This is a genomic window from Vagococcus sp. WN80Y, assembly GCF_059621045.1.
The window spans coordinates 1-57671 of sequence record NZ_JCAQHY010000007.1 but is presented as its reverse complement, the minus strand read 5'-3'; the positions used below and the strand labels follow the sequence as shown (position 1 = coordinate 57671).

Here is a 57671-nt window from a genome sequence, read left to right as displayed (position 1 = left end):
CTTTGTAAAAGGATTAGGCTATAGTATTTTTCATGCTGTTTCAGCTTTTTGTAATGCTGGTTTTGATTTATTTGGTGATAGCTTAGAAAGCATGCGTCAGAATAGCTATGTTATTCTGGTTTTAGCTGGTTTAATCATTGCAGGTGGATTTGGTTTTGTTGTGTGGCGTGAGGTTTTAAGCTGGTTTAAAACGAAACGAATGTCTATCCATTCTAGTTTAGCCCTAAAAGTAATGGTGGGACTATTGGTAGGAGGTTTTCTACTATTCTTGCTAATTGAAAAAAATTTATCGGCTTATAGCGATGAGTTATCAGTCGGCCAACGTTTAGTTAATACTTTTTTCCTGACTGTGACGCCGCGTACCGCAGGCTTTAATAGTATACCTTATGCAGAATTGTCAGATGCAAGTTTAATTGTGACGATGATTTTGACGTTTATCGGTGGCAATTCTGGTTCAACAGCAGGTGGACTTAAGACTTCGACTCTAGGAGTGTTGGTTCTTTATGCTTGGGCAAGTATTCACGGGCGAGAGGTAACCGTTTATCGAGAACGAACAATTAATCGTAAGGTAATTATGCGAGCTTTTGCTTTATTTTTTATCTCGAGTTTAATAGCTATTCTAGCGATTAGTTTGCTGACAGTTACGGAGGCGATTCCGACTGGTTTTGGGATTGAATATGTTGCTTTTGAAGTTTTCTCGGCTTTTGGTACAGTTGGTGTCACCATGGGGTTAACCCCTCATCTCACTCTCCTTGGTAAAGGGATTATTATCCTATTGATGTTTATTGGGCGAGTAGGGGTGTATACATTTTTGCTGGCTGTAGCGCGTAAGCCACAAAATAGTGAGCCAAATATTCGTTATCCAGAAGAGCATATTATGGTAGGATAAACAAATAAAAAGACCCTCGAATGTAGGGTCTTTTATTTTTGGTTAAGTCATCTGTTTTTAAATTTCAACAATTTTTGAGAGCGGAATAACAAGTCGTTTGTTTAAATCTTGAACACGCTCTGCATCGACCTGTGAAGAATCGCTGACTTCAACTAAAGCTGATAGGTCGTATAACTTTTCAACTTTACCTTTGAAGCGTTCTTCAAGTAAGGGACTCTCGCATTGATAAATATTTCCAATTATGATTAAATCTGCTTCCATGAAAATTCACCTTCAATTTCTTATACAAAAAGATTAAAAAAGTCTATTTGTAATTTTTTTCGTACCCCTATCTTACGATATTTGCTCTCTGATTTCAACATGAATAGTCATAAAAACTACATTTTTTATTGAATATGGCAAAATTCCTCATAAAAATAACAAAAAAATCATGTTATATTCACATTTCTAGCGAAAATTGACGATAAAAAAACAAGACGACTGCTAATATTGCTTAGTCGTCTTGTTCTTGATTTACTTTTATGGTCTCTAGTAACAGCTCTAAGAAAATATCTCCATTCAGAAGACTTGGCAGATAAATAGTAGCAAGGATTGATTTGTTCTCATCTATGAGAGTCATTTGTTGACCGTAGTTCCAAGATAATAGTTCTTTTTTACGTTTGATATTTTTAGTAAAACGGTGTAGTTGAATATCAGTAATTTGATATAAATCAACTTCAATTCCATCAATTGTTAATAAGCGACCTTGCCAAGTGATTTCAGCGCCAGTAGGCATAATCTGCGAGACTGGTAAATTTCCTTTATCTTGTTCGACAATGAGTTCTCGATCGAAATCTTCTTGTTGACTCGTATCAACCCCCATAGAGATATGTTCGGCGAGATAAGGAAAGACGATAGCTTGGCCTGCAAGTAATTGTTCTCTTAATTCCTGACTTTTTAGCTGTTCAAATTGTGTGATAATTTCCTGTTGAATGTCTGTAATACTTGTTTTTTTATTCTCTTTGTCTTGGAATTGTGGACCGATAACCGTCCAAGAAAAATTTTTGTGTTCGTACAAAGCTACGACTTCACGAAAGCCGTATTCAGTTGTATCTGGGAGACGTAATAAATGAATATAATCCACATTATTTAGCTCAACGTTATAGGAAGCTTTTTTACTGTTGACCTCTATACTATTTTTAGAAAGAACAAACTCTAATTTACGTTTATCGAGCATTAGATAGCCAATAATTGAAAGTGCAGCGAGAATGGAAATAGCGGCTAAAATCACTATAGGTGTAGCGAATGATTTTAAAGTAGACAATGGCAGTGAGACGGTGCCAAGGTTTAGCTGAGTTAATGATGTCAGTGTTAAAATAAAGGCAACTACAAGTGAAAAGCCGATGATTATTAACAGAGTGCTACTCACAATTAGTGGGATTTTGTGTTTAGTGATACGAGTTAGTGTACGATGTTTCATAAAAATTCCTCCTTTGATGAATCAGTTATTATAGTATAACATGTTTTTTATAGTCGCGTTACTCGTCTAAATTTATGATTGAGACCTTCTTTTTGGTAAAACACGAACGTTTTTAGGCTGAAAACGCAAAATAATAATAAATTATTTCGAAATGACTTGATTTTTTAGTGGATATGCGGTAAATTATCTTAGGAAGCAAACATAAAACAATGAAGTTATTATTAATGTTCGTGTTTTCTTTCTAAAATAGTGAGTAAAAACTCAACAGGAGGTTATCAACATGAAAATTTTCGATTATGAAGATGTTCAATTGATTCCAAACAAATGTATCGTAGAAAGTCGTTCTGAATGTGACACACAAGTAACCTTAGGCAATCACACATTTAAAATGCCAGTTGTCCCTGCTAATATGCAAACAATTGTTGATGAAACAATTGCAGAATGGTTAGCTGCAAATGGTTATTTTTACATTATGCACCGCTTTGAAGAAGATAAACGAATTCCTTTTATTAATACGATGTCTGAGAAAGGCTTATTTTCATCTATCAGTGTTGGGGTTAAGCAGAATGAATATGAATTTGTGGAAGAATTAGCGGCTAAAAAATTAGTACCTGATTACATGACGATTGATATTGCTCATGGTCATTCTAATGCTGTTATTAACATGATTCAACACATAAAAAAACATTTACCAGAAACTTTTGTGATCGCTGGTAATGTCGGAACACCAGAAGCTGTTCGTGAATTAGAAAATGCGGGAGCAGATGCGACCAAAGTAGGAATTGGTCCTGGTAAGGTATGTATAACAAAGATTAAGACTGGTTTTGGAACGGGTGGTTGGCAATTGGCGGCACTTCGTCGCTGTAGTAAGGCTGCCCGTAAGCCATTGATTGCTGATGGTGGAATTCGAACTCATGGCGACATCGCTAAATCCATTCGTTTTGGAGCAACGATGGTCATGATTGGTTCGTTGTTTGCTGGTCATGAAGAATCTCCAGGTGAAACTGTAGTAGAAGATGGTGTTAAGTATAAAGAATATTTCGGTAGCGCCTCTGAGTATCAAAAGGGTGAGAAGAAAAATGTTGAAGGTAAGAAAATACTCTTGCCATACAAAGGCCCATTGGTTGATACTTTAACTGAAATGCAGCAAGATTTACAATCTGCAATTTCTTATGCAGGCGGTAAAGACATTGGGGCTATTCGTAAAGTAGATTATGTTATTGTGAAAAACTCAATTTTTAATGGTGATTCAATTTAGTAAAAGAAAGCAACAAAAGTAGAGTTATTTCAGCTAGATCGTTTTGCGTCAATAATCTATTAATAAATTTTAAGTGAAGCAAAGAAGCCGAGACAGCCGTTTCGGTTTTTTTGTTGGTTAAAAGTACTTGACCTGTCGTAGTAATCGTGATAAGCTTTAATTACTTCGACAGACGTAGTACATCAGACGTGGTAAAAAAAGATAATGCAAAAGGATGTGAGCAAATGATAAGTAGTGATGTGATTCGTGGCTATAATGATCCAATGATATTATCGATTTTAATAGAAGGAGATTCTTATGGTTATGAAATATCGAAGCAAATCAAAGATATTTCAGATGAAAAGTACATTATTAAAGAGACGACATTGTATTCTGCTTTTACTCGTTTGCAAAAAAATGGTTATATTGAATCTTATCCAGGTAATGAAACTTTTGGAAAGAAGCGGACCTATTACAAAATAACGCCAGCGGGCTTGGAGTTTTATTTAGCTAAACGTGAGGAATGGCAAGTAACAAAAGAAGTTGTCAATAAATTTATAGGAGGAGAACAGTAATGGATACGATCGCTAATTATTTAGAAACGATGTTTATGAATTTACCAGAAACATCAGATATTTTACAATTAAAATATGATCTCTATGCTAATATGGAAGATAAATACAATGAATTAAAGGCTAGTGGGAAAAGTGAGAATGAAGCTGTCGGAGTTGTAATTTCAGAATTTGGAAACATTGATGAATTATTAGATGAGATGGCAATCAATCAAAGTGAAGCAGAAATAGAGGGAACGATACCTGTTGTGGATCTAACTGAGGCACTAAGTTATGTAGAGGCCAAGAGACAGATTGGACTTGGAATAGGGGTAGGAGTCTTTTTATGCGCTTTAGGAGTCGCGTTTTTTTTAACAATTGCCGCTGGATTTGATTCTCCTCTTGGATTTTTGCCACTGTTGATTTTTGTTGCGATAGGCGTTGGGTTATTTATTGTTAGTGGATACAAAAATAATACTTTCGAGTACCTTCAACGTGATTTTGTTATGACGGGAGCGTCTCGTGAGGTTATTCAGGAGGAGAAGCGGAGCTATGAGCGAACACATATTTTATCTATCGTCCTTGGTGTAACAGCCTGTATTTTGTCCATTGTTCCTTTTATTATTTTTCAAACAATCTGGCCATATAGTGATTTTTATACCGGGTTAGGTCTGGGATTATTATTGGTAATTGCTTCAATTGGTGTGATATTCCTTGTTTATACAGGTAACATTGCTCTAGCTTTTAATACCTTACTTAAGAATGCAAAAGATCGTCAGCCGACAAAAGTGGAAGTGAAACATCAAAAAATTAACCACTTGTTTGATGCTGTCTACTGGCCAATTGTAGTAGTAATTTACTTGTTGTGGAGCTTTACGGGATCAGGTATGAGATGGTCTTACAGTTGGATTATATTTGCAATCGCAGGTGTTTTACAAGAAGCACTTAAAGCTATTTTTGGGATTACGTCCCAAAAAAATAATTAAATAAAGAAGGTCGAAGTTATTTTTCGGCCTTCTTTATTTGGTTTAACGACTGAAATTCGGTGTGGTGCGTTTGTAAAATGTTGTAACTATTTGTTTGACTGGATAGTAGACGATTGACACAATGACGATCGTTGAAACAAAATTAACTAGAGTGGCCGGAAGAGCTGTTAATGCTCCGATTGCCGCGGGTTTCACACTTGCGCCAGCAATCATCATCATCACCGTATTTTTTAAGAAGGTCATGGCGATTTTTGTTAAGCCAGCACTAATAGCTACTACGACTATTTTATAGAGATGGTCGTCTTTTTTATTGAAGGCATTAAAGACGAGAGTAGCAATTCCACCAACAATAAAGCTTTCAACAATAAAATAGGGAGCCTCGGCGGCGAACCCATTTAAGACATCAAAGATAGCAAAGCCCAGACCACCAGCTAGAGCTCCTTTGCGATAACCAATCATTAAAACTGCCAGTAAGAGGACTGAATTACCTAAATGAATAAAGGGTGCACCAACGGCGGCTGGCATTGGGATTCGAATCATAGTTCCGACAAAAGTTAGAGTAGCAAAAAGTCCCGTTAGAACAATATCTGCAGTCGAAAGTTTTTTATTTTCCATAGTTATATCTCCTTTCATATGAATGGCAACGTTAGTCTATTTAGGACGAGAGAGTCGGTTTTCAGCGTGATTATAGGCACCATGCCATACATGACCTAAGAATGGATTTATTTTAACACCGTGTTCAATAGCAGCAGCTACAAAGGCTTTGCCTTGAATAACGGCCTCTTTGACAGTAAAACCTTTTGCTAGACCAGCAGTAATTGAGGCAGCGAAAGTACAACCAGCTCCGTGATTATAATCAGTTTGAAACATCGTATTTTCAAGAATGGTAAATTCATGGCCATCGTAAAAGACGTCAATTGCTTGATCGCCAGCAATTCTTCGACCGCCTTTGACAACAACATTTTTTGGTCCCAAATCAATAATTCGTTTAGCTGCTTCCTTCATATCGTCAACCGTATGTAGCTCGCCGATGCCTGATAAAATACCTGCTTCGATTAAGTTTGGTGTTGTAATCGTGGCAACTGGTAACAGTAGTTCTGTCATTTTAGCGACATTTTCTGGTTGCAATAATTCGGTTGTCCCTTTACATGCCATAACCGGATCGATGACGATATTTTCTTGCTTATAGGTGTCAATATACTGTCGCGCTACGCTAATAGTTTCAATATCTCCAAGCATACCTGTTTTTAAGGCTGCTAATGGAGCACCAGCATAGATAGTTTTTAATTGTTTATCGACTAAATTTGGTTCTACAGAAGTCACTGTATGTGACCAATCTTCATCTGGATTCATGGTTACAAAACTTGTGATGGCTGAAAAGCCAAAGGTGCCATATTCTTGAAATGTTTTTAGATCGGCTTGGATGCCTGCACCGCCGCTTGAATCAGAACCTGCAATAGTTAGTACTTTTGGAATCATAGTAAATTAACCTCCGTCATTGTTTTATTGGCTTTATCATACCTCATCCATCTATTGACAAAAACAGCCAATTGGGTTATTTTTAACTCATCCAATTGTAAAGGCGTGATACGAATGTGGCAATTACCTGAAAAAAAAACTCAGCCAATTTATCAAAGTATTGTAGAGCTTATTATTAATCACATTAAGGAAGGTCGATTGTTACCCGGGGAAAAACTACCACCTGAGCGCCAGTTAGCTAGTGAGTTTGGTGTCAATCGCTCAACAGTTGTTCATGCTTTAGATGAATTAGAAGCTATGGGTGTCATTATAAGACGACAGGGAAGTGGTACGTTGATTAATGAAGGGAAGTGGGGAGTCTATACAGGTGCCGCAACTAATTGGCGAAGTTATCTTTCCCAAGGGGCATTCAATCGGCGCCCTCCCTATTTGGAGAAGCTCAGCCAGTTAGCTAAATCAGCTAGTCCCTCTCTGGTGGATGCTTATACAGGAGAATTGCCGCTAGACTTAATCCCGTCATTAGAATTACCGGGAATTTCTTGGAATGACTTTTTAGTGGAAGAAAGTTTACAAGATGAGTTGGGCTACTTGCCCTTAAGGGAACAAATAGTTGCGCGGTTGAATAAAGAAAGAGGCCTTGGGTTAACGATTGATCAATTGCTATTGACCTCAGGTGCCCAACAAGCCCTATTTCTAATTATCCAAGTGTTATTGCAAAGTGGAGATGCTGTTGCGATCGAAGAGCCTTCTTCTTTTTATCCATTGTCGATTTTTCAAGCAGCAGGGGTCAGGTTATATGGTGTCCCGGTTGATAGGCAGGGAATGAAAATTGATCGTTTAGAACAGATGATTATTCGAAGAAAGATTAAGATGGTGTTGGTTAATCCAAATTTTCAAAATCCGACTGGTACAACGATGTCGTTTAGTCGGCGAAAACAATTAGTAAGTATTTGTCAACAGTATCAAATACCGATTGTAGAAGATGACGTCTTCAGCCAGTTGTATTTTTCTGAAAAAGAAAAGCCAGTTCTATTAAAGCAACTTGATAGTGAGAATGTAATTTATATCGGGTCACTGTCAAAGTTATTGGGAGCGACAACGAAAATTGGATGGTTGAGTGCCCCAGCTAAAGTGGCGGAGCAGTTGGCAGAGGCACGTCAAGAGATGGATTTTACATTGAGTATTTTTCCACAAGTGCTGGCAGCTAACGCGTTAGGGAACAGTGAATTTGATAATCAAGTGGCTAAATTGAGGAAAGAATTGAAACGTAGGCGTAACGTCTTAATCACTCATTTAAATTTTTATTTTGGGCAAGAGATTAGTTACGTTATTCCAGATGGTGGTTATTACTTATGGATTAGCTGGGAGAAGGAAGGGTTTAAGCAAAAGGCATTTGATTTATTGTTAGAAAAAGGGATTTTGACGATGCCGAGCTTTCTTTTTGGTATCGCGCCACAAGGGCTGCGGATTAATTTCGCACGTTTGACTGATCAAGATAGTCTAAAATTGGTTAAGGCTTTAAAAGCTGTATGGAAAATGACACCATGAGATCGTCATTTTTTAATATAATAAGTTATTTAATTGAAAACAAAAATTAAGCTGATATCTTGTTTCAGTTGACAGGAGGGAGTCGTAAATTTAAGTGAGAGTGTTGAATTTATGGTGTTTAAAGCAGTTTTTAGGCGATAGAGTATCTGTCGTCTGAATGACTTTTATTGTATGTGTGATAAAATTATGGTGTTATTTTAACTATGAGCCTAATTATTATTTACATATTTTTCACTTAATTCAAAATAAGTTATTTAATTTTATTGAAAAAATTAGTACATGTCTGTGATTAGTTGACAGAGGATAGCTGGTTATTGTATGGACGTATTCAGACGTTAAGGCTGAAATAAAAGCCTTTTAAGTCAATCAAATTTATTATGATACGCTCGAATCTGTTGTCAACTGACTGCGTATAAATTATTAATTTTATAGGAATTGTGTTAGTAAAAAAAGACTGGTGTCACACAAGTAACTAGCGATCATCAGAGATTATTCTCTCATAGATATGATTTATTGTAAAAGGGGCTAACTCATGCCTTTTTGCCAGTTTATGGTTTGGGAAAAATTGACAAATATAGCCAAAGCTAGCTATGTCAGTATTAATAGTGACTTTGAAAAGTAATTATTGAATAAAATGGACGAGTTAGGCTATTTAGTAGTTATTTTCACGATTACGACTTTATGGCAATAGCGTTGGTGGCTTCTCAAACATTGGTTTTAACTCATGGACTATAACTATATCTAAATAAAAAATGAAAGTCTCTATCAATTTGTTCAGAGTAGATGGGGGCTTTTATTTTGGTATAAAATAAAAAGATAGTTTTGATTTTTTTATAAGATCAGCTGCATAAGTTTAATCTGTTTTGATATTTTTGGTATTATTAGATCATAAAAATACTAAAAGAAGACTTGAAATGATAGTTGTGGGTGAGAAATTTGGAAATTGGACTGTTCTTAAAAGAACAAGAAAAAATAAGCACAAACAATGGTTATGGCTATGCAGGTGTGATTGCGGGAATGAGAGAGAAGTTGTTTGTACTAACCTTAACAAATGGAATAAGCCAATCATGTGGTTGTGTTTATAACATAGGTAAAGAGAGTATGGATAAAAAATGAATAAGATGAGAAAATATTATGAAGAAGATAGTGTTGGTGGAACACGTGTTTCGTCGCTTAAGCAAAAAGAAAGTTCTAAAAATATTTCGGGGGTTAAAGGCATATATAAGATGAAGGCGTCCAGCAACTGGAAAGCTCAAATAGGTTTTCAAAATAAGACTATTAGTTTAGGAACTTTTGCAGACATAAATGATGTAATTGCTGCTAGAAAAGAAGCGGAGGAGAAATATTATAAACCTATCCTAGATGCAGAAGAAAGGAAGAGATGAGAGCAAGGTGAAAATAAATTGAAAAGCCAGTCACTACGTGCGAGTTAAGCGACTGGCTACTATCACTAGTATTAGGGATTATTTGTTACTAGGTGTGTGTTAACCAAGTGATGGCTTATCAATTATAAACGATATTATTTTTCCATTTCAATAATTATTAGAAGATTATTATCAACCAAAATAAAAATAACAGCTCGACAAGTAGAGTGTTTTGCCAAACTGTGTGCTATCAACTTGTATAAGAAAATAACTGAGGTTTAGGTTGTGATAGCGTTTTCGTTATAACTTAATTGGCTTAGCGATACTAGTGCTAAATGTACAAAAATGAAAAAGAAACTAGATACATCTGAAAATCTAGTTTCTTTTTTACACTTTTTGATTATTTTATTTGTCATTACAACACACTTCACAGAGAATAAATGACTTTAGTCTATCACCGTTCTTTGCTGCTTCAAGTGCATTTAGTGGGGTGTACTCGTAGGTAATAAATTGTCGTTGAAGAACGTCTTCTGTTAAAAGGCTACAATCTTTTTTATGAATAACATGATTAACACCTGATGTAGGTTCTTTAGTTGTGTAGTAGAATCTATATTGGCTTAAACGTTCATTAAGATCAAAGACACTCAAGAAATTCACCTCGCTTTCAAATAATAAATTCATAAATAAAAGTTAAGGTGTCGCTTCTAGCGACAATGTGAGTTAGCGCTTAGCAGTGGAGTGCTAATGCTATAATTTATTTATACAATAATTGATCCAAAATATCAATACTATATTTTGTGACATAAAAAACAGCCAATACTTATGAGGATAATGGTTGGCTGCTATCACTGAAATTAGGGAATTTCGTTTAGATGAATATGTGCATAGCATTTCTGTGATAGCTTAAGTTAGTATAAACTATCCTGCTATAAAACTGCATCGTTATTTCTTTACAAATTAAAAAGTCCGCATTTACCACACGGACAGTTGTTTATGAATGTTTTGTCATGAAATTGATTATTCGAGTGACATCATTTTGTTGATATTCTAGACTAGATAATTGGATTATACGATCTCTTGGAATAGAACTCGTATCAAGTTTTTTCTCTAGTGTGGGTAAGATAACAACTAAATCAAAATCTAATTTCATTATTTCACTGGAATCAGATTCCGTGGGATCAAAGTTGAAATCCCAATGTAGATTTTGAGATTTTATTTCTTTTGTAACCTCAGTAACTATTTTTTTGTTACTTCCCATTCCGAAAAGTGAGGATATAACATTTTGTTTATTTGCGCCAATTTGACCACCAAAGATAGGCGTTGGTCCGTAAATTAATGTTCCTTTTTTCATCGTCACGTCTCCTTTATAAAATATTATACCTAATATTATTAGCGAACGGCATCTAATATTGTAATTATTTTTTTAATTTAGTTGGTTGTAGACTACTGAGCTAGTTTTTGAGTAACTATATGCCAATCATTCGGAAAACCTAAACTTTGTAATATATTGTTGGTAGGAATAGAGTTTAATTGATTGTCAAGAGCAATAATCCTTTTTCTAATGGTATTATGCAATAAGGCGTATTGGGTTTTGCTAAGAAAACATTGTAATAGTATAAAGGTGTTATAAACATCCTTCTTTTCATCGCTGGGGCAATGTTGTAAATAGAATGCAAATCGCCGTAATGTTTAACACTTGCTCGACATTTAAAGTCTAATAATCGGTTGTTATGAGCACAAACATTTCTAACTTCTCGAATATTATTAATAAAAGATTCCATTATTTCAGAAGTGAAGGGAAGTGTGAGAGTTAGGTTTTCCGAAACATAACTACACAGATTTTTGGCAATTCTATTTCTAAGTTTGCTAGGTAAGTTTTGAAATAATGTATTCATTTCGCCGAAATCTAAGTAACCAATAAGATCCCAAATAGGTACATCACCGTGCTTATTGACGTAATGATCAATAGAATTTCCGTTTTTCTCTTATTGTTGTTATCATTGATTATTTTGGATAATCAATGATAAGCCAACCAAGATTAAGCGCTTTAGAATTGTCATAACAATTAATGTCCAAGTATGCGTAAGGCTTATTTTGATAGTATTGAGAAAATCTATGAGCTAAAATGCTTTTGATATGATTTTCGGCTTCTGTTATCGATTTGAAAAGTGCGTGTTTAATTTCTTTATCGAAAAAGTATAAGTGAGCTATTTCGTCAAAAGTTGAATTAGTCACATACCGCCCAGTTGAAGGAATGGTAAAGTGTTTACTGTAACCGTTGATAATATTGTAATAATTATTTGTTAGTAGGTACTGCTTAGTATGTTTATAGTCATTGAAACCTAACCCCCTACTATGAAGTATTGCCAACTGGCTGTAAAGATATTCGAAACTTTGCAAAAAAACTCCATTCGGTGTAGAATGGAGGTCACGTATTGGTTCCTGTAGAGATACCAACTCTTATCTTTAATCACATGCTGCCTATTATTGAACTAAAAAGCAACCGTCTTTACTTATTATTTAACTATTTTCAATTATAAACTATAAATCAAATTTGTAATAGGGTGAATTACAGATCGCCTAATTATATACCTAAAAAAACAATTTACAGAAAATTATCATATATGAAAATTATTTAATCTTGCATACTTTGAGAATTAAATATCCAGTGGTCACTTCTTGATTTTTAAAATAATGAGAGTAGAATAATCTTTAGATAGAAGTCTTTTAATTTTGAGGAGGAAGAACAATGACTAAAGAATTTCCTAAAGTAGTAGAAGTAAAAAATCTTTCTAATATTTTACAGATAGAATTCGATAATGGACAAACGAAATATCTTAGATCCCATTATACGAAAGAAATGAGTGATGCTTTTTCTCCAAGTAGAGGTAAAGGGAAAAGAGCTAATTTATTAGCTGTCTCTACGAATATGTGGATAGGCTCTGAATTTGAAATAGAAGATGATGGTACTGTGGTCATGAATGGAAAAGATAGATATACCCCAGAAGAACTATGGGAAAAAAGTGCAAATAGTATTCCTGAACTATAAAATCGCTTAATCTAGCATAGTTTAAAAAGGCACCTAGTCGCTCTTAAATGAGTGTTTAGGTGCCTTTATTTGTTTACATTTGACATTCTTGTAATAAGCGACTATAGTTATGGTGTACCTAAAATAAAAACCAAATAATCTGTTAGGTGAGGCTCCTATATGGAAATACGCTGCTGCCCAAAAACATCGAGAGATGCCAATGGGTCAACTGGAATTGTCGAGAAAGGCTCTTCTTAATGTAGCTGACAGTAATTGTCTAAGCCATATAGTGCTAAAACTCGACGTTGAGATTACTTTTTTGCTGTGCATATAACCTTTGTTTAATTGCGAGCACTTCTCACGCCGAGAAGTGCTTTTTGTCATTTTTGAGAAGCAGTCAAACTTTGATTTAGGTGTTTTATCTTAGTCGGGTAACTAGAGAGGGTGAGGAAAATGGAACGACAATCGCAACAAGAACCAGCTGAACCAGGAAGTAGACGAAAGCGGAGAAAACAGTTAAGTTATTTTCCGAACCGAATAAGTCTAGAATTACTGATGGATGATAATTTATTTTTGAAATAGGTCTAAGTTGTGTTAAATAAATTGAAGAAACAATCTAGTGAAGCTCGATAGAATTGAGCGTAAGCTGAAGTGATTTCAACTTATTTATAGCTGAATTATACTTAGTAAATTATTATTACCTTGTTTCAGTAAGGGATGATTTTACTCTATTTAGTTAGTAAAATGTCTAACTTTTTTCTTCGCATGAAAGTGAGGAAAAGAAAATGATGACTACAAATAAGAAAAATAAAGCAACATTAAAAATTAATCGTCAAGAAGTAAAGGATTCAGAATTAAAAAAATTGGCGGCATTATCTGAGAGAGAATTAATGATGGAGTTTAGAACATCAGCAGAGGGATTAACAACAGCAGATGCTTTAAAACGTTTAGAAGAGCATGGCCCAAACGAAATTGCCGCTCAAAGCCCAATTCCAGCATGGAAACTCTTGCTGCATGCGTTTCAAGATCCATTTGTTTATGTTTTAGCTTTGTTGTTGGTTGTTTCAGCTATAACTGGTGATTATGATGCCGCAATTATTATGGGAATTATGATTTCATGTAGTGTTATTATTAAATTTATCCAAGATTATCGCTCTCAAAAGGCAAGTTTTGAATTGAAAGAAATGATTGAAAATACTTGTGCGATAACACGAGACGGTGTGACAATAGAAATTCCAATGGATGAGGTAGTGCCTGGAGATATTGTCACGTTATCAACGGGAGACATGATTCCCGCTGATGCTGTCTTGATTTGGACGAATGACCTGTTTGTGAACCAGTCATCTTTAACCGGTGAGTCAATGCCGGTTGAAAAGTTCGTAGATGCTGGGATTGATGTCAAAAAAAATCAAACAGCGGATATTACCGCCCTAGATATGTTAGATTTAGTTTTTATGGGAACGGATGTTTTGAGTGGCCAAGGAAAAGCAATTATTTTGCGAACAGGTGAAGGAACTTTTTTTGGTGACATTGCTAAGAGCGCGAGTAGCAAACGTGGAAATACTGCCTTTGATGTGGGGATTACAAAGGTTAGTCGACTTTTATTAAGAATGGTTGCTGTTTTATTCCCTGTTGTCTTGTTATTAAATGGCGTTACTAAAGGAGATTGGAGCCAAGCTTTCTTCTTTGCAATTGCAGTTGCAGTTGGACTAACACCTGAAATGTTACCAATGATTGTGACGAGTAATTTGGCCAAGGGTGCACTAAGATTATCCAAGGAAAAAGTAATTGTAAAAGAGCTGGCATCTATTCAAAATCTTGGCAGTATGGATGTTCTATGCACGGATAAAACAGGAACTATTACAGAAGATCGTGTTGTTTTAGTGAAGCACGTTAACCCACTTGGTGATGAGGATGATGCTGTTTTGAATATGGCTTATCTGAATTCAAAATATCAAACGGGTTGGAAAAATTTGATCGATCATGCGGTGATTAATTACTACGATAAATTTCCTGAGAAACACTTATTTAAAACAATTGAAAAGATTGATGAGATTCCTTTTGATTTTTCACGTCGGCGTTTGACAGTAGCGGTGGAAGTAGATGGTCATCACTTAATGGTTACCAAAGGAGCAGTAGAGGAAATGGAAGATAGTTGTTCCTTTGCTGAAATCAATGGTGAACTAGTTGAGGTAACGGATGAATTGAAGGCTCAAATGCGTCAGGTTAATATCAAAATGAATGAACAGGGGATGCGAGTAATCGCCGTTGCGTATCGTAAGGATGTCCATCAAGAACCTGTTTATACTATTAAAGATGAGACTGACATGATTTTGATTGGGTTTGTTGGCTTCCTAGATCCTGCCAAACAGTCTGCTGTAACGGCAATATCTTCACTTCATGAGCATGGCGTTAATGTCAAAGTTTTGACTGGCGATAATGAAATTGTTGCTCGTAAAGTATGTAAAGATGTTGGAATTGAAGTAGATGATGTTTTAAATGGCAATCAAATTGCAGAGCTGTCTGATGAGGACCTACGAAAGAAAGTAGATGGAATCAATCTATTTGCAAAATTATCTCCGATGCAAAAGTCTCGTATTATTAATCTTCTGCAAGAAAATGGGCATACAGTTGGCTTCATGGGAGACGGCATTAATGATGCGCCAGCTCTTAGAAAAGCAGATGTCGGTATTTCTGTTGATACCGCAGCTGATATTACTAAGGATGCTAGTTCTATTATATTATTAGAAAAAAGCTTGAATGTGTTAGAGCATGGGATTTTAGAAGGTCGTAAAGTTTTTAGTAATATGATGAAGTATATCAAGATTACAATTAGCTCCAATTTTGGGAATGTCTTTTCTGTATTAGTAGCAAGTGCGTTTCTACCATTCTTACCGATGTTATCTATTCAATTGCTCATTCAAAATCTTATTTACGACATTGCTCAATTAACAACACCATGGGATAATGTTGACGAAGAGGACATTATTAAACCCGTTTCTTGGGAAACGACTGGTTTGTTGAAATTCACACTATGTATTGGTCCTGTTAGTAGTATTTTTGATATCGCAACCTTCTTAGTTATGTGGTTTGTTTTTGGAGCCAATACAGTAGCACAACAAGGACTATTTCAAGCAGGGTGGTTCTTGGTTGGGCTGATTAGTCAAACATTAGTGGTGCATATTGTTAGAACGAAAAAATTACCGTTTATCCAAAGTCGCGCTAGTTTACCACTAGTTTTATCGAGTATAGCAGCTATTCTTGGAGGTTTAATTCTGGTGATCAGTCCATTACGAACCGCTTTTGATTTTAGGGCGCTACCTAGTAACTACTGGCCGTGGTTGATTGGGATTATTATTGCGTATGTAATAGCCACTGAGATAGCTAAACGACTTTATATTAAAGTTAATAAAGAATGGCTATAAATTTATAGAAGAATGATAGAGGACGAGATAAAAAAATCTCGTTCTTTTTATAATTGGAGAAAGTACTTTATTTATTAGTGATAAAATAGAGCTTTGGTATTAAAAATAACTGGATTTATTAGACAAAAAAACTAAAAGCGTTAATTGAACAAAATAAGTTTTTCACTAATTTTATGAAAAGAAACAGTGAAAAACTTGTGAAAAGATGAAAAGAGATTACTTTATCTAGCCATATCTTGTTTTACAGAGCCTGTTTATCTTTGTGAAAATAGCTATAGACTTAAAATGGGACAGCATAAATGTTGATAAAACAGGCTAACTTAAATTATAATTGAGATGTACTATAACAGAATAGAGGTAGGACTTATACAGAATGTAACAGAATTTAATTTGAATGAAAATAGAAAAATGAAAGCGGTGATAATATTAGTGAAAAGGTTCACTATATACTACAGAAGTGGGAGCTGTCCTATTTTTAAATTAAAGTGGTTTTTTGAGCCACTTCGCTTGCAATCGTCTGTTTCTCGTGTTAAATTAAGAATGTGATTGCAAGGAATACTAATACAGATTTCTTACACTGTTTGGAAACGAACACTAATAATGCAAAAGAGAGAGGATTGTGTAACAATGGCGACTAAAAAGAATAGCCCAGTTGATTTTGAAGCTTTGTTAGAAAACATCAACGCTGATTTTCCAACTTTACAAGTACTTGATGAGAATGGAAAAGTGACTAACCCAGATTTAATGCCTGATCTATCAGATGAAGAATTGGTAGAATTAATGAGTAATATGGTGTGGGCGCGTGTCTTAGATCAACGCTCTACTGCTTTAAACCGTCAAGGACGTCTTGGTTTCTATGCGCCAACTGCTGGACAAGAAGCAAGCCAATTAGGAAGTCAATTTGCAATGGATAAAGAAGATTATCTATTACCTGGCTACCGCGATGTTCCACAGTTAATTAAACAAGGGTTACCATTGAAGGAAGCTTTCTTATGGTCTCGTGGCCATGCTGCCGGAAATTATTACCCAGAAGAATTAAAAGCTTTACCACCTCAAATTATTATTGGTGCACAATATGTGCAGGCTGCTGGGGTTGCATTAGGACTTAAAAAGCGCAACAAGAAAAATGTTGTCTTTACATATACAGGTGATGGTGGTTCATCACAAGGTGATTTTTATGAAGGAATTAACTTCGCAGGTGCTTATAAAGGAAATGCTGTGTTCTTTATTCAAAATAACGGCTATGCTATTTCAACACCTCGTGAAAAACAAACAGCAGCTAATACGTTAGCTCAAAAAGCGGTTGCAGCAGGTATTCCAGGGATTCAAGTAGATGGTATGGATGCTTTAGCTGTCTATGCTGTTACTAAAAAAGCGAGAGATTGGTCGATTGCGGGAAATGGTCCTGTTCTAATCGAAACATTAACTTACCGTTATGGTCCACATACTCTTTCTGGAGATGATCCAACTCGTTACCGTACAAAAGATATTGAAGATTATTGGGAAAAACGTGATCCTTTAGCACGTCTACGTATCTTCTTGACTGACAAAGGTCTTTGGACTGAAGAAAAAGAAGAAGCTATTATTGAAGCAACTAAAGAAGAAATTAAAAATGCAATTAAAGCTGCAGATGCAGAACCAAAACAAAAAATTTCTGATTTCTTGAAAAATATGTTTGAAGTTTCTCCACAAAGTATTAAAGAGCAAATTGCAATCTACGAAGCGAAGGAGTCGAAATAACAATGGCACAAAAAACAATGATTCAAGCAATTACAGATGCACTTGCAATTGAACTTGAAAAAGACCCTAATGTTTTAGTTTTTGGTGAAGATGTCGGTAATAACGGTGGAGTTTTCCGCGCGACAGAAGGCCTACAAGAAAAATTTGGGGAAGATCGTGTTTTCGATACTCCTTTAGCTGAATCTGGAATTGGAGGTCTAGCTTTTGGTTTAGCACTAGAAAACTACCGTCCTGTTCCTGAAATTCAATTCTTTGGTTTCATTTTTGAAGTAATTGATGAAGTGATTGGTCAAATGGCTCGTACTCGTTTCCGTATGGGTGGCACACGTACAATGCCAATTACTATTCGTGCGCCTTTCGGTGGTGGGGTTCATACACCAGAAATGCATGCTGATAACTTGGAAGGACTGATTGCTCAGTCTCCTGGTATTCGTGTGGTTATCCCAAGTAACCCTTATGATGCTAAAGGGCTATTAATTTCTGCTATTCGTGATAATGATCCTGTGATTTTCTTGGAGCATATGAAATTGTATCGTTCATTCCGTGAGGAAGTGCCAGATGGTGAATACACAGTGCCTTTAGATAAGGCAGCTGTTACTCGCGAAGGGTCTGATATCTCAATTATCACATATGGTGCGATGGTTCGCGAATCAATTAAAGTAGCAGACAAATTGGCGGAAGAAGGTATTTCAGTAGAAATTATCGACTTACGTACAGTTGCGCCACTAGATATTGACACAATCATTGCCTCTGTTGAAAAAACAGGTCGCGTAGTTGTGGTTCAAGAAGCACAAAAACAAGCAGGTGTTGCGGCACAAGTTGTTTCTGAAATTTCAGAACGTTCTGTTATGTCTTTAGAAGCACCTATCGGACGTATCTCTGCCCCTGACACTATCTTCCCATTTGGTCAAGCTGAAAATGCTTGGTTACCAAATGCGAATGATATTGAAGCAAAAGTAAGAGAAATCCACGCGTTTTAAATTTAAGTGGTAAAAAAATAATGTGCGTAAAGGAGTATGCGAAAGCCTACTCCTTTAGCTAAAGATAATTTATGATAAAGTGACTACTGGGATTTAGTAAAATCCAACGAATAGAAGGGAAGACTACCATCATGGCATTTAAATTTAAATTACCGGATATCGGTGAAGGTATTGCAGAAGGCGAAATCGTAAAATGGTTTGTAGCAGTTGGCGATACAATTAATGAAGATGATACATTATTAGAAGTTCAAAATGATAAATCAGTGGAGGAAATTCCATCACCTGTGACAGGTAAAGTGTTAAATATTCTTGTTTCAGAAGGAACAGTTGCGAATGTTGGCGATGTTCTGATTGAAATTGACGCTCCAGGTCATGAATCTGATGAGCCAGCCGCACCTGCTGCTGAAGCGGTATCTGCACCGGCGACTCCTGCTGCGTCAGGTGGCGTTTACCAATTCAAATTGCCAGATATCGGTGAAGGAATTGCTGAGGGAGAAATCGTAAAATGGTTCTTCGCAGCAGGCGATACTGTAAATGAAGATGACACATTATTAGAAGTTCAAAATGATAAATCAGTGGAGGAAATTCCATCACCAGTTACTGGTAAGGTTGTTTCTATCGTTGTACCAGAAGGCACAGTTGCGAATGTTGGCGATGTGCTAATCGAAATCGATGCACCAGGTCATAATACTGCTACAGCTGCAGCACCTGCTGCTAAGCAAGCGCCTGAATCAGCAGCGGCAACTACAGCTCCAACAGCTGTACCTACTGCGGCTAACCCAAGCAAACGAGTTCAAGCGATGCCATCAGTTCGTCAATATGCGCGTGAAAAAGGCGTAGATATTACCTCAGTTGTTGCGACTGGTAAAGGTGGACGTGTGGTTAAAGAAGATATTGATGCTTTTGTATCAGGTGGAAGTGTTGCAGCACCAGCTCCAACTCAAGCAGCAGAAACACCAGCATCTTCTGCACCAGTTGCTAAAGCAACTCCAGCAGCACCAGCTCAGCCTTATGTTGGTCAAGGTGGCGAATTAGAAACTCGTGAAAAACTAACACCAATGCGTAAAGCAATCTCTAAAGCAATGGTTAACAGTAAACACACAGCACCACATGTGACGTTATTTGATGACGTTGAAGTATCTAAAATGTGGGATCACCGTAAGAAGTTTAAAGATGCGGCAGCTGCTAAAGGGACTAAATTAACATTCTTGCCTTATGTTGTTAAAGCATTAGTAGCAACTATGAGAGAATTCCCAATTTTAAATGCGTCAATCGATGATGCAACAGAAGAAATTGTTTACAAAAACTACTATAACATCGGTATTGCAACAGATACGCCAAATGGTTTATATGTGCCAAACATTAAGCAAGCAGATTCAAAAGGTATGTTCCAAATTGCTGATGAAATCGTTGAAAATGCCGGGAAAGCAATGGAAGGTAAACTTGCTGCAGCTGAAATGCGTGATGGTACAGTTACTATTAGTAACATCGGTTCTGCTCGTGGTGGTTGGTTTACTCCAGTCATTAACTATCCAGAAGTAGCAATTTTAGGTGTGGGTACAATTGCTCAACAACCGATTGTTAACGAAGATGGTGAATTAGCAGTAGGCCGTGTGATGAAATTATCATTGAGTTTTGATCACCGTATTGTTGACGGCGCAACAGCTCAAAATGCGATGAACAATATTAAACGTTTATTAGCAGATCCAGAATTATTGTTAATGGAAGGGTAAGGTGAAAAACGAATGGTAGTAGGAGATTTCGCTTTAGAATTAGATACAGTTGTAATTGGTGCTGGCCCTGGTGGTTATGTAGCAGCAATTCGCGCCGCTCAAATGGGACAAAAAGTAGCAATCATCGAACGTGAATATATCGGCGGTGTTTGTCTAAATGTTGGGTGTATTCCATCAAAAGCTTTGATTAGTGCTGGTCATAAATACCAAGAAGCGTTGGATTCAGAAGTATTTGGCGTGACGACTGAAAATGTTAAATTAGATTTTGCTAAAACTCAAGACTGGAAAGACAATGTAGTTGTTAATAAATTAACGACAGGTGTTAAAGGTCTATTAAAGAAAAATAAAGTTGAAGTATTGATGGGAGAAGCTTTCTTTGTTGATGAGCATACATTACGTGTGATTCATGAAGATTCAGCCCAAACGTATGAATTCAATAATGCGATTGTTGCAACTGGTAGCCGTCCAATCGAAATCAAAGGCTTCAAATTTGGTGGCCGTGTGATAGACTCAACTGGTGGCTTAAACTTAACAGAAGTTCCTAAAAAATTGGTTATTGTCGGTGGCGGCGTAATTGGTGCTGAACTTGGTGGAGCGTATGCTAATTTAGGTGCTGAAGTGACCATCCTTGAAGGCTCTCCACAAATTTTACCTACTTTTGAAAAAGATATGGTGAGATTAGTTGACAAGTCATTTAAAGACAAAGGGGTTAAAGTTGTAACTAAAGCAATGGCGAAAGAAGCTATTGATAATGGTGACAGCGTAACGGTTAACTATGAAGTTGATGGAAAGGCCGAGTCAATTGAAGCTGATTACGTTATGGTAACTGTTGGTCGTCGTCCTAATACTGACGAGCTTGGTTTGGAAGTTGCAGGTGTTGAAATGACTGACCGCGGATTAGTTAAGGTTGATAATCAAGGACGGACGAATGTGAAGAGTATCTTCGCAATTGGCGATATTGTTCCTGGCGCAGCTCTTGCTCATAAAGCAAGTTATGAAGCTAAAATTGCTGCTGAAGCAATTGCTGGAAAACCAGTAGCGGTTGATTATCGTGCTATGCCAGCTGTGGCTTTTACAGATCCAGAATTAGCAACTGTTGGTTTAACGCAAGCGGAAGCTAAAGAACAAGGCTTAGATGTTAAAGCGTCTAAATTCTTATTAGGTGGCAATGGTCGTGCTATTTCACTTGATCAAACAGAGGGCTTTATTCGCTTAGTCACAACGAAAGAAGACAATGTGATTGTTGGCGCCCAAGTTGCTGGTGTGAGTGCAAGTGATGTTATTGCTGAATTAGGCCTTGCGATTGAAGCAGGTATGAATGCTGAAGATGTTGCTTTGACGATTCATTCTCATCCTTCATTAGCAGAAGCGGTTATGGATGCAGCAGAGCTAGCTCTTGGCTTACCAATTCACGCATAAAATAACTAATAGAATCCCTTCTTACTGAGGCTGAGCCTAGTAAGAAGGGGTTTTTTTTTGAAAAATGGGAACCAGATTGTCATCAAGCAGTGAGTTAATTTAAAAAGGCGAGTCTAGAAAATGAAATCTAGACTCGCCTTTAGTTTGCAACAGTGATTTAGAGACTTACCCTATGGTTCTTCCCTTGATAACCAAAATAAGTAATAGTCCGAAACTAGCACCGATAGAGGCTGCTTGTATGGCTGATAAAACAGTATACAGACTTCCTAAATGATTTTTCTTGATCATTGTTAGTAAAATAAATCCTAGAACCAAACTAATTGTAGATAAAATAAATAGAAATAGTAACATAATAGCTCTCCTCCTTTAACTACTGCTAATTATACGTAATAGTTTTATTTATTGTGAGAAAAGCTCTTAAACGGTAGCTATTTTAGCCTGAATGGTCAGAATAGTAGTTGTTAGTCCAAAAAAATTACATAGGAGATAACATGGACAGGATAAAATAGCCTATTAATAAAAGAATAAAGATTGCTGGAAGAACAAAATAGTAAGTAGGTCGTTTGTTTTTTAATAATAATCCGATTAGAAGGCTAATAAAAATAATACTTAATAAAATTGAAGTCATATGCGTTCACTCCTAAAACTGATACTGTTATTGTATCACTAAGAATTATTTATTAATTAGGAATAGATCGTCATTTTAAGAAATATTAATTATTGAGTAACCTTTACGATATAAGGAATTAGTTAAGCTCGCACAGTTGATGTTCCTTTTTATTGAAGTTAAGCCAAATGAGTAATTAGCTCTGTTAACATATTGTTGATAGTCTAGGACAGTTACATGGGTTTTAAATTTTGTTCTAGACGAGCCACCATCCATTCTAATCGTTTCGTGCGTCCAGCTTCGGTTTTGGCATCAAGGTAAGCTCTTGTATAGGTCTTCTTAATTGAGAGCGACATTGCGATAAAATTTTCATAAGCTTGTTTATTCACTCTTAAGAGCTCAGCGACTGAGTTGATTTGCTCATCAGTGATAACAGAAAGAGGATTAACTAGGTCCCATTGACCATTTTTCTTTGCTTCTTCAATTTTAAGATTTCCATTATCGGTCATCAGGCCACTGTCCTCTAATTTTTTTACCAGTCGTTTATTTTTTTCTGACCATTTACTATTTTTTCTACGAGCGGAAAAATATTTCATATAGGAATGCTCGTCAATTCGTTTCATTACTCCGTCAATCCATCCGAAACAGAGGGCCTCTTCCAATGCCTCGCTTGCTTTAATGGTGACGATGTGATTATCTTTTCCAAATAATAACCAGACACCGTCACTAATTAGACAATTATCAGTTAGCCAGTTTCTGAAATCATTGCGTGTTTTGAAATACAAAGGGGTTGTCATTTGTCGTCTCCTTTAATACAGAACGATAGTTTAGTATCAATCATGTTATTTTTTTATATATGGACCTCTAATTAACTCAGGAAAATGATTAGCAAGTCTCTCAAAAGCTAAAAGTACTGGTTCAGGGATTTCTACATGGGAAATAAACTGTTTACCTTTCGGTCCGTATCCAGATGAATCATCTCGCAAGCGAGGAATTTCCCCTAGTATTAGCTCGATATAGCGGCTTGTTTCCCACATGCCCCAGATAGTTGGGGTTAATACTAGCTCATCCTTAATGATGGTAAAGAGTGGTTTATAAGGGGCGTAACTTATAATAGTAGTTAAATTGGTAGGCCAAATTTTTTCAAATGTGGCAGTCATACGTCTTTGCATAGAGGCATCTTGCATGATAAGTGTTCTTTGAGGGACATAGTTAGCTGTTTGTAAGGTATTTAAAGCAAATTGAACATTTTCGCCACAATTGGTAGAGGCTGTCTCAACCAAAAATGCGCTTTCAGGAATGTGATAAGTGCTTTGAAGGTAGTCAGCAAACAGCTCAGCTTCAGAAATAGTTTCTTTGAGTCTATCCGATTTTAAAAAGTGTTTAAGATGATCCGTCGTGTGACCAATACCGCCAACTATCATGATTTTTTTGACTAATTTTTTTTGCCAAAGATCCCCCAAACTATCCGCCGCAGCAGGGATTGCACCACCAAAAAAGATAACGAGGTCAAAGTATGGGATACCGGCTTTATGGAGTGTTTTTGTTTCTAGATCAGGTAAGTCCCTTTGAGCTAGAAAGGAACTGAGTAAATTTAGATCAATCATAATGTTTTCTTGTTTGTTCAATTGATAGTCCTCTTTTCTCAAGTCTAAAATGATACTATCTATTATAACTGATTAACTCATGTATGTAACTTTTTTGCTAAAGTTTCAAAATTGTCATGAAAGAAGGTCGTCTTGCTATGCTATAATTGAAACAAATTGACATGCAGGGAGGAAAGAAAATGAAACTGACATTGACAAATGTAATAAAAAAATTTGATAATAAAGCAATTATTGATGATGCTTCATTTAGTTTTGAAAAAGGGAAAATTTACGGATTATTAGGGCGAAATGGAGCAGGGAAAACCACGTTGTTTAATTGTATTTCACGTAATTTACAATTAGAGGGAGGTCAGATTGCTTTTGAAGAAAAGGATCAGATCAATGCTAATTATGATAATACGGATGTGGGATTTGTCTACGCAACCCCTCACTTACCTGGATTCATGACGGGGTATGAATTTGTTAAATTCTTTATTGAAGTTAACAAAGATCGATTGGAAATAATAGAAGATCCCAAAGTCTACCTTGAACGAGCAGGAATCGAAGCAAAGGATCAACATCGTTTATTAAAAGACTATTCACATGGGATGCAAAATAAAGTTCAAATGTTGGTGATGATGTTAGTTAAATCACCTGTTTTACTGCTGGATGAGCCTTTGACGTCATTTGATGTGGTAGCTGCACATGAGATGAAGGAGTTAATTATTTCTCAAAAGGATGATTCCGTGGTAATTTTTTCGACACATATTTTACAGCTTGCTCAAGATCTTTGCGATGAGATTGTCTTATTACATGAAGGAAAATTGACAGGCATACCAAGTGACCGAATTCATGATGCTGACTTTGAAGAAGAAGTAGTTAAGTTATTATCAACCTCCCATACTAAAAAAACTGCGCTAGACAGTATTCTCTTGCAAGAGGGAGGGGAGTAGAGTGAATAACTTACTATTGAAATGGCGGATATATTGGTTATTTAAAAGTGCAGGAATCACGCGAAAGGTCAACGGTTTTTTCTTTTATTTAAGGAAGATTCCTTTAATTGGTCATTATATTTCTGTGGGAATTTATCGTAATTATGAGATTAAAAAAGTTTTATTTGTTCTAGGGACAATTGTAGATGTTGTGATGAAGTTCACCATGAAATTTTTATGGTTTGGAATTGATTTAGGAATTATCTTTTTCCTAATAAATGTTAATTTAATACCTGAAGGTGCGCTTTTTGAGCCAGCGCTTGTTTTATGGCTGTTGACTGTGCCGCTTTTTGTCGGTGTACTAGATGGTTTTGGACAACGGTTGAGTCAACAGGATGCAGAGTTTATTGCTAACTTTCAAGTTTCTAATAAACTATTCGTACATTCACGAATGTTAGCTGAAACGATTCATGACGCTCTTTCCTATCTACCTGTCATGTTCATTGTTGGTTTTGTTGTTGAGAAACCATTACTTGTGCCTGCGGTGACACTATTTAGTTATCTTGGAAGCCTGTTTCTTTTTTATTATCTAGGACGCTTGATTAGCCGTCTACCCCAAAAAATTAGAGTGTTAATTAATTGGTTAACGTATGTACTGGTTGCAATATTAATTGTCTTAGTCTCTTGGCAAGGAGACTTAGTTCAGTTATTTAATGCGATCTATAGTTTCCTAGGTATGTTAGTTATGTTAATTTTTATGGTAGTTAGTAGCTGGTTATTAATGACGTATAAAGAAGAAGAACGCTATAATTATTGGTTGATTGAACGGTCTGTTGGTCAATTGGAAAAATTAAATGCCGCTAAGAAGAGTAATAATGCTTACTTGGGTGAAGGGTTAAAGATGCAAAAAGACTTGAAATTGGTTGAAGGTGAGCAAACTCATTTGCAGGGAAATCAATATTTAAACAGCTTGCTCTTTAGTCGCTATAAGCCGACATTAACGCGTCAATTAAAATGGCGCTTATTGGGTATCGCAGGTGTAGGTTTAGTAGGTGTTGTCGTGGGTCTTTTTACTGATTTGCCGAAACCTTCTGAAAAAGAAGTTGTTGGTTTTTTACCTATCTTGTTTTTTGTGATGTACCTCTTAACTTTCGGTAAAAAAGTCGTTCAAATGGTCTTTATTAATTGTGATTCGTCCATGTTATTCTATCCATTTTACCGTGAACCAAAAACAATTCTACAAGGCTTTTACTATCGTTTCTGGAAAACATTTTATTATAATGGCATTGTTTCATTAGCTCTTTTTTTTATGATGATCATGATTAATGCTGCCAATAATTTCTTTTTAAGCATGAGCTTTTTTGCTGTTTTAGGTTTTTTATTGATTAGTCTATCATTTTTATTTTCATTTCATGAGTTGTTTGTGTATTACATTTTACAGCCGTTTTCCAGTGATATGGAAGTTGTAAATCCTGCTTATAAGATTGTTGCAGGAGTCCTTTACGGAATTGCTTATGCTAACCTGCAAATTCATTCAACAGGTGTTCTTTATGTGGTTACTGTGTCGATATTAAGCCTAATTTATGTTGCAATCGGTATCGTTATTGTTTGGCGAATTGCACCCAAAACTTTTCGCTTTAAAGGATGATAATTGAGTTAAATTATGGTTATGTGTTTTTCACAGAATATTCAAATGACAAATCACCTCTTTTAGTTTAGAATAGAGAGAGACAACTTGTGACTGAAGAGGTGAGAGAGATTTCAGATGAGATTCATAGACGTAAGCGTAAAAGACGGCGAACTAGTGAGCGCCGAAATGAGATTAGTGACTCGTCATTAGGAGGGGACTCTTCTCATAAAAAACGTAAACGTCAATCTAATTCCAGTGGTCATCGTAAGCGAAAAGTACGTAAGTCAACGAAGCAATCAGAGGTAATTGATAATTCATTTATAGTAGATGATAGTGTGCAAGAGAGAATACCTCTTGTCGAGCATGAGACTAGGCAGTCTCTGAGAAGTCGTCAGACTGAAGAATATAGTGATAGGTTGAGAGATCGACCATATAAGGTGAAACGTAAAAATTCATTTATTGATGGATTGATTGGTGTTTTATTAATAATCGTGTTTATAGTTATGGTTGTTTTTTATGTGAAGGTCGATCGCGCTGAGGTGATAAGTGCCTCAATGGAGCCAACCTTGATGACTAATGAAAAAGTAATCATTATTAATGGGCATTCCCCAGATAGATTTCAGATGGTTGTTTTTTATCCACCAGATGGGACGAAAGACAAATATGTTAAACGAGTCATTGGGTTGCCAGGTGATACGATTGAATATCGTGATGATGTGCTTTATGTTAACGGCGATATGTATGATGAGCCTTACTTGGATAAAAATCGTGATTCGTTTAAAGCAAAAAATCAAGCTGAAAGTGATTTTTATACAAAGGATTTAGTGTTAGAAAATATACCAGGCGTTTCCGCTGGCACAACCAAAATACCTAAAGATATGTATTTAGTTTTAGGTGATAATCGCCAAAATTCTCAAGATAGCCGCTTTATAGGACTTATACCTAAAGATAATTTGGTTGGAGTCGTTTGGAAAAAAGCACAGGAGCCTAAAAAAATTAAGCTTAAGAAGTAGTAAATAGCAGTATTTTTTTATTATAAAAGTTCATTTTTCATAATTTAAAAAAGTTGTTGAATTAACAAATAAAAAGACAGGAGCTGAATTCCCGTCTTTTTATTTTGGAAGATATGTACTTATCATTTTTTATAAATAGTGTAGGGAAAATGAAAAAAAAGCATCGTTTTGAAATTGAAACTATGCTATACTTTTTTTGTAGGAGGAATGACAATAATGAATATTAGTAGACAGCAAGAATTTGTAGAAGCTTTCCATTATGATATGAATACGGCTGAAAGTAAGGCAGAAACAGAAATACGAGTAGAAGTGAAGCCTTTTGATATGAGTGATCAGCCCGAATTTCCAAGTGATGAGAGCTCAGTTTTAGGCTTACGTGTAATTTTTACAATTGTGTTTGAGGAGTTTGTTTTGTCTGGAGCAGTTCGCCAATTAGTTACAATTAGTGATCGTAAAGTTGAAAATCCAGATCAGTTGGAACAAAGTGAATTGGATGAATTGATGCGTCCTTTATTTTCAATGATTGAGCGTTTGACTTTTGAAGTGACTGAGATTGCTTTAGACCGACCTGGTATGCAATTAAACTTTACAAATGAACCAGAACAAGCAGCAGAATAATCTAATAATTAATAAAACAGACTATTGGAAATTGTATCTAATGGTCTTTTTTTTATAGATTTACAGACAAATTATTAGCATAGTATAATGGGAATAATATCAATTAATGAGATAAGGAGGAGCCTTTGTGAAAAAATCAGTGTATGCCATAGGAGATATCCATGGAGATTATCAAACATTTGTTGAGTTATTAAAAGAGTATGATGCTACCGCACATCAATTAGTATTGATTGGTGATTTAGCAGATCGCGGGCCAGATAGTAAGAAGTGTTTAATGCTCGGCAAGCATCTAGTAGAGGAGGAGGGAGCGGTTTATTTAAGAGGAAATCACGAGGAGATATTGCTTAATTTTTTAAAAGAACCAGAAGAACGTTATGATAACTACATTCTTAATGGCGGTAGTACGACTCTAAACAGTTTGATTCACTCAGGAGCAACTGAAGAATACTCCCCTCTTGAAATGAGTATTTTAATTCAAAGCTATCATGAGGAGTTAATTAGTTTTCTAGAAACACTGCCCCTGTATTATGAGTGGCATAACTACCTGTTTGTTCATGCTGGGATTGATTTGTCAAAGGAGGACTGGCATCAGACGAGTGCGCGAGATTTTGTTTGGATAAGAGAAGACTTTCATCGAGGCAAGAATACGTCAGGGAAAATTATTGTCTTTGGTCATACGATTACTCCGTTTTTACATGGTGACAATCAAACTACTGATCTCTGGCTATCTGATAGTAAAATTGGAATTGACGGTGGTGGGGTTTATGGTGGTTCAATTCATGGTGTCATTTTTAATCAAAAAGGTATTGTTCAAGATATTGAAATTCAAAATATGAATGGTCCTTGGCAACCTGATTTTTGAGCTAAGTGAGCAGAATGATCAAAAAGTGGGGGTATTTATCATTATTGGGGGATAAAATCCCATTTGCGAGAGATTATTTTAGCTACTTAATGGAAATTGTGGGTGAAAGTGTGCTAAAATAGGACAGTATGATTAAACGAGGGAGTCAATGTTAATGGATGAAGGATTAAATAAACAGATTTTAGATTTATTACAAGCAGAGCTTAAAGAATTTAGTCCGAAGCAGATTCGAACTGTTCTGTCACTTTTAAGTGAAGGGAATACAGTTCCTTTTATTGCTCGTTACCGAAAAGAAATGACGGGTAGTTTAGATGAGGTACAAATCCGTGAAATAGATGAGCGCTATACTTACTTACTTAATCTAGAAAAACGTAAAGAAGAGGTTTTACGTTTAATAGGCGAACAAGATAAATTGACACCAGAGCTTTCGTCGGCAATTCAATCGGCAAGTAAAATGCAGCAAGTAGAAGATTTATATCGTCCTTACAAGCAAAAACGTCGGACGAAAGCGACTATTGCTAAGGAAAGAGGACTTGAGCCTTTTGCGATGTGGTTGTTGACGTTTCCGATGAATGGGGAAATTCAAAATGAGGCAGCTAACTATCTAAATGAAGAGCAAGAGTTAATGATTGTTGAAGATGTTTTAGCAGGAGCTCATGAAATTATTGCTGAGATGGTAGGGGATGAGCCTAAATATCGTACTTGGATTCGTGAGTTTACTCAAAAAAATGGTCAGCTTGTTAGCACTGTTAAAGATAAAGAAAAAGATGAGAAATCAGTATTTGAAATGTATTATGATTATGCTGAACCAGTTAGTAGAATTGTCTCTCATCGTGTTTTGGCGACTAATCGTGGCGAAAAAGAAGACATTTTAAAAGTAGCAATAGTGGTTGAAGAAGATAAGATACTGACTTATTTAGATCGGCAAATTGTTGGGAATAATCAGGGATCGATTACAAGTCAGATTGTTATTGAAGCTTATAAAGATAGCTATAAACGATTCATTGGCCCGGCAATTGAGCGGGAAATTCGCAATGAATTGACTGAGAAAGCAGATGAACAAGCTATTTCCATTTTCGGTGAGAACTTACGTAATCTATTATTACAATCGCCGTTAAAGGGAAAGGTCGTTTTGGGATTTGATCCAGCGTACCGCACAGGCTGTAAGTTAGCGATTGTTGATGAGACTGGAAAAGTCTTAGGTATTCAAGTGATTTATCCTCACAAGCCAGCCAATGAGGCCAAGCGTAAACAAGCCGCTATTGATTTCAATCATTTGATTGAAACGTATCAAGTCGAGATGGTGGCGATTGGAAATGGAACTGCTAGTCGAGAATCAGAGCTTTTCGTGTCTGAACAACTTCGTCAGATTAAGCGAGAGGTTTATTATGTGATTGTTAATGAAGCTGGAGCATCTGTTTATTCAGCCAGTGATATTGCGCGTCAAGAATTTCCTCATTTGCAGGTAGAGGAGCGAAGTGCTGTCAGTATTGCTCGTCGTTTACAAGATCCCTTAGCGGAGCTTGTTAAGATTGATCCAAAAGCAGTTGGAGTTGGTCAATATCAACATGATGTATCTCAGAAACATTTAGCTGAACAATTAGATTTTGTGGTTGAAACGGCGGTTAACCAAGTGGGTGTGACAGTTAATACTGCGAGTCCAGCTTTACTGCAGCATGTTTCTGGTTTAAATAAAACAACCGCTCAAAATATTGTCAGTTATCGCGAAGAGAACGGTGCATTCACTAGTCGACCGCAACTAAAAAAGGTGCCTCGTTTGGGACCTAAAGCGTATGAGCAGGCAATTGGTTTCTTGCGAATTCCTGAAAGTAAAAATATTTTGGATAATACAGGTATTCACCCAGAGAGCTATGGAGTAGCAAAAACAGTTTTAGCAGAGGCTAAGGTTGGGGCGAAGGAACTAGGAACAGCTGATGCCAAGGTAGCGTTAGAACATCTTAATACGAATCAAGCTGCGGCTCAATTAGAGGTTGGGAAAGAAACGTTGACGGATATTATTGCTGGATTGATTCAACCGGGACGCGATTTGCGTGATGAAATGCCGGCTCCACTGCTGAGACAAGATGTGTTAAGCATGGAGGATTTAAAACCAGGAATGGAGCTTCAAGGGACGGTTCGCAACGTAGTTGATTTTGGAGCTTTTGTGGATATTGGAGTGAAGCAAGATGGGATGGTTCACATTTCAAAGTTAAGTAATAAATTTGTTAAACATCCGACAGACGTTGTAGCAGTTGGAGATGTTGTCACAGTTTGGGTTGACGAGGTTGACCTTCGCAAAGGGCGAATTGCTTTAAATATGTTGGGACCAGCCAAAGAGAAAGGATAGAAGGGTATTGATGGTTTTCAGTCATGCACTGTACGAGGAGTTCGATTATCTTGAAGAGATAGATGATATCGAAGAATTAACTGATGACCGTTTGCAAGAATTGGTGGAGTTAATCTCCACCAATGAATTCGATCGACCATTTAAGCATCGTGCTTTTTTAAATAGTCGGTTGCGAACAACGGGTGGAAGGTATCATTTAAATACCCATAATTTGGATTTTAATCCAAGAGTTTACGAACGATATGGCATGGAAGAATTGATTAATGTAATTAAGCATGAATTATGTCATTATCACCTTCATCTTGAAGGGCGGGGCTTTCAGCATCGGGATGCGGATTTTAAAAATTTATTGAAAAAAACTGGTGGAAGTCGATTTGTTAAACCATTAGAAGAACAGAAGCCAGAAAATTATCACCAATACGAATGTTGTAAATGTCATAATTTGATTTTACGCAAACGTCGAATTAACATACGTAAATATAGTTGCCGCTGTGGTGGTCAATTAAAACATTTATAAGGATGCAAGTTAGGTAGTTTAAGAGTGGCTTGCATTCATAATGAGTTAATGGTTATTGCAATTTGAAGCCTCTTAGACCTGTTTAGGGTCTTTTTTTGTTTGATAAAAGGGACTGCTAATCTAGTTAAATCGCTTGCATGCCATCTGACTTCGTGCTATTGTGAAGGTAATTGAATAGTTCAACCACTAGGGGGGCGAGGCTGAAAGTAATCTACGACTATCAGCGAGCTGAGATAGGTAATTACCTGACCCTTAGACCTGATCTGGTTAATACCAGCGGAGGAAATGTGGCAGCTAACTAACTGTTTTTTAGCTATATAAATAGTAGCGATATAGTTAGTTATTTAGGTACAATAGACCCTAAGATGCCCACTTTCTGAATACGAGAAAGTGGTTTTTTGGGTTCTTTATGCGGACATTTTTCAAGGGGGACTAGTCAAAATAATCCATAAAGGAAGAGATTTGATGAACGAATTTGATTTATTGACTAGAATGAGAAGGCAAAGCCCTTTGGTTCATAATATGACGAACCAGGTTGTTGCTAATCATGTTGCAAATGGCTTATTGGCAATAGGAGCTGCGCCGATAATGGCCTATGCTAAGGAAGAGGTGGCTGTTATTGCACCGCAGGCTAGTTGTTTGGTTTTAAATATTGGTACAATAACGACGCCTGTTTTAGAAGCGATGCTGATAGCTGGTCGTGCGGCCAATGAACACGGTATACCAATTGTATTGGATCCAGTGGGAATTGGTGCAAGTCCATACCGTGGTGAAGTCGTAACAAAATTGTTGGCAGAGTTGTCGATTACGTTAATTCGTGGAAATGCTGGTGAAATTGCGCAATTGGCTGAAGTTCCATGGAAAGCTCGTGGTGTTGATAGTGGTACTGGTGATTATTCAATAGCTAAAATGGCGGAAAAGGTGGCACTGGTCAATGAGTGTGTAGTTGCTGTTAGTGGAGAAACAGATTGGGTCAGTGATAGTAAGCGGTTAGTCAGTATCTCGAATGGCGACTCGCTTATGACTCGTGTTACTGGGATGGGCTGTTTGCTGAGTGCGGTTTGTGGCGCCTTCATCGGTAGTCATCAGGATGCTTTTGAAGGAACAGTCGCAGCTCATATCGTTTATGGGATTGCGGGGGAAAAAGCGGCCAATAACACACAATTACCTGGAAGTTTTAACGAGAATTTCATTAATCAATTGGATTTGTTAAGTGAAAAGGATCAAATTCTAATCAAAGCAAGCTGGGAGGAAATGGAATCATGACAATAGCTCAAGCATGTACAATTGCTGGCTCTGATAGTGGTGGTGGTGCAGGAATTCAAGCGGATATTAAAACATTTCAAGAACGACAGGTCTTTGGGACGTCGGTAATTGTTGCAATAACAGTTCAAAATACTTTAGGTGTGACAGGTGTCTATCCTACCCCCATAAAGGCTGTTAAAGAACAGCTTCATGCAGTATTTTCCGATTTTGATTTGAGAGCAGTCAAAACTGGCATGCTAGTTGATGAGACTTACATGAAAGCTGTGTCTGAGTTTTTATTGGATTATCCAAAGGTTCTTCTGGTAGTTGATCCGGTGATGATTGCAAAAGGAGGTGCGTCACTTATGGCAGAACAAGCAATGACAATGATGAAAGAGTCTTTAGTTCCATTGGCGACGTTAATTACCCCCAATTTGCCTGAAGCGGAAGAATTAGTTCAGTATTCAATTGAAACAGAAGTAGATATGATAAAAGTGGCTCGTGATATCCAGACGATGGGAAGTAAAAACGTGTTAATTAAAGGGGGACATGCACAACTGAATCTTGCTGAGGCCCGTGACTATTTATTGTTGGCAGACGGGAGTGGCCACTGGTTAAGTGGCCCAAGATATGAGACGAAAAACACTCATGGGACTGGCTGTACCTATTCAGCCTGTATTACAGCGGAGCTAGCTAAAGGAAAATCAGTTCTTGAAGCGGTCGAAGTTGGTAAAGCGTTTATAGATGCGGCGATAAGCGATGATTTGGAACTTGGTCATGGACAAGGGCCAACTAATCATTGGGCATATGGTCGGAGGGAGAGGGAAAATGAAGCAAACAATTAACTGGCAGCGTGCTTTAAAGGTTTATTTTATTGCGGGAACACAGGATGTGGCAGATGGAAAGTTCCTCCCTTTGTTAGAATCTGCAATTGAAAGTGGCATTACGTGTTTTCAATTGAGAGAAAAGGGTCAAGGATCTTTGAAAGACCCAATGGCGGTCAAAAAATTAGCCAAAGTGTGTCAACGACTCTGTAAGCAGGGGGATATCCCGTTTGTTATTAATGACGATGTCGCTCTGGGAATTGATCTTGGGGTAGATGCTGTTCATGTGGGACAGTCAGACAAGCCAATTAGTCAAACACTTGCAGAGGTTAAGCCTTATGGAATTGATGTCGGCCTGTCGATCAATACTTTAGCACAATTTGAGGCGGCCTGTAAGCTCCCAACTCTTGACTATGTTGGAGTTGGCCCAGTTTTTAAAACACAATCGAAAGCGGATGCTCAACCAGTTGTCGGCCTTTCTTTATTAGAAACTGCAGTACAATTAAATCCGTCACTACCTAAAGTGGCAATTGGTGGGATTGGGTTGGCTAATGTTGGACAGGTTAGAGAAACAGGAGTAGATGGAGTGGCGGTTATTTCAGCTATTACTGATAGCCAATCAATGGCACAAACAATTCAACTACTTGGAGGGCAAAAATGAAGAGAGAAATTGTATTAGTGACGGGATCAAGTCGAGGCTTAGGACGGGCAATCGCGTTAGAATTTGGAAGGCAAGGCTATTTTATTGTGGTTAACTACGTTAAAAATCGTGAGCTGGCCGAAAAGGTTGTTGCAGAAATTGGTCAGGAACATGCGGTGGCAATACAAGCAGATGTGCGTGATTTAGTTGAAGTTAACCAAATGGTGGCACAGGTTAAAGAACGTTTTGGCACAATCACAGTGTTAGTGAACAATGCCTTAGTTGATTTTCAATTTAATCCGTTAACCCAGAAGGCATTATCAGATATTAGTTGGGAAGACTACGAAAATCAATTTGCTGGTGCGATGAAGGGAACGCTTAACACTGTTCAGAGTGTCATGCCAGATATGATTGAGAAACATTTTGGTCGAATCATCCAGATAGGAACTAACTTGTTTCAAAATCCAGTAGTTCCTTATCATGAATATACGACGTCGAAAGCGGGCTTATTAGGTATGACGCGGAATATGGCAAAAGAGCTAGGCAGTCACCAAATTACGGTCAATATGGTATCAGGTGGTTTGCTACAAACAACAGATGCATCGGCAGTGACAACTAAAGAAGTATTTCAGTTAATAGCTGAAAGTTCTGCTATGAAGAAAGTGACTACACCAGAAGAAGTAGCAAAGGTAGTAGCCTTCCTTGGATCAGTGGGTGCAAGTGGGATTACAGGACAAAATATAGTGGTTGATAGTGGCTTGACTTGGAATTAAATGACTGATAATGAAAAGGACAGCGATTAGTTTGTAGCTAACCGTTGTCCTTTTTATATCTTGCTTTTAATTATAAGTTAACTTATAATAAGTTTATATATTATTAAAGGAGTGTTAAAAATGGAGTTATCTTTTCAGTTGAAAATGAATGCTACAAGTAGTCAAGTGTGGGAGTATTATGAAAATCTAGATAAATGGTTTTTGTGGGAAAAGGACTTAACAGCTATTTCTCTTGAAGGTGAGTTTATTGCAGGGACAAAGGGGGCAATGGTATTAGAAGGAATGCCAGAGATGGCAATTGAGCTGGATTTGGTTATAAAAAATCAGGTGTTCAGAGACATTACATTGACGCCAGTAGGCTCAATTGCTTTTACTCATACGATTGAAGAAGTTGAGACAGGCGTCTTGGTTAAACATTCAGTAAAGATTGATACTGACAATAAAGAAGTATTACCAATGTTGATTAGCATTTTTAAAGATGTACCTGAAACAATGTTTTTATTGAAGGAAGTAGTGGAAGCCAATGGAATTTAAATCAAGAAATAAACAAAATTCTGATGAGGCTATTGGATTGCAGTTTATTAAAGTCTATAATTTATGGCATAACCAGATTAAAATTACTTTACAACAAGTTGACCTGACTCATCCTCAATTTATCGTTCTGACTTCTCTAGGTTATTTGCAACAAACTAAACAGGAAATTACTCAGGTAATGGTGTCAAAAATCTCTGAAATGGATGTTATGACAGTTTCACAGGTTTTACGAATATTAGAAAAAAAAGAGTTGATTTTGCGACAGGCTCATTCAACAGATACGCGGGCTAAGGCTTTGTCGTTAACTGAAAAAGGAATCTTGGTTATGAATCAGGCGTTACCATTGGTTGAGGGAGTGGATCAAGAGATTTTTGGTGTTCTAGGCGAACGACAAGGGACATTTACTAATTATTTAAAAGAATTAATTAAGAAGCACGAAGAGAGGAAGTGACGATTCTGGCTAATTATTGGGTAGGAGTAGTTTCCAAAAATCATGTGGAAATAGGTGTTAGAGGTGGTTTTTGTCAGCTAAATCATGGAAAAAAAGCACCTTTGACACGAATGCAGGCTGGTGATTGGCTTGTTTATTATAGTCCAAAATTGAGTTTAAATGGTACTGAACCTTATCAAAAATTTACCGCCCTTGGTCAAGTTCAAGTGGGGGAAGCTTATCAAGTGGAGATGGCACCCGATTTTACGCCATATCGCAAGAATGTCTCTTACTATCAGCTTGAAAAAGAGCTTCCATTGCAAGCTCTGAGTGATTTTCCCGAATGGCAAGAAAAGCGATCTCAATTACGATTTGGGCATTTTGCTATTTCAGAAGAATTATTTAGAGTAATTGCCTCAGGAGTGGGAGTCAAAAAGAATCATTATGTCAATACTGAACCATAAGTAAAAATGAGGGCGGAGTTTAGTTCCGCCCTCTATTCGTTTCATGATAAATACAATGCTTGGAGTAAAATGAGTTTTTTTTCCAAGGCGTTGTTTTCCTAACTGTTTATTTTTGTGAAACGATGAGGTGTAGTTCCGGTATGCTTTTTAAATACTTGGCTAAAGTATTCGGGGTTATTGCCAAACCCAACGAGTTTAGCAACTTCATATACTCGATATTCTTCCCCTAACAAGTTCTTCGCTTTTTCCATTCGAAATTCTACAAGTTGCTGATTAAATTTTTTAGAGGTTTGTTTATAATAAGCTTTTCCAAGATATTCTGGGTTTAGAAATAAGAGATTTTTTGAGATCCATCTAAGAGATAGCTCTTCGTTACTAAAATGTTCTTCAATAATTCGATTGAGACTTGCAATAATATTACCATCAGTTGAACAGTTGACTTCCTTTACAAGAGTAAAAATTGAGGTAACTAAGTATTCTAACTCTTCAACGGAGCTTGATAATACAACTTTTATGGATAGTTCACTGGCTAATTTATCTGTGTGAATCTTATAAGTGGCAATTAATTTTGTGATTAAATCATTGCATTCAATTTGTAATAATTTGACAGGATAGAGTAGTTTTTGACAAGTCTTGAAGAATGAGCGAATTTCTTGAGCTGCTTTAGTGAGTTCTCCTGCATTGATTGAGGAAAAAATAGCTTGACGAAAGTCTAAATACAAGTGATTGTCTTTTTGTGCACGGCTAGCTTTGCTAAGCTGGTAACTAGTTAAGACGGTGATAATGGACATATAAAACTCTTTTTCAAAGGCTTTTAGGCCAGTTCGGAAATCATCATAAATTTCTGCCAGACAGATAAAATCTGAATGAAAAATGCTGCATCGTGGTAGTGTCTCTTCTGGCAGGTTATTAATTAGCTCTTGTGCAGTAAAAGCCTCAGAGAAAATCACATAGTAAGCAGCTTTTTTGATCGAGCCTGATAAATATGTTGCTGGACTGAGGTATTGGTTAAACCACTTAGATAAGAGATGATAGTATTTTGAATCAAACATTACCAAGTAGAAATCAGGCACTTCTAGCGTAGGTAATGTTGTTTTATCTAGGATGGTCGATTCAATCAGTTGTTGTAGCTTAAGTTGCTGCATCTGTTGTGTTTCAGCAACCAGCTCGAGGCTGTCTATAAGAGATCGCCTTAATTCATCTGGTTGACACGGCTTTTGAATGAAATATCTTACGCCTAGTTCCATAGATTCCTTAGCGTATTCAAACGTTCCAAACCCTGTTAGCACGATAATTTGTGTTTTAGGATTTTTTTGTCTAATTTGTCTAATTAATTCAATACCATTTAGAACAGGCATATTAATATCAGTAATGATAATATCTAGGTGTTTCTGTTGACTGATTACCAAGGCTTCTGTCGCAGAGTAGCTGGTTGCCACAACCTCTAAATCAAGTTTAAAACTATTAATCATCGCTGTAATCCCATTGGCAATAATCGGTTCATCATCAACGACTAAAATGTTTTTCATATGTCTGACTCCTCCTATCAGTAATTGGAATGGTTAACTTAACTTCAGTCAAATTGTAGGCGCTTGAGCTGATAGTTAAGTCACTTTTGGGACCGAATTTGACTTTTAAGCGAGCCGCAATATTTTTTAATCCGATTCCGTGATTAGCCTCAATATCTAAAATAGGCATTGAAAAACCTGGGCCATTATCCGAGACACTTATACTTAACACATCTTCTTTTTCAATCACTTTAAGTTGGATTAAACAAGGCGTTGTCATTTTTTCTACTGCATATTTGAAAGAATTTTCAATCAAAGGTTGAATGATTAGTTTAGGAATTTCTCGACTTAAATCATCAACTAAAATAACAGGAATAAAGGTAAATCTATTTTGGAATCGTATGGATTGGATGGCGATATAAGCATCAATAAGCTCTAGCTCCTCTTCGATAGTCGTAGTGGTAGAAGAGTTGTCAATTTTTTTCTTAAAAAGAAATGCTAAGGAGGTCACCATCTGAGATATTTCGACTTCTTCTTTACTAAGAGCAAGCCAGTTAATTGAATCTAACGTATTATATAAAAAATGCGGGTCAAGTTGAGCTTGAAGAGCTTTGAATTCTATTTCTTGTGCTAATATTTTGGCTTGATAATTTTGTGAAATTAACTGATCTATCTCTTCAATCATTGTTTGGTAGCTTTGATATAGAACACCAATTTCGTCAGAATTATCTGGAACAGAAGCGATTTTTTTCAATTGATTGAAATCTTTATTTTGTTGAAAGTTTGTCATATTAGCTGCTAGCTGATTAATCGGCGCAATCAATGAGCTGATATAGTGATTGATGAGAGCCATTATTGCGACGAATAGAATTGAGGTTGTCAAAATAATGATCAACTCAATATGGGTGACTCGCTTGATCACCTCTTTATTTGGTTGCAAAGAATAGAAAGTGAAGGCACGATCAGTAGATTGATTTTCGACAATAAAATAGTTTTCGCCATTAAATCGTGTAATTCGGTAATTGTTAGTTGGTGAGTTGGGTTGGTTAATTAGCTTGAGATAGTTGCCAAAGGCCTTCGTTGATAGTTTGGAATTAGTGTAGTAATTATCTTGGTAGTGTAAGATAAATAATTCACTTGAAGTTGGAGCTTTTCGTTCATTAAGTGTCCGCTCTATGAATGAAGTATCAACGGTTAAGATAATCGTTCCCAAGTAATTGAGAGCCAGTCGCTTAGTGTTAAAGATCTTCCTTGCGTAGATAGCTCGACTAAAGTTTTCAGAAAAAAACCATTGACCTTTACTAGGCTCATCGGGTAAGGCATTGATCAATTCATCAGTAGATAGATCGTCGATTAAATGATTGGAGTCTGCCATAAAGTTGACTTGATTTTCTAGATTAGTGTTGAGTAAAAAAACACTGCGAATATCATTTTCGTCTAATACTAATGCATTGATAGTTAATTGAAGCTCCTGTTTCAATCTAATTTTTTCACTGTGATTATTATCAGGATTATTTGTTTGTTGTAGACTGGTTTGTAAGGAATCATTGCCGATTAATTTGTACGAAAATGTTTCAATCGCTTCAAAATGTTCATAGAGATTGGCACTTGCAAAGGTAATTTTTTCTTGGTTACTTTCATATATTTGCCTGGAATAGATGACCCAAAAAATAATATTAATCACTAATAAAACAATTAAAGAAATACCTCCAATAAAAAAGACAGCTAACTTAATTTTTTTGCTAAATGAGAGCGTGTGAGTCTGTTTCGCTAATCGAGTCACTGTTATCCCTCATTTACTAGAGATGGAAATTTTTTTCGAACGGTTTTAATCGTTTCTTGATAAATGGCGAACCCAACGAGAAAAGGTAGCGAGGCTCCAAATAGTAGTGGTAAAGCCGATTTTAGTGTCAAAACTAATAAGCAGCCGAAAAAACTTAAAATTAAAGCAGTACTCTTTCCTGGAAAGCGGAAGGTCAGAAATAAGGCTAATTTGATAATTGACATTAAAGAATAGGACGGAAATTTGATTAAATTGAATAAACTAAAGAGATAGATCAAAACAAGAACAGTTGCTAAACTTAGATAGATTGCTCTAATTACTAAATTAGCTGGTAGATAGACGACACAAATTCGATAATTAATCAAAATGAGACCACTTAAAAGAGAAAAAAGTAGTTGCAGATGATTGCTTCTTTTGAAGTTATGACGATAATCATAGAAGAATTCTTTAAAAGTTGTCGGTTCCTTGGTGTTAAGGTAACGTTGACTTGCATTCAATACTGCACAAGTTGCAGGGGCGATTCCAACTATTATTAGTCCACATAATGTAAAGAATAGCCAGAGCAAATTGAGGGATACAATAAAGCTAATAAGTGAAAAAAGTGACATTAAGCCGTTTTTTATAGTAGTCATGATGAAACTCTCCTTCAATAGTGATTGTAAGCGATTGTAAAATTAGAATAACACATAAAAAATCGATTTACCAACGGGCAATTTGTTTAATTTTATTCAAAATTACTAATATTTCTAAAGAAAATAGCGTTATAAACTTTGATTTGATCGCATTTGTATAGAATATAAAAAAAGCAAAGAATAAAATTATCAAAATAAGATATCCGAAATTTGAATGTTTTTATCTGTTTTTTACATTCCAGAATAGGTAGAGATGACATAGAATAAAGTTGTAAGCGATAACAGTTAAAAGGAGAATAAAGGCATATGAAAAAATTAGGTAAGTTATTAATCACCACATTATTATTAACAAGTATCTTAACAGCATGTGGCACCAAGAAAGAAGACAGTACAGAATCGAAAGATGGTAAAAAGAAAGTGTCGTTTGTTTGGTGGGGAGCAGAGGTTAGACATGAAAAATATATCAAAGCGATTGAGTTATTTGAAGAGGAGAATCCAGATATTGACATAGAATTTGAATATTCAGCTTGGGACGATTATTGGAAAAAGCTAGCGACTAAATCGGCTGCTGGAGAGCTCCCTGATGTGATGCAAATGGATGCAGCTTATGTTGCCCAATACGGTGTTAAAAATCAATTAGCCGATTTGGCAGATTTTGTAAAAAAGGATGGTGGCATTGGGATTGAAGACATCGATGAAAGCTTAATTGATACCGCTCGTTTAAATGATAAACTGTTTGCGATTGCCCCGAGTATGAACGCTATGTCTGTGATTGTTAATCAAGAATTACTAGATAAGGCGGGGGTTAAATTTGATTATAGCAACTGGGGGTTCGCCGACTTAGCCAAAGGTGTAAGTGATGTTCACAGCAAAACTGCTAGTTACGGATGGATTGATGTCTCAGACAACTCTGTTTTGTTGCAATATTACTTAAGAACTAAAGGGGAAGAACTTTACGAGTATGGTAAAGATGACAAGCCAAAATTGGCCTTTTCAAAAGAAAACTTTGTTGATTTTATGACAACTATTCAAAAATTAGCTAAAGAAGGAGCTTTGCCAACAGCAGAAGTCGTCAATAATCTTAAAAGTTTTGATGAGAATCCCTTCTCGTTAGGTGAAGCGGGCTTATTGCAGTCATGGACAAATCAATACGTGACGTATCAGGAATCAGCAGGAGACGATGTTAAGTTTAATTTAGAGTTACCGTATGATGCAAAAGAAACGGGAGCGTTGTATTACCGTCCGACATTCTACTATTCGATGGCTCAAACGTCGAAAGTTAAAGATGAGGCAGCTAAATTTATCGATTTTATTGTTAATGATGAAAAAGCGGCTAAAATCATCGGGACTGAGCGAGGCATTCCATCAAATAATAAAAATAAAGAGTTATTGTATCCAGACATGTCTGATACAGAAAAGAGAACGGCCGATTATTTAACGGAAGTAGCTGATATTGTGGGAGAGGCTTCACCTGTTCCGCCAATTGGCTATTCAGAATTAAATAACCACTTTAAAGATTTATATGCTGAGATTACTTACGACACGATGACTCCTGCTGAAGCCTACGATAGTTTTGTAGAAAAAGCAGAGGAAATTTTTTCAGAAAATTATACTGACTAAGGAATAGGGTGAAAAAATGAAGTTCTTTAAAAAAATGTCCAGTGACCGTCAGGATCTAGTTTCAGGTTATCTGTTTATTTCGCCTTTTATTATTGGGTTTCTCATGTTTATAGTTGTACCTATGGGAATTTCATTATTTATGGCCTTTCAAAATTACGACATGCTAACAGAAGCAAAGTTTATTGGATTAGATAACTTTAAAAAAATATTTTTTGATGATCCAAAATTTAGACAATCATTAAGTGTGACCGTCCGCTATGTTATCATGGCTGTTCCACTTCGGTTAATGATGGCATTAGCGGTTGCGATGCTCATTAATCGACCATCAAAATTATCAGGCGTTTACCGTGTGCTATTCTACATCCCATCAGTAATTGGTGGGAGTGTAGCTGTCTCAATTATGTGGCGTAATATTTTTGGAGACGCTGGTTTAATAAATGGTCTGTTAAATTCAATAGGATTAGAGTCAATCTACTTTTTCAAAAATCCAACGACGGCGTTATTAACGTTGATTTTACTGGCCGGTTGGCAATTTGGCTCTTCGATGCTAGTCTTTTTATCAGGGCTAAAAAATATTCCGATAGATTATTATGAAGCGGCACAGATTGATGGTGCAAGTAAGATCCGCCAATTTTTCAGTATAACTTTACCTTGCTTGACTCCCATTATATTTTTTAATCTGGTCATGCAAACTATTCAATCATTCTTGACCTTTACACCTGCCTACATTATTTCTAACGGAACTGGCGCGCCGCGAAATGGGACTTTAGTGTATTCACTATACGTCTATCAAAAAGCCTTTGCTGACTTTAAGATGGGCTATGCTTCGGCACTCGCTTGGATTTTATTAGTGATTGTTGGGCTCGTTACGCTGCTGCTATTTGCAACATCTAAGTTTTGGGTATTTTCAGAATCAGAGGAGGTGTAAGGAATGGAGAAGACAAAAAGTAGAAATTACATTGTTGATGGGATTATTTTAGTCGTCGCAATTTTATTGCTATACCCGGTTTTTTGGTTAATTTTTAGTTCGTTCAAGCCAAATGGTGACATCTTTAAAACGGCGACTGAATTGTTTCCAAGGGAATGGACGGTGGCTAACTTTATTACTGGTTTTGAGGGGATAGCTGGCATTAAATTTTGGCAATATATTTTCAATTCCTTGCGAATTGCGATCATTGCAACAATTGGTGCAGTCTGTTCTTCAGCTGTTATTTCATATGGCTTTGGCCGAATTAGATTTAAAGGAAAGGGGTTTTGGTTTGCCTGTGTGTTAGTGACAATGATGCTACCAGCAGAAATAATCATGGTGCCTCAGTATTTATGGTTTAATAAACTTAACTGGGTTAATACCTTATTTCCAGTAACTGTTCCATCATTTTTTGGTCAAGCTTTCTTCATCTTTTTAATGGTTCAATTTATTCGTGGCTTGCCAGTTGAACTAGATGAGGCAGCTAAAATGGATGGCTGTGGTCGTGTTGGAATCTTTTTCAGAGTAATTTTACCCTTGATAAAACCGTCATTAGCAACCTCAGCAATTTTTTCTTTTTATTGGAAATGGGAAGAATTGATTGGACCGATGCTGTATTTGACTAAACCTGAAAAATACACGGTATCAATCGCACTTAAACAATTTTTAGATTCATCAAGTAGTTCCAATTGGGGCGCAATGTTTGCCATGTCAGTCATCTCCTTGATTCCGGTTATTATTATTTTCTTCATGTTTCAAAAGTATATCGTTGAAGGCATCAGCACGACTGGCTTAAAATAAGTCAGTTTGCGCCAAGAAAGAGGAATGAGTTATGAAAAGAGATCATAATACAGTAGAGCATGCGGTAGAACGTAGTGAAATAATTGATCATATTCACAAAATGATGGGAAATTTAACGACTATCAAAGATAGTGGAGAGTTTTTAATTCATTTTAAAGAGCGGGTTGTGGATGATAAAAGCTGGAATGTTTGGAATTGGCCTCAGGGTGTTGGGCTTTATGGGATTTTTAAATACTACCAATTAACCAGCGATCCTCAAGCTCTAAAGATTGTTACGGATTGGTTTGAAAACCAATTGGAGATAGGGGCTCCACCTAAAAATATAAACACAATGGCACCATTATTGACGATGGCTTTTTTATACGAAGAAACTAGTGATCAGCGATTGCTACCGTATCTTGAAACATGGGCTGACTGGGCAATGAATGAATTACCTAAAACAAGAGAAGGTGGTTTTGAACATCTGACTTATGGCCCTGAAAATGTTCAACAGCTTTGGGATGATACGTTAATGATGACAGTTTTGCCTTTGGCTAAGATTGGTGTTTTGCTAAAGGAAGAGCGCTATATTGAAGAAGCCAAGAGGCAATTTATGCTTCATATTAAGTACCTAGTTGATTGTCAGACGGGGCTTTGGTATCATGGCTGGACATTTGAGGGGAATCATCATTATGCTGAAGCCTTGTGGGGGAGAGGGAATTGTTGGGTAACAATTGCTATTCCTGAGATTATTGATATTTTGGCCTTGCCAGAAGGAGATGGACTTCGCAACTTTTTAGTTGAAACCCTGAGCTCACAAATTGAGACTTTAGTCGAGTATCAAAAGGAGAGTGGCTTATGGTCTACCTTAATTTTAGAGCCAACTTCATATGAGGAATCATCATGTACGGCGGGATTTGCCTACGGAATTTTTAAAGCGGTCCGCAAAGGGTATATTAAACCAGAACTGAAAGCATCTGCTGAAAAAGCCATTCGTGCTTTGTGCCAGCAAATAAGTGAAGAGGGGGAGGTCCAAAATGTGTCTGTAGGAACTGGAATGGGACAAGATTTGGATTATTACCGGACTATCCCAATTACAGCGATGCCATATGGTCAATCTTTAGTAGTCTTAGCTTTTTCGGAATATTTATATGACTTTATTTAGTCACTTTACTTAAAGTGAGTTTTATAGCAATGAAAAGATGATGTGGCATTTTTGTCTCATCATTTTTTCTGGTTAAGGTGAGAAAATATGACTAATTTAGGAGGGAAACAAGTGAAAATTTTATTAGCAGGTGATTCTACGGTTGCGGACTACCCTGATTCACAAGTACCAATGACTGGTTGGGGACAGAGCTTAAAGCAGATATTATATCCAAAGGCCAAGTGGCAGATTATTAATTTTGCTAAGTGTGGGGCGACAACAAAATCGTTTATTTCAGAAGGGATTTGGGCGCGTTTATTAGCTGAGTTAGACCAAGGAGATGTGGTCTTAATTCAATTTGGACACAACGATCAAAAGAATGATAGTGGTGTTACACCTAATGACTTTTACCATTATCTAAAGAAGATGGTTAATCAAGTGTCTCAGTTAGGCGCCCAAGCTATTTTGTGTACACCGCTCGAGAGACGGTCGTTTCAAGAGGGAGAGTTTGTCAAAACATTGGATCAAGAAGCTCGAATCGTTAAACGAGTTGCGGCTGATACGATGACAAAAGTGATTGATTTGAATAGTTATAGTTTTTTACTTTATCAGTTGACTTCATGGTCAGAGGTTAAGGGATATTTTCTCCATCTTGGTGTAGATGAGTGGCCAAACTATCCATTGGGATTAGTAGATGATACCCATCTATCAGCGACTGGAGCAATAAAAATAGCAACCTATATTGCTAATCGTTTAAGCTCTTTACTTGATGAAACAGATTTCTTTGATGAGTACTATTATGGCGCCTGCATGTACCCCGAAGTGATTAGTCGTGAGACATTGGAGACAGATATCAACCATATGAAACGAATTGGCATGAATTTTGCCAGAATTGGTGAATTCATATGGAGCCAGTTAGAACCTAAAGAAGGCGAGTATGATTTACGTTTTTTGGAGGAGACTCTGGCTCTTTATCAAGCACAACAAATTAAGGTGGTGGTAGGAATTCCAACGCCAACACCACCGAGATGGTTAACACGAGACTATCCTGAGAGTCGTCTTAAAAATCAAGATGGTACTTATATGGCCCATGGTTCTCGTCAACATACCTGCACAAATAACCCTTATTTTCGTATGAAGGCATATCAGTTGGCTAAAAAGGTGGCTAAAGTTGCAGAGGCTTACGAGACTGTGATCGGTATTCAGCTGGATAATGAATTTAAGTGTCATGTGGATCTTTGTTATTGTGAGGCGTGTCAGGAAAGCTGGCAAAGTTGGTTAACTCAGAAGTATCAACAAGTCTCTAGTTTAAACCAAGCGTGGGGAACCGTTATTTGGAGTGAGAGATATGAGTCTTTTGAAGAAGTTGTCTTGCCAACTATCACGCCGTTTATCCATAATTCAAGTTTAATGACTGCTTTTCGGCGGTTCACAGCTTCGTCATTGAATGAATTTACTCATGGCTTATGTCACGCGATTCGAACAGAGACAGATAAACCAATCACGCATAATACTGCACTAGGCTTTAATTTGGATAATCAGGAGCTTTTTTCTGAGTTGGATGTAACGGCATTTGATACTTATGCCCCCACTCATACAGGTTATTCATTGAACCTAGATTTGTGGCGCAATCTAAAGGAGTCACCTGACATGCTACTGCTTGAAACGTCTACCTCGCATGCAGGACATTTAGAAATGTATCTTGATCCTCATCCACCCCAGTATTTACAAAATGAGGTTTTCATTGGTTTTGCTGCGGGGCTAAAGGCTTTTACATATTGGCATTTTCGGGGGCATTGCTTTGGAGTTGAACAGCCTCATAGTACGATCGTTACGGCGTGGGGCGAGCCTGATCTAGGGTATCAGGACGTAGTAGAATCAGGGAAATTGCTTGAAACATTAAGACCTTTTTTAAGTGAGACGGACATTGGTAAAGCTAAAATTGCGTTACTTTACTCAGATGAAGCTAAGCGATTTTATCACACTGAAACAGGGGGTAATTATGACTATAGAACCTTGATTACGGATTACTATAGTTCGATTAGGGGACAAGGCATAATGTTAGAGGTGATTCAAGAAACCGCTGATTTGTCGCAGTTTAACTTGGTCTTGATTCCATATTTACGATACATGTCGCCCAGTTTAGAAGCGAGCTTACAAGTTTTTGTAGAAGCAGGCGGGAAAGTAATCTTGGGGCCGATGACAGGAGACCGAACACAGGAACATGCTATGTCTGATCGGCATGGTTTGGGTAAATTGGGAGAATGGCTTGGATTAACTCAAGTGAATCAATTCAGCTGTCAAAGGATGTCAATTGTTGCGGAGTATCAGAGCGAATCAGTTTCGTTACACGGCTTAATTACTACTTTCGAAGTGGCGCAAGATGATCAAGCTTTGAGTGTGGTGACGTCTGATTTGGCTAAAGGAAAAGCCGTAGTATCTAAAAAACAAATGAAGAATGGGCAAGTGCTGTATGTCGGTGCTCAGTCGGAAAAGCTCGTTGCTAGTAAATGGTGGGATAATTTTATTCAAGCAGAAATTGCTTTATATGATGCAACTCATCATTTTTTGACAGTTAGTCCAGGAATTATTAATTATCAGCGAGAAAATCATCAGCGAGTTGATTTCTATTTGGCTAATATGACAGGAGAGGTTTGTGAGTATTCTCTTAGTCAAACTGCTCTGAATTTATTAACAAAACAAACTATGAGTGGCAATCAGATTTTACCAGCTTACGGTAGAGTAATTGTATCATTTTCAAAAGAGAGAGGGAGTTGATCGAATGTTGTCAATTGGAGTACGCGGTCACGATGTATCTGGCCAAAAAACGATAGAAGAGCTGGCACTGTCTCTTCAAAGGAAGCAAATTAATTATGTGCAATTTGCTTTTAACATGTCTTTTCCAGAACTGGTGACACCATTGTCAAAATTAACTTCGGGCTTAGCGGTTGCTGTTCGTCGAACTTTTAGAGAGAGGGACGTAACAATTGGGATATTAAGTTGCTATATTAATATGATTCATCCCGATTTGGTTCAAAGAGAGGAGGCTTTGGCTCGTTTTGAAACATATCTAAGTTTTGCAGGGTGCTTTGGGTCGCCTTTGGTTGCAACTGAAACGGGTTGCGTTCATTCGACGATTCGTTATACAACTGAAAACTATACGGAAGAAGCATTTCAACTGGTGGTTCAATCTGTGTCTCGCCTCACACAGATGGCCGAAAAATATGGAACGTTAGTAGGCATTGAACCTGGAATCAATCACCCTATTTATTCACCGGACAAGACACAAGCGTTAATTGAGGCGGTTGATTCTCCCAATTTAAAAATTATTTTAGACCCGACCAACTTGATAACCGCTAAAAGCTATTTAGAGCAAAAAGACTTGATAAAAAAATCATTTGATTTATTTGGCCCTAAAATTGATGCGATTCATTTGAAGGATTTTATTGTATCAGAAGGTCAAATCGTTCCTGTCGCTTTTGGACATGGCGTGATGGATATTGACTGGTTTTTAGCTTTTTTAAGGGAACAGAAACCGGGAATTATCGTTATCTTGGAAGAAACTAAGGACGATTTTATTGAAGAAGCCGTTAGTTTTTTTAATCGCGTTACTAGATAATAAAAAAGAAATCAGCCTCAATGTGAGAGCTGATTTCTTTTTTTAGAGGGCTAGTCAGTCTTAAGGATGAGTGATTAAGAAGAATTTTTAAGTCTTAAGAGGGAGTCTTAAATTAATTTTTTAACGTATACTGGGCTTATAATCAAGTAAGAGAGTATTGAGCAGGAGGAGAATTATGGGAAAATCTGTGCTACAGATAAAAAATTTGTCAAAGAATGTTGGTAAAAAATCGATTGTACGAAACATTAATTTTGATGTTTATCAAGGAGAGGTCTTTGGATTATTAGGTCCAAATGGTGCGGGGAAAACGACCATTATACGGGCAATTGTCAGCCTTATTAGACGTTCATCGGGAACAGTTATGATTAATGGGGTAGATGTCAGTGTTGATTTTAAAGGGACAATCAATGAAGTGGGCGCAATTATTGAAAATCCTGAATTCTATATGTATTTATCAGGGTGGGCTAATCTTCAGCAGTTTGCAAGAATGAGCCGCAAGTCAATTACAGATGAGCGGATGAAAGAAATTGTTGAGCGCGTTAAATTAACAGAGGCAATCAATCAAAAGGTTAAAACCTATTCGTTAGGGATGCGTCAACGTTTGGGATTAGCTCAGGCGTTGCTGCATAAACCTGCTATTTTAATTTTAGATGAACCGACAAATGGACTGGATCCACAAGGGATGGCTGAATTTCGAGAAATAATTCGTGAAGTGTCTGCTCAGGGGACGGCTGTTTTGATTTCGAGTCATTTACTGAGTGAAATTCAACAAATAACAGATCGTTTTGCTATTATTGAAAAGGGGGAATTGACTCATATTGAAACGATGACGGAGATGGTCGACGAGGCTAGTACGAAGTATCTGTTTAAAGTGGAAGATGCGGTATCTGCTCAGGCAGTTCTTGTTAACATCGAGGTTGAGTCAGAAGTGAGAGAGCCTCAAGTCCTTGAGGTGATTATAAGCGAAGAGGAAGTACCAATGGTGATTGATGAATTAGTTAGAAATGAGCAAGCTATCTTTGCTGTATCTGCTAAATCCGCCTCTCTGGAAGAGCGATTCTTTGAGCTTACGAAAGGAGGATCACTATAATGATAGCATTGATAAAAAATGAACTGGTTAAATTATTTGGACGTAAAGCTAGTTGGATCATGCAAATTGTATTGGTACTTTGTATGTTTGGTATGGCGTTTATTATAGTGAAAAGTAATGACTCTATGAAGAGTTATTATCAGCAGTCGAATGAATCTTATGAATTTAAGGGTGGGATGACTGCTTATGAAAAAAAGGATGGTTCAATTATTAGCCAACAAGAATTGTGGAACAGTGAGCAGGCTGAAAATGAAGAACTTAAAGAAGTATCGTTGTCATTAGAAAAAACAATCACGACTCTTGAAAAAAATTTAGAAACGTATCAATCTCAACCTAAAAAGTATAATAAAGAATTAATTAAGCTAACAAAAAAAGAATTGGCTTATTATCAAGCGTATCAAAAGAAAGGTCAGGTACCTGCTGATCCTCAAAAAGGAACAACGGGAGCCCAATTTTTTAGTAGCTATGGTCAAATATACATTTTAGGAACGTTGTTTGCTGTCATCATTGCTAGTATGATTATTGCAACGGAGTTTTCTGGTGGCACTATAAAATTATTGTTAATTCGACCTTATAGTCGTATGCAAATCCTGTGGTCAAAATATATTGTGACGATTTTCTATGGCTTGCTAACGTCGGTTGTTATGGCTGCTTCAGCCTTTGCTTTTTCATTCATGCTACCAAGTCAGTCGTTGACTGTACCGCTTTCGGCTGAGATGGGGGCAAAAACTGCAATTACAATTGCTAGTCAGCTTTTTGGAAGCAACTTGCTATTGATGATCTTGTACATTACAATTGCATTCTTTTTTTCAGCGGTCATTCGCTCACAAGCATTGGCTGTTGGGGTCGGGATGGGGATCTTGTTCTCTGGTAGTATTTTAGGTCAAGTTTTGCCAAGTTTGATCGAGAAGTACAATTGGTTGAAATGGATCTTATTCAATTTATTAGGATTGAATAATCAAGTTTTGGATGTGAATTATTTAGCGGGTGGAAATTTAAGTATTACGGCAACTGTCGTAGGGATTATCATCTATATTGTCCTAATTTTTAGTGCAACATTAGCAATCTTTAATAAGCGAGATGTGGCTCTTTCTTAAAAGGAGAGTCAGTTGAATTGAGAAATAGTCAGTGTGTTGGCTGACTATTTCTCAATTTTTATGTTGTTGACAAAAGTAACAGGGCCCCTTATAATAAATCAGGTAACTGCTTTCTTAGTTATGATTAGCGGTTGTGGCGGAACGGCAGACGCACTACCTTGAGGGGGTAGCGAGGGCAACCCTCGTGTGAGTTCAAATCTCATCAACCGCATAATATTAATCACACCATCATAGAGCTAGACTGTTGTCTCTCTTATGCTGGTGTTTTTGATAAACAAAAGGACTCGTCTGTCATATTTATCTATATGCTATTTATTAGGATAAAAATAGGTTTACGGTTGATAGTAATAGGCTTGTCTCTCTGATTATCTAAAGTTATTGGCAGAATATTAGGAATCTTGGACAATGACCATTCTTTTTATTGTGAGTAAAAAGAAATAATGGTAGCGTGTACAATTAGTGGGGAAACTGTGGTACACTGGACTAAATAGTAGGATTATGGGGTTGGCTAATCTTTATCAGTTACCTGGGTAGTTATATGATAGGATCAGTTCAGTTAATGAATGAATTCCTTAAGAGGAGCTTATTTTTAAATGATAAAAAAACGAGTGGTGTCACGCGTGGTGTGACAAATGGATAGAAGAAAATTAGTAATTATAAGAGTTAGAGAGTTAAGTCAAAGCCTGATCTAAAAGTAATTGAGACATGTAAAAGGGGAGAGATGGGTAATAATTACAACTATTTCCTTTATTCAAAAGTGAACTAAAAAAACGAGTAGTGTCACGAGTGGTGTGACAAACGAATAGAAGAAAATTAGTAATTATAAGAGTTTAGGTAAGGCCCAATCTAAAAGTAATAGAGACTTGTAAAAGGGGAGAGATAGGTGATAATTACAGCTATCATCCAGATTCAAAAATGAACTAAAAAAACGAGTGGTGTCACGCGTGGTGTGACTTTGGGATAAAAAAGGTAGTTGAAAGAAAATAATAGTTGGTTCAAGTAACTTCTTGGTGTGATAAGTCAAGAGGCTTTTTTTATTGAGCTTAAATAGGGAGTTATGATGATTGTCAAGAGATTAAGAGTTGATAATAATGGGTGCTTGTAATTTTAGCATCAAAAAAGTTAAGTTGATAGGTAAATCAGATTGATTGTTATCTCTGTTTTAGATAACAAAATCTTTTTTTATAAAAATGTTGACAAGTGTTTTTTAGTCTGCTAATATGATGAATAAGTTAAATTGATATTAAAAAATAATGAGAAAAACGTTGATGAGAAAAGTAAATTGTGATGAAAGTTTTACAGAGAGTCCTGTTAGGTGAAAGAGGACAGCCAACACACAGTTGAAAATGGTCTTTGAGTTGCTTGAGTGAGCAGATAGCTGTGAATTCAAGATGGGAACGCCCATTATAGCGTCAGAGTATGCGATAGATAAGTGAGACTATCAAGTACTTGGAGAGGCAAAATCAGTGATGATTTTGCAAACAAGGTGGTACCACGTTGGTTTGTTTATCAAACTCCCGTCCTTGAATAAGTGCAGCTAGCAGACTTATTCAAGGATGGGAGTTTTTTTTGTAAAAAAGTTAAGGCATTGATAGTGATAATAAAATGAAAAGGATGATGATGATGACAGCAGTAAAAAGTTCGAATTTAGGATACCCACGTTTAGGAGAAAAAAGAGAATGGAAACGCGCCTTAGAACGCTATTGGAGTGGTCAAAGTAGTCGCGAGGAGCTATTGTCAACGACTAAAGCATTACGTTTAGATTCTCTAAAAAAACAGCAAATTAAAGGGATTGATTTGATTCCTGTCGCAGATTTTTCTTTGTATGACCATATTTTAGATACAAGTGTAGCGTTTAATGTGATTCCAGAACGGTTTCAAAAGACAGAGAGCGACTCGTTGACAACATACTTTGATATTGCTCGTGGAAACGACTTGGGAGTCGCATCAGAAATGACTAAGTGGTTTAATACCAATTATCATTATATTGTGCCAGAACTAGGGAATGTTAGGCCAGAATTAAGGGATAATCGTTGGTTAAGCTATTATTTAGAAGCGAAAGAGGCGTTAGGGATTGATGGGAAACCAGTAATTGTTGGACCGATAACTTATTTAAAATTAGGTAAAGGCTACGAGCCTGCTCAATTTGATGAGCTACTTGATCAATTTATTCCAGTTTATCAACAGGTTCTAAAGGAGCTTGCAGAAGTAGGTGTTAAATGGGTCCAAATCGATGAGCCCTATTTAGTAACTGAGGTATCTAAGGAAGATTTAGGGCGCTATCAAACAACTTATCAACGATTAAGTGAAGCGGCTCCAGAATTAAATATTGAATTGCAATCTTATTTCGAAAGTGTTGACGAGCTACAAACAATAGTGTCGTTACCTGTTGCCGCCATTGGCCTAGATTTTGTTCATGATCAAGGTGAGACATTGGCTCAATTAAAAGAAGTTGGTTTTCCGAAAGATAAAATTTTGGCGGCAGGACTTATTGATGCACGAAATGTCTGGGCGAGTGACCTAACTAAGAAATTAGCCACAGTGAAGGAACTATTAACTTTAGTCAGTCCTGAGCAGTTATGGCTACAGCCTTCAAATAGTTTACTTCATGTTCCAATAACCAAAGCTAATGAGACAAAGCTTGACTCTGTTCTATTAGGAGGTCTGGCATTTGCTGATGAAAAACTATCAGAATTAGCGATTTTAACAAAAGCAGTGAATCAAGGGAAAGAGGCTGTGCGAGATGAATTGAGTACTAATCAGCAAGCCTTGACCGCATTAAATGATTCGCCTGATCGAAATAACTCAGAGGTTAAAGCAGCAATTGCTGGGTTGGCTGAACTAAACAACGAACGCCGATCACCATTTTCCGAACGGATTAAGGCGCAAAAGGCATGGTTAAATCTGCCATTATTACCAACCACGACAATCGGTAGTTTTCCGCAGTCACCAGAGGTACGTCAAAAACGGGCTGCTTGGCTGAAAGGGGACGTGTCTCAAAAAGATTACGAGACGTTTATTGAAAGTGAGATAGCACGTTGGATTGCTATTCAGGAAGAGTTAGATATTGACGTGCTCGTTCATGGTGAGTTTGAACGAACTGACATGGTTGAGTATTTTGGTCAAAAGTTGGCAGGTTTTCAAGCCACGACTTTCGGCTGGGTTCAATCTTATGGATCACGAGCAGTTCGTCCACCGTTGGTCTATGGTGATGTGGCATTTATTGAGCCGATTACAGTTAAGGAAAGTGTCTATGCTCAATCGTTGACCACGCGTCCAGTTAAAGGAATGTTGACCGCTCCGGTAACGATAATCAATTGGTCCTTTGTTCGTGACGATGTACCAAAAACGGTGGTAGGCAATCAAATTGGTTTAGCGCTTAGGAAAGAAGTTGAGGCGCTAGAAGCGGCAGGGATTAACATTATTCAAGTAGATGAGCCAGCTTTACGAGAGGGCCTTCCTTTGAAACGGTCGCGTTGGGAAGCCTACTTGGATGCGGCGGTTTATTCATTTAAATTGACGACCACTTCTGTTGCTAATGAGACGCAAATACATACTCACATGTGTTATGCCGAGTTTGACGATGTGATTGAGACGATTAATGCGCTAGATGCAGATGTGATTTCCATTGAAGCCTCACGTAGTCATGGCGAAATCATTTCGACTTTTGAGCAGCATACCTACGATAAAGAGATTGGTCTAGGGATTTATGATATTCATAGTCCACGGGTCCCGAGTTTGGAGGAACTATTAGGAAATATTAGACGTCCGTTACAGGTTATTCCTGTTGAACAATTTTGGATTAATCCTGATTGTGGGCTGAAAACGCGGAAAGAACCAGAAACGATTGCGGCCTTGGCTAAACTAGTTGAAGCAACTAAAATTGTTCGACAAGAGTATCAAGTTAACTAAAGGGAAAGTTGGTGACCCATCATGGGATTGAAAGAGGCATTAGGCTCAAAATTATTAATAGCAGACGGCGCAATGGGCACTATGCTTTACCAGTACGGGATTGATCGCTCTCAGGAAGAGTTAAATTTGTCTCATCCAGAGGCGATTAGGGCGATTCATCAAGCGTATATCGAGGCTGGCGCTGACATTATTCAAACCAACACTTATGGAGCTAACTACCTTAAGTTAGCTCGTTATGGGTTAGAAGATCAGGTTCAAGAAATTAATGAAGCGGCAGTGATGATTGCACGTGAAGCTGTAGCGGAGACTGATACTTTTGTAATCGGGACGATTGGTGGCATACGAGGAGCGATTGATGCGAAGATAAATCAACCTTCTTTAACGGAAATCGTTCGCGGATTTAAGGAACAGTTATACAGTTTATTAGTAGCTCAAGTCGACGGAATTTTGTTAGAAACCTATTATGATTTAGAGGAATTAAAGACTGTTTTAGCTATAGCGCGTCAGGCAACGACTCTCCCGATTATCACTAATGTGACTTTACATGAAGTTGGCTATTTGCAAAATGGTCAAACGTTGGCGTCTGCTTTGGATGAATTAGCTGAATTAGGAGCAGATGTCGTCGGGATAAATTGTCATTTAGGGCCTCATTTTATGGCTAAAAGTTTTGAATCTGTCCCGATTCATAGTTCTGTCATTTTAGGGGCGTTTCCTAATGCAAGTTTTCCAGCTCTTCAAGACGGAAAAATTGTCTATGAGAATGAGGTCGATTATTTTCAAGGGTTTGGTGAACTGTTTAGGCAGGAAGGTCTTGGGTTGATTGGTGGTTGCTGTGGAACGACGCCGGAGCACATTGCTGCTTACCGTAAAGGTCTGACGGATTTGAGCCTTATAAAAAATAAAGAGGTTATTCCTTTGGCTGATATTGCTTTAAAGCAGCAATCTGAAAGACAGAGGCCCCGTTTAGTTGAGCAACTGGAACGAGAATATACGGTTATTGTTGAATTAGCACCGCCTCGAACATTAAATACGACGACTTTTTTCAAAGGGGCTGTGAAACTTAAGAAGGCTGGTGTTGATGCTCTCACTTTATCGGATAATTCTTTAGCAAGTGCGCGCATCAGTAATTTGGCTCTTGCAGCAATCTTGAAGCATGATTTCGATATTCGGCCATTAGTTCATTTGACGACGAGAGATCATAATCTAATCGGCTTAAATTCTCAAATTATGGGATTGCATACTTTGGGTATCCATGATGTATTAGCGGTGACAGGCGATCCAGCGAAGGTTGGCGATTTTCCGGGAGCTTCTTCAGTTTATGATATTAACTCATTTGAGTTGATTAATTTATTTAAGAAGTTCAATGAAGGTCTATCGTATACTGGAAAAAATATGGGAGAAAAGGCTGATTTTCAGGTTGCTTCTGCATTAAATCTCAATTTACCGCGCTTTGAACGAGCAGGTCGTTTGTTGAAGAAGAAGCAAGCGGCTGGGGCAGATTTTTTTATCACACAGCCGATTTTTGATGGTGATCGAGTGACGCTATTAAAGGAAGTGATGAGAGAATCAGCTATTACGATACCTGTTTTTATTGGTGTAATTCCACTAGTTTCTAGTCGGAATGCTGAGTTTTTACATAATGAAGTACCTGGAATTGTGCTGACAGATCAGACTCGCCAACGGATGAAGGAAGCTGAAAAGAATGGCAATGAAGCTGAAGTGGGTGTGATAATTGCGAAAGAATTGATTGACATAATTTGTCGTGATTTTACAGGTGTTTACTTGATGACGCCATTCATGAATTATCATTTAACGGCGGAGTTGACACGTTACATTAAGGAAAAAAATAGTCAGATACGGTTAAAAGCTCAATAAGTTGTAGCTTTTCATACGTTGCAAACTTTAATTATTACTGCTAGACAGATAATTGTTTAGTTTTAGCTATTAATACTTAAAGACATGGGGTGTGATCTTGGCAAGTTTCACTGATCTTCAGTTATTCTGATAGCCTAGTTTTTTAGCACCTATACCTCTAGTGATTGCTATTTTCAGCTTAATTTTATTTGTGAGAGTAAGCTGAAAATAGCTGTTACAAATGGTCCAAGAATTTAGTTTGAAACAACTCTCAATTTTTACTGCATTCCTTGATATTCCTCAAGACCTTCATAGTGAAGCCATGGCTTATCTGAACAGCGATAAATATGATAACTTGAAAAATTTTGTTTATCAAAATCTGAAAATTCCTCGATACACCCCATTTCGAATGTCATTGTTTCTGGTGTGCTTTCTTTGATATGCCATAATGTACTTCCACAACGTGCGCAGAAAACTCTCTTTTTGCCTTTTGTCGCTTCATAAAACTTTAAAAATTCTTCTCCAGAGATAAGTGTGAAGTCTTTTTTTTGAGCAGTTAAATTGGACGAAAAGGGAGCTGAATGTGCTTTTCGACAATAGTTACAATGGCAATGAACAAGTGGTCCTTTCATCTCCTTGATCTCGTAATGTACGACCCCACATAGACAATTTCCTTTAATCATATGATTCCTCCTCGTATAATAAGGTTATCAGATTTATTCTGATAGTTCCTTTTCATCCCCATAAGGGGTATGATTATTTCGTACAGATAGAGGTCGTAGTATTCCTCCTTGAAGTTTTGTCT

The 57671-nt window shown here is 37.0% G+C and carries 52 protein-coding genes, 1 tRNA gene, 2 riboswitches and 1 other annotated feature (1 of these 56 running past the window's edge); of the genes, 39 read left to right on the top strand and 14 right to left on the bottom strand.

Annotated elements, in window-relative coordinates; all coding sequences use genetic code 11:
• A protein-coding gene (locus AC5KOD_RS01810; protein ID WP_496912939.1) for a TrkH family potassium uptake protein crosses the window boundary here: on the top strand, window positions 1–889 show its 3' portion. It extends 419 nt beyond the left edge of the window; only the last 889 of its 1308 coding nucleotides appear in the window; its start codon lies off the left edge, out of view; the stop codon is at window positions 887–889.
• 57 nt (window positions 890–946) lie between these two features.
• On the opposite strand, the gene AC5KOD_RS01805 is transcribed toward AC5KOD_RS01810, so the two are convergent.
• Together AC5KOD_RS01805 and AC5KOD_RS01800 are read right to left on the bottom strand one after the other, a co-directional pair.
• Window positions 947–1150: a hypothetical protein gene (locus AC5KOD_RS01805; protein ID WP_496912838.1), complete on the bottom strand. Its 204-nt coding sequence runs from the start codon at window positions 1148–1150 to the stop codon at window positions 947–949.
• A gap of 232 nt (window positions 1151–1382) precedes the next feature.
• Window positions 1383–2348, bottom strand: coding sequence for a hypothetical protein (locus AC5KOD_RS01800; protein WP_496912837.1), 966 nt, complete (start codon window positions 2346–2348; stop codon window positions 1383–1385).
• Window positions 2349–2628: 280 nt separating this feature from the next.
• On the opposite strand from AC5KOD_RS01800, the gene guaC reads away from it, so the two are divergent.
• From guaC to AC5KOD_RS01785, 3 genes are all read left to right on the top strand, one after another.
• Entirely contained in the window at window positions 2629–3606 is a 978-nt protein-coding gene (gene guaC / locus AC5KOD_RS01795) for a GMP reductase (protein ID WP_496912836.1), read from the top strand.
• 224 nt (window positions 3607–3830) lie between these two features.
• Window positions 3831–4160: a PadR family transcriptional regulator gene (locus AC5KOD_RS01790; protein WP_496912835.1), complete on the top strand. Its 330-nt coding sequence runs from the start codon at window positions 3831–3833 to the stop codon at window positions 4158–4160.
• Entirely contained in the window at window positions 4160–5122 is a 963-nt protein-coding gene (locus tag AC5KOD_RS01785; RefSeq protein WP_496912834.1) for a permease prefix domain 1-containing protein, read from the top strand. The genes AC5KOD_RS01790 and AC5KOD_RS01785 overlap by 1 nt, the downstream gene beginning before the upstream one ends.
• Before the next feature lie 42 nt (window positions 5123–5164).
• On the opposite strand, the gene AC5KOD_RS01780 is transcribed toward AC5KOD_RS01785, so the two are convergent.
• A complete protein-coding gene (locus AC5KOD_RS01780; RefSeq protein WP_496912833.1) occupies window positions 5165–5737 on the bottom strand; it encodes an ECF transporter S component in 573 nt (190 codons plus the stop codon).
• A gap of 36 nt (window positions 5738–5773) precedes the next feature.
• Complete coding sequence (thiD, locus tag AC5KOD_RS01775) at window positions 5774–6601, bottom strand: bifunctional hydroxymethylpyrimidine kinase/phosphomethylpyrimidine kinase (protein WP_496912832.1); 828 nt, start codon at window positions 6599–6601, stop codon at window positions 5774–5776.
• A 114-nt stretch (window positions 6602–6715) separates the two neighbouring features.
• Here thiD (AC5KOD_RS01775) and AC5KOD_RS01770 point away from each other — a divergent pair, with 114 nt between their 5' ends.
• The 3 genes from AC5KOD_RS01770 (at window position 6716) to AC5KOD_RS01760 (ending at window position 9534) form a co-directional block, all read left to right on the top strand.
• The gene (locus tag AC5KOD_RS01770; RefSeq protein WP_496912831.1) at window positions 6716–8149 is read left to right on the top strand and encodes an aminotransferase-like domain-containing protein; all 1434 of its coding nucleotides are present in this window, start codon (window positions 6716–6718) and stop codon (window positions 8147–8149) included.
• Between the two features lie 936 nt (window positions 8150–9085).
• Complete coding sequence (locus AC5KOD_RS01765; protein ID WP_496912830.1) at window positions 9086–9265, top strand: hypothetical protein; 180 nt, start codon at window positions 9086–9088, stop codon at window positions 9263–9265.
• Window positions 9262–9534, top strand: a complete 273-nt coding sequence (locus AC5KOD_RS01760; RefSeq protein WP_496912829.1) for a hypothetical protein — start codon at window positions 9262–9264, stop codon at window positions 9532–9534. The genes AC5KOD_RS01765 and AC5KOD_RS01760 overlap by 4 nt, the downstream gene beginning before the upstream one ends.
• A gap of 970 nt (window positions 9535–10504) precedes the next feature.
• Here AC5KOD_RS01760 and AC5KOD_RS01755 read toward each other — a convergent pair.
• The 3 genes from AC5KOD_RS01755 to AC5KOD_RS01745 form a co-directional block, all read right to left on the bottom strand.
• Window positions 10505–10864: a hypothetical protein gene (locus AC5KOD_RS01755; protein WP_496912828.1), complete on the bottom strand. Its 360-nt coding sequence runs from the start codon at window positions 10862–10864 to the stop codon at window positions 10505–10507.
• Window positions 10865–11039: 175 nt separating this feature from the next.
• On the bottom strand, window positions 11040–11432 hold the full coding sequence (locus AC5KOD_RS01750) for an Abi family protein (RefSeq protein WP_496912938.1): 393 nt from the start codon (window positions 11430–11432) through the stop codon (window positions 11040–11042).
• An 85-nt stretch (window positions 11433–11517) separates the two neighbouring features.
• Entirely contained in the window at window positions 11518–11883 is a 366-nt protein-coding gene (locus AC5KOD_RS01745) for an Abi family protein (protein WP_496912937.1), read from the bottom strand.
• A gap of 379 nt (window positions 11884–12262) precedes the next feature.
• Between AC5KOD_RS01745 and AC5KOD_RS01740 the strand changes: the two genes are divergently transcribed.
• The 7 genes from AC5KOD_RS01740 to lpdA all read left to right on the top strand — a co-directional run bounded on the left by AC5KOD_RS01740 (window position 12263) and on the right by lpdA (window position 21838).
• Window positions 12263–12562: a hypothetical protein gene (locus AC5KOD_RS01740; RefSeq protein WP_496912827.1), complete on the top strand. Its 300-nt coding sequence runs from the start codon at window positions 12263–12265 to the stop codon at window positions 12560–12562.
• Between the two features lie 131 nt (window positions 12563–12693).
• A riboswitch (M-box (ykoK) riboswitch) is annotated at window positions 12694–12859 on the top strand.
• A 135-nt stretch (window positions 12860–12994) separates the two neighbouring features.
• Window positions 12995–13123, top strand: a complete 129-nt coding sequence (locus AC5KOD_RS01735) for a hypothetical protein (protein WP_496912826.1) — start codon at window positions 12995–12997, stop codon at window positions 13121–13123.
• Between the two features lie 203 nt (window positions 13124–13326).
• On the top strand, window positions 13327–15966 hold the full coding sequence (gene mgtA / locus AC5KOD_RS01730; RefSeq protein WP_496912825.1) for a magnesium-translocating P-type ATPase: 2640 nt from the start codon (window positions 13327–13329) through the stop codon (window positions 15964–15966).
• 627 nt (window positions 15967–16593) lie between these two features.
• Entirely contained in the window at window positions 16594–17706 is a 1113-nt protein-coding gene (pdhA, locus tag AC5KOD_RS01725; RefSeq protein WP_496912824.1) for a pyruvate dehydrogenase (acetyl-transferring) E1 component subunit alpha, read from the top strand.
• Window positions 17707–17708: 2 nt separating this feature from the next.
• Window positions 17709–18686 (top strand): alpha-ketoacid dehydrogenase subunit beta, encoded by a 978-nt coding sequence (locus tag AC5KOD_RS01720; protein WP_496912823.1) that lies wholly within the window; start codon window positions 17709–17711, stop codon window positions 18684–18686.
• A 131-nt stretch (window positions 18687–18817) separates the two neighbouring features.
• Window positions 18818–20419: a dihydrolipoyllysine-residue acetyltransferase gene (locus AC5KOD_RS01715; RefSeq protein ID WP_496912822.1), complete on the top strand. Its 1602-nt coding sequence runs from the start codon at window positions 18818–18820 to the stop codon at window positions 20417–20419.
• Between the two features lie 12 nt (window positions 20420–20431).
• Complete coding sequence (gene lpdA, locus AC5KOD_RS01710; protein ID WP_496912821.1) at window positions 20432–21838, top strand: dihydrolipoyl dehydrogenase; 1407 nt, start codon at window positions 20432–20434, stop codon at window positions 21836–21838.
• A gap of 165 nt (window positions 21839–22003) precedes the next feature.
• Here lpdA and AC5KOD_RS01705 read toward each other — a convergent pair whose 3' ends face one another.
• From AC5KOD_RS01705 to AC5KOD_RS01695, 3 genes are all read right to left on the bottom strand, one after another.
• Window positions 22004–22189 carry a hypothetical protein gene (locus AC5KOD_RS01705; RefSeq protein WP_496912820.1) on the bottom strand — a complete coding sequence of 62 codons (186 nt, stop codon included), beginning with the start codon at window positions 22187–22189 and terminating at the stop codon, window positions 22004–22006.
• Between the two features lie 489 nt (window positions 22190–22678).
• Entirely contained in the window at window positions 22679–23242 is a 564-nt protein-coding gene (locus AC5KOD_RS01700; RefSeq protein ID WP_496912819.1) for a YdeI/OmpD-associated family protein, read from the bottom strand.
• Window positions 23243–23287: 45 nt separating this feature from the next.
• Complete coding sequence (locus AC5KOD_RS01695; protein WP_496912818.1) at window positions 23288–24073, bottom strand: YdcF family protein; 786 nt, start codon at window positions 24071–24073, stop codon at window positions 23288–23290.
• Window positions 24074–24231: 158 nt separating this feature from the next.
• Between AC5KOD_RS01695 and AC5KOD_RS01690 the strand changes: the two genes are divergently transcribed.
• From AC5KOD_RS01690 to AC5KOD_RS01625, 14 genes are all read left to right on the top strand, one after another.
• Complete coding sequence (locus tag AC5KOD_RS01690; RefSeq protein WP_496912817.1) at window positions 24232–24984, top strand: ABC transporter ATP-binding protein; 753 nt, start codon at window positions 24232–24234, stop codon at window positions 24982–24984.
• 1 nt (window position 24985) lies between these two features.
• Window positions 24986–26611, top strand: a complete 1626-nt coding sequence (locus tag AC5KOD_RS01685; RefSeq protein ID WP_496912816.1) for a hypothetical protein — start codon at window positions 24986–24988, stop codon at window positions 26609–26611.
• An 89-nt stretch (window positions 26612–26700) separates the two neighbouring features.
• Complete coding sequence (gene lepB, locus AC5KOD_RS01680) at window positions 26701–27606, top strand: signal peptidase I (RefSeq protein ID WP_496912815.1); 906 nt, start codon at window positions 26701–26703, stop codon at window positions 27604–27606.
• Between the two features lie 216 nt (window positions 27607–27822).
• Window positions 27823–28224 (top strand): DUF1149 family protein, encoded by a 402-nt coding sequence (locus AC5KOD_RS01675; RefSeq protein WP_496912814.1) that lies wholly within the window; start codon window positions 27823–27825, stop codon window positions 28222–28224.
• A 127-nt stretch (window positions 28225–28351) separates the two neighbouring features.
• Window positions 28352–29086, top strand: a complete 735-nt coding sequence (locus AC5KOD_RS01670; protein ID WP_496912813.1) for a metallophosphoesterase — start codon at window positions 28352–28354, stop codon at window positions 29084–29086.
• 154 nt (window positions 29087–29240) lie between these two features.
• Complete coding sequence (locus tag AC5KOD_RS01665; RefSeq protein ID WP_496912812.1) at window positions 29241–31433, top strand: Tex family protein; 2193 nt, start codon at window positions 29241–29243, stop codon at window positions 31431–31433.
• A gap of 10 nt (window positions 31434–31443) precedes the next feature.
• Window positions 31444–31950: a SprT family protein gene (locus tag AC5KOD_RS01660; RefSeq protein WP_496912811.1), complete on the top strand. Its 507-nt coding sequence runs from the start codon at window positions 31444–31446 to the stop codon at window positions 31948–31950.
• Window positions 31951–32128: 178 nt separating this feature from the next.
• Window positions 32129–32253: riboswitch (TPP riboswitch) on the top strand.
• Window positions 32254–32415: 162 nt separating this feature from the next.
• Entirely contained in the window at window positions 32416–33216 is an 801-nt protein-coding gene (gene thiM / locus AC5KOD_RS01655; protein WP_496912810.1) for a hydroxyethylthiazole kinase, read from the top strand.
• Complete coding sequence (gene thiD / locus AC5KOD_RS01650; RefSeq protein WP_496912809.1) at window positions 33213–34040, top strand: bifunctional hydroxymethylpyrimidine kinase/phosphomethylpyrimidine kinase; 828 nt, start codon at window positions 33213–33215, stop codon at window positions 34038–34040. The genes thiM and thiD (AC5KOD_RS01650) overlap by 4 nt, the downstream gene beginning before the upstream one ends.
• A complete protein-coding gene (gene thiE, locus AC5KOD_RS01645) occupies window positions 34024–34680 on the top strand; it encodes a thiamine phosphate synthase (protein WP_496912808.1) in 657 nt (218 codons plus the stop codon). Before thiD (AC5KOD_RS01650) ends, thiE begins: the two co-directional genes overlap by 17 nt.
• Window positions 34677–35432 (top strand): 3-oxoacyl-ACP reductase, encoded by a 756-nt coding sequence (locus tag AC5KOD_RS01640; RefSeq protein ID WP_496912807.1) that lies wholly within the window; start codon window positions 34677–34679, stop codon window positions 35430–35432. The genes thiE and AC5KOD_RS01640 overlap by 4 nt, the downstream gene beginning before the upstream one ends.
• A 120-nt stretch (window positions 35433–35552) precedes the next feature.
• On the top strand, window positions 35553–35966 hold the full coding sequence (locus AC5KOD_RS01635; RefSeq protein ID WP_496912806.1) for an SRPBCC family protein: 414 nt from the start codon (window positions 35553–35555) through the stop codon (window positions 35964–35966).
• Window positions 35956–36417, top strand: a complete 462-nt coding sequence (locus AC5KOD_RS01630) for a MarR family winged helix-turn-helix transcriptional regulator (RefSeq protein WP_496912805.1) — start codon at window positions 35956–35958, stop codon at window positions 36415–36417. The genes AC5KOD_RS01635 and AC5KOD_RS01630 overlap by 11 nt, the downstream gene beginning before the upstream one ends.
• A 5-nt stretch (window positions 36418–36422) precedes the next feature.
• Window positions 36423–36860, top strand: a complete 438-nt coding sequence (locus AC5KOD_RS01625) for an EVE domain-containing protein (protein WP_496912936.1) — start codon at window positions 36423–36425, stop codon at window positions 36858–36860.
• Window positions 36861–36958: 98 nt separating this feature from the next.
• Here AC5KOD_RS01625 and AC5KOD_RS01620 read toward each other — a convergent pair whose 3' ends face one another.
• The 3 genes from AC5KOD_RS01620 to AC5KOD_RS01610 are packed head-to-tail and all read right to left on the bottom strand — an operon-like array spanning window position 36959 to window position 40783.
• Window positions 36959–38389, bottom strand: coding sequence for a response regulator transcription factor (locus AC5KOD_RS01620; protein ID WP_496912804.1), 1431 nt, complete (start codon window positions 38387–38389; stop codon window positions 36959–36961).
• On the bottom strand, window positions 38367–40151 hold the full coding sequence (locus tag AC5KOD_RS01615) for a sensor histidine kinase (RefSeq protein WP_496912803.1): 1785 nt from the start codon (window positions 40149–40151) through the stop codon (window positions 38367–38369). Before AC5KOD_RS01615 ends, AC5KOD_RS01620 begins: the two co-directional genes overlap by 23 nt.
• A gap of 2 nt (window positions 40152–40153) precedes the next feature.
• Window positions 40154–40783, bottom strand: coding sequence for a YesL family protein (locus tag AC5KOD_RS01610; protein ID WP_496912802.1), 630 nt, complete (start codon window positions 40781–40783; stop codon window positions 40154–40156).
• Window positions 40784–41089: 306 nt separating this feature from the next.
• Here AC5KOD_RS01610 and AC5KOD_RS01605 point away from each other — a divergent pair, with 306 nt between their 5' ends.
• From AC5KOD_RS01605 to AC5KOD_RS01555, 11 genes are all read left to right on the top strand, one after another.
• Window positions 41090–42403 (top strand): ABC transporter substrate-binding protein, encoded by a 1314-nt coding sequence (locus AC5KOD_RS01605; protein ID WP_496912801.1) that lies wholly within the window; start codon window positions 41090–41092, stop codon window positions 42401–42403.
• Window positions 42404–42419: 16 nt separating this feature from the next.
• Entirely contained in the window at window positions 42420–43331 is a 912-nt protein-coding gene (locus AC5KOD_RS01600; protein WP_496912800.1) for a carbohydrate ABC transporter permease, read from the top strand.
• Window positions 43332–43334: 3 nt separating this feature from the next.
• A complete protein-coding gene (locus tag AC5KOD_RS01595) occupies window positions 43335–44171 on the top strand; it encodes a carbohydrate ABC transporter permease (protein WP_496912799.1) in 837 nt (278 codons plus the stop codon).
• Between the two features lie 31 nt (window positions 44172–44202).
• Complete coding sequence (gene bglB / locus AC5KOD_RS01590; RefSeq protein WP_496912798.1) at window positions 44203–45315, top strand: beta-galactosidase BglB; 1113 nt, start codon at window positions 44203–44205, stop codon at window positions 45313–45315.
• A 111-nt stretch (window positions 45316–45426) separates the two neighbouring features.
• Window positions 45427–48072 carry a beta-galactosidase gene (locus AC5KOD_RS01585; RefSeq protein WP_496912797.1) on the top strand — a complete coding sequence of 882 codons (2646 nt, stop codon included), beginning with the start codon at window positions 45427–45429 and terminating at the stop codon, window positions 48070–48072.
• Window positions 48073–48076: 4 nt separating this feature from the next.
• The gene (locus AC5KOD_RS01580) at window positions 48077–48913 is read left to right on the top strand and encodes a sugar phosphate isomerase/epimerase family protein (RefSeq protein WP_496912796.1); all 837 of its coding nucleotides are present in this window, start codon (window positions 48077–48079) and stop codon (window positions 48911–48913) included.
• A 175-nt stretch (window positions 48914–49088) separates the two neighbouring features.
• Window positions 49089–50003 carry an ABC transporter ATP-binding protein gene (locus AC5KOD_RS01575; RefSeq protein ID WP_496912795.1) on the top strand — a complete coding sequence of 305 codons (915 nt, stop codon included), beginning with the start codon at window positions 49089–49091 and terminating at the stop codon, window positions 50001–50003.
• Window positions 50003–51100 carry a DUF2705 family protein gene (locus AC5KOD_RS01570; RefSeq protein ID WP_496912794.1) on the top strand — a complete coding sequence of 366 codons (1098 nt, stop codon included), beginning with the start codon at window positions 50003–50005 and terminating at the stop codon, window positions 51098–51100. Before AC5KOD_RS01575 ends, AC5KOD_RS01570 begins: the two co-directional genes overlap by 1 nt.
• A gap of 127 nt (window positions 51101–51227) precedes the next feature.
• A tRNA-Leu gene (locus tag AC5KOD_RS01565) sits at window positions 51228–51311 on the top strand.
• Window positions 51312–52356: 1045 nt separating this feature from the next.
• Window positions 52357–52628: a binding site (T-box leader), on the top strand.
• A gap of 92 nt (window positions 52629–52720) precedes the next feature.
• Window positions 52721–55012: a 5-methyltetrahydropteroyltriglutamate--homocysteine S-methyltransferase gene (gene metE / locus AC5KOD_RS01560; RefSeq protein WP_496912935.1), complete on the top strand. Its 2292-nt coding sequence runs from the start codon at window positions 52721–52723 to the stop codon at window positions 55010–55012.
• Window positions 55013–55033: 21 nt separating this feature from the next.
• Window positions 55034–56887: a bifunctional homocysteine S-methyltransferase/methylenetetrahydrofolate reductase gene (locus AC5KOD_RS01555; RefSeq protein ID WP_496912793.1), complete on the top strand. Its 1854-nt coding sequence runs from the start codon at window positions 55034–55036 to the stop codon at window positions 56885–56887.
• A gap of 257 nt (window positions 56888–57144) precedes the next feature.
• Here the strand turns inward: AC5KOD_RS01555 and AC5KOD_RS01550 are convergent, their stop codons facing one another.
• Window positions 57145–57549, bottom strand: a complete 405-nt coding sequence (locus AC5KOD_RS01550; protein ID WP_496912792.1) for a GFA family protein — start codon at window positions 57547–57549, stop codon at window positions 57145–57147.
• Window positions 57550–57671 lie beyond the last annotated feature (122 nt).

What these genes read in the sequence shown, in the direction of transcription:
- thiM (WP_496912810.1), top strand. Translation starts at nt 32,416, where the DNA reads ATGAACGAATTTGATTTATTGACTAGAATGAGAAGGCAAAGCCCTTTG.
- AC5KOD_RS01705 (WP_496912820.1), bottom strand. Translation starts at nt 22,189, where the DNA reads ATGTTACTATTTCTATTTATTTTATCTACAATTAGTTTGGTTCTAGGA.
- AC5KOD_RS01805 (WP_496912838.1), bottom strand. Translation starts at nt 1,150, where the DNA reads ATGGAAGCAGATTTAATCATAATTGGAAATATTTATCAATGCGAGAGT.
- AC5KOD_RS01770 (WP_496912831.1), top strand. Translation starts at nt 6,716, where the DNA reads ATGTGGCAATTACCTGAAAAAAAAACTCAGCCAATTTATCAAAGTATT.
- AC5KOD_RS01790 (WP_496912835.1), top strand. Translation starts at nt 3,831, where the DNA reads ATGATAAGTAGTGATGTGATTCGTGGCTATAATGATCCAATGATATTA.
- AC5KOD_RS01635 (WP_496912806.1), top strand. Translation starts at nt 35,553, where the DNA reads ATGGAGTTATCTTTTCAGTTGAAAATGAATGCTACAAGTAGTCAAGTG.
- AC5KOD_RS01550 (WP_496912792.1), bottom strand. Translation starts at nt 57,549, where the DNA reads ATGATTAAAGGAAATTGTCTATGTGGGGTCGTACATTACGAGATCAAG.
- AC5KOD_RS01675 (WP_496912814.1), top strand. Translation starts at nt 27,823, where the DNA reads ATGAATATTAGTAGACAGCAAGAATTTGTAGAAGCTTTCCATTATGAT.
- AC5KOD_RS01595 (WP_496912799.1), top strand. Translation starts at nt 43,335, where the DNA reads ATGGAGAAGACAAAAAGTAGAAATTACATTGTTGATGGGATTATTTTA.
- AC5KOD_RS01690 (WP_496912817.1), top strand. Translation starts at nt 24,232, where the DNA reads ATGAAACTGACATTGACAAATGTAATAAAAAAATTTGATAATAAAGCA.
- AC5KOD_RS01720 (WP_496912823.1), top strand. Translation starts at nt 17,709, where the DNA reads ATGGCACAAAAAACAATGATTCAAGCAATTACAGATGCACTTGCAATT.
- bglB (WP_496912798.1), top strand. Translation starts at nt 44,203, where the DNA reads ATGAAAAGAGATCATAATACAGTAGAGCATGCGGTAGAACGTAGTGAA.
- pdhA (WP_496912824.1), top strand. Translation starts at nt 16,594, where the DNA reads ATGGCGACTAAAAAGAATAGCCCAGTTGATTTTGAAGCTTTGTTAGAA.
- AC5KOD_RS01610 (WP_496912802.1), bottom strand. Translation starts at nt 40,783, where the DNA reads ATGACTACTATAAAAAACGGCTTAATGTCACTTTTTTCACTTATTAGC.
- AC5KOD_RS01755 (WP_496912828.1), bottom strand. Translation starts at nt 10,864, where the DNA reads ATGAAAAAAGGAACATTAATTTACGGACCAACGCCTATCTTTGGTGGT.
- mgtA (WP_496912825.1), top strand. Translation starts at nt 13,327, where the DNA reads ATGATGACTACAAATAAGAAAAATAAAGCAACATTAAAAATTAATCGT.
- AC5KOD_RS01785 (WP_496912834.1), top strand. Translation starts at nt 4,160, where the DNA reads ATGGATACGATCGCTAATTATTTAGAAACGATGTTTATGAATTTACCA.
- AC5KOD_RS01600 (WP_496912800.1), top strand. Translation starts at nt 42,420, where the DNA reads ATGAAGTTCTTTAAAAAAATGTCCAGTGACCGTCAGGATCTAGTTTCA.
- AC5KOD_RS01630 (WP_496912805.1), top strand. Translation starts at nt 35,956, where the DNA reads ATGGAATTTAAATCAAGAAATAAACAAAATTCTGATGAGGCTATTGGA.
- AC5KOD_RS01660 (WP_496912811.1), top strand. Translation starts at nt 31,444, where the DNA reads ATGGTTTTCAGTCATGCACTGTACGAGGAGTTCGATTATCTTGAAGAG.
- AC5KOD_RS01760 (WP_496912829.1), top strand. Translation starts at nt 9,262, where the DNA reads ATGAATAAGATGAGAAAATATTATGAAGAAGATAGTGTTGGTGGAACA.
- AC5KOD_RS01580 (WP_496912796.1), top strand. Translation starts at nt 48,077, where the DNA reads ATGTTGTCAATTGGAGTACGCGGTCACGATGTATCTGGCCAAAAAACG.
- AC5KOD_RS01620 (WP_496912804.1), bottom strand. Translation starts at nt 38,389, where the DNA reads ATGAAAAACATTTTAGTCGTTGATGATGAACCGATTATTGCCAATGGG.
- AC5KOD_RS01605 (WP_496912801.1), top strand. Translation starts at nt 41,090, where the DNA reads ATGAAAAAATTAGGTAAGTTATTAATCACCACATTATTATTAACAAGT.
- AC5KOD_RS01780 (WP_496912833.1), bottom strand. Translation starts at nt 5,737, where the DNA reads ATGGAAAATAAAAAACTTTCGACTGCAGATATTGTTCTAACGGGACTT.
- metE (WP_496912935.1), top strand. Translation starts at nt 52,721, where the DNA reads ATGATGACAGCAGTAAAAAGTTCGAATTTAGGATACCCACGTTTAGGA.
- thiE (WP_496912808.1), top strand. Translation starts at nt 34,024, where the DNA reads ATGAAGCAAACAATTAACTGGCAGCGTGCTTTAAAGGTTTATTTTATT.
- guaC (WP_496912836.1), top strand. Translation starts at nt 2,629, where the DNA reads ATGAAAATTTTCGATTATGAAGATGTTCAATTGATTCCAAACAAATGT.
- AC5KOD_RS01700 (WP_496912819.1), bottom strand. Translation starts at nt 23,242, where the DNA reads ATGACAACCCCTTTGTATTTCAAAACACGCAATGATTTCAGAAACTGG.
- AC5KOD_RS01800 (WP_496912837.1), bottom strand. Translation starts at nt 2,348, where the DNA reads ATGAAACATCGTACACTAACTCGTATCACTAAACACAAAATCCCACTA.
- thiD (WP_496912809.1), top strand. Translation starts at nt 33,213, where the DNA reads ATGACAATAGCTCAAGCATGTACAATTGCTGGCTCTGATAGTGGTGGT.
- AC5KOD_RS01665 (WP_496912812.1), top strand. Translation starts at nt 29,241, where the DNA reads ATGGATGAAGGATTAAATAAACAGATTTTAGATTTATTACAAGCAGAG.
- AC5KOD_RS01575 (WP_496912795.1), top strand. Translation starts at nt 49,089, where the DNA reads ATGGGAAAATCTGTGCTACAGATAAAAAATTTGTCAAAGAATGTTGGT.
- AC5KOD_RS01735 (WP_496912826.1), top strand. Translation starts at nt 12,995, where the DNA reads ATGGAACGACAATCGCAACAAGAACCAGCTGAACCAGGAAGTAGACGA.
- AC5KOD_RS01555 (WP_496912793.1), top strand. Translation starts at nt 55,034, where the DNA reads ATGGGATTGAAAGAGGCATTAGGCTCAAAATTATTAATAGCAGACGGC.
- thiD (WP_496912832.1), bottom strand. Translation starts at nt 6,601, where the DNA reads ATGATTCCAAAAGTACTAACTATTGCAGGTTCTGATTCAAGCGGCGGT.
- AC5KOD_RS01640 (WP_496912807.1), top strand. Translation starts at nt 34,677, where the DNA reads ATGAAGAGAGAAATTGTATTAGTGACGGGATCAAGTCGAGGCTTAGGA.
- lpdA (WP_496912821.1), top strand. Translation starts at nt 20,432, where the DNA reads ATGGTAGTAGGAGATTTCGCTTTAGAATTAGATACAGTTGTAATTGGT.
- AC5KOD_RS01570 (WP_496912794.1), top strand. Translation starts at nt 50,003, where the DNA reads ATGATAGCATTGATAAAAAATGAACTGGTTAAATTATTTGGACGTAAA.
- AC5KOD_RS01740 (WP_496912827.1), top strand. Translation starts at nt 12,263, where the DNA reads ATGACTAAAGAATTTCCTAAAGTAGTAGAAGTAAAAAATCTTTCTAAT.
- AC5KOD_RS01715 (WP_496912822.1), top strand. Translation starts at nt 18,818, where the DNA reads ATGGCATTTAAATTTAAATTACCGGATATCGGTGAAGGTATTGCAGAA.